The organism is Streptomyces sp. NPDC001781 (assembly GCF_053596035.1).
In genome coordinates this window covers 1-55417 of sequence record NZ_JBSFFI010000010.1, presented here as the reverse complement: position 1 = coordinate 55417, position 55417 = coordinate 1, and the positions used below count along the sequence as shown (strand labels likewise).

Below are 55417 nucleotides of genomic sequence, written 5' to 3'. Positions count from 1 at the left end.
CACCGAGTACGCGCGGGACTACATGGGGCCCGGTCGCGTGCTCGCCGCAGAGTACGACCTCCAGTAAGCCACTCGAAGCCTGACCCGCCTGGCAGCCCCCGAGTTACGGGTTTCTCTACCTCATCAAGCCCCGGCTGCGCTCCGCTCCGCCGGGCGCGCTCCCGGCTCCGCTGCGGGCGCCGCTCCTGCCTTCGGCCCGCTCCGCCCGCGCTGCGCCGACGCGCGCCCTGGTGAGGGTCGGCCGGCGGCATGAGGTCAGAACACGTCGTGGCTGGGGCGGTCGGCTCCACGGCTTTAGGCAGCCACTTTGGCGCGAGCCTCGAAGATCATGGCCCCAACGTCGTGCTTTAGCGGGCAGGTCCACAGACTGCCCGACGCGCCGGAAGCTTACGGGGCCATGATCACTCGCGCCAAAGCAGCTCCAGCCCAAAGCCGCTCCACCGACCTACTCCGTCTCCGCGCCCAGCCCACGGGGTCAAGCGCTCTTGCCCTCAGGTCAGATCTCTTCCTGGATCTATGACCCAGTGGTTGGTCTTGAGGACCCGTCCCGCGAAGGTCACAGCAACCTCTGAAAGAAACCGGAAGCCGACAGAACGGCAAATACCGTTCGAAGCGGCGTTACTCGTTGAGGGGAAGGCATGCAGGAGTCCCCAGCGCTCTTGATCCCGGGCCTGTTCGAGGAGGACACGGACGGCACGTTTGCCTAGCCCCTGCCCTTGAAATTCAGGCAGGACCATCCAGCCAATCTCGGAAACCGGTCCGTCATCGGTGTCGTGGGACCAAATAGTCACCGTCCCCGCCACCACGTCGGGCCTGGCCAGATCAGGAACGATCATCTTCAGCCACGCAAGGCCAGCCGCCGCCTCCTGAGCATCCCGGCGGACCTTGTCCGCCATCCCCTCAAGCGGCAGGGGACCGCCCAGGTCGGCCATCATGACAGGATCGCACCGCATCCGAACGTAGGCGTCGACATCGTCCGGTGAGACGTTGCGCAGCTGCACTGGCTCCTCCTCGGTTTTACGGGGATGCTCCCATGGTCTGAGGATCACCAAGGGCCAGGGTGTCGCGCTCTGGGGCGACCCCCTCCGCCCTGGGCCGTCTGTGGGCCGTGCGGAGGTACTCAACGACGACCAACGCCGACAACCAACGACAGCTAAGACGCAGATCACAGCGTTGATCGATTACGCGACCGCAGGTCACGATTGCGGCCCTTCACTTCTTCGGCTACTGAGCCCCACCCGCTAACCGCCAGTTAGTGCAACCTGGCGGTTAGCTCCCTGCTCGCCTACCCTGGGAGGCATGAGCGGGAGCATGCAGGAGTCGGCGGGTGTGGAGTGTGGCTTCGACGTGTTCGCCCGTGCCTGTCCGTCACGGGGGACGCTGGAGCATGTCACCGGGCGGTGGGGCGGGCTGGCGCTGGGTGCGTTGTACGAGGGTCCGCTGCGGTTCAACGAGCTGCGGCGGCGGGTGGACGGGGTCAGCGAGAAGATGCTGTCCCAGACGCTCCAGGCGCTGGAGCGGGACGGGCTGGTGCACCGCGAGGCGCAGCCGGTCAACCCGCCCCGCGTGGACTACGAACTCACCGGCCTCGGCCGCCGGGTCGCCGAGCGCCTGCTCGCCCTCATCCACTGCGTGGAGGGCGCCATGGACGAGGTCCTCGCCGCCCGCGCCCGTTACGACGAGACGCGCGGCGGTCGCTGACACCTGGGGCAGAAGTAGCTGGACCGGTTCATCCAGGGGCGCCGCAGCATCGGCGTGCCACAGCGGCGGCAGGGCAGGCCCTCGCGCCCGTAGGCGTCCAGGGAGCGGTCGAAGTAGCCCGACTCGCCGTTCACGTTGACGTAGAGGCTGTCGAAGCTGGTGCCGCCGACGTCGAGGGCCGCGTTCATCACGTCCCGTACGTGACCGAGGAGTTCGGCGGTGACCGGTCGGGTGAAGCTGGCCGTGGGGCGCTCGTAGTGCAGGCGGGAACGCCACAGCGCCTCGTCCGCGTAGATGTTGCCCACGCCGCTGATCAGCGACTGGTCCAGCAGGGCCCGCTTGATCGTGGTGCGCTTGCGCCGCAGGGCCTGGTGGAACACCTCGTCGTCGAAGACCGGGTCGAGCGGGTCGCGGGCGATGTGCGCGATCACGTCGGGCAGGCCCTCGGCGGTGTTGTCGTGCAGCGAGAGCCCGCCGAAGGTGCGCTGGTCCACGAAACGCAGCTCGGTGCCCAGCTCGTCGGCGAACCGGACCCGTACCCGCAGATGCCGCTCGTCCGGCGCCGCGTGCGGCTGCACCAGCAACTGGCCGCTCATTCCGAGGTGGGCGAGCACGGACTGCCCGGTGTCGGCGAGCGGAAGCCACAGGTACTTGCCGCGCCGGCTGGGCGTGCCGAACCGGTGCCCCTTCAGCCGGTGTGCGAAGTCGTCGGCCCCCGCCAGGTGCCGCCGCACCGCACGCGGATGCAGCACCTCGGCCTCGGCGACGGTACGCCCGCCGACCCACCGCTCCAGGCCCCGCCGGACGACCTCGACCTCGGGCAACTCGGGCATCGACAACCCCCTGTGGGAAACCGTTGGGAAGAACCGAGCGCCCGCCTCCGTCGGACGGGGGCGGGCGCTCGGGATGTGCTCGGTCAGGCGGTGGCGGACGACGGTGCGTCGTCCGGGGCGGCCTCGGCCTCGACGGCCTTCGCCGTCTTGGCTCGCTCGTCCGCGGCGGCCCTGATGGCCCGCCAGGCGGACTCGGCGGCCTGCTGCTCCGCCTCCTTCTTGCTGCGGCCGGTGCCGGTGCCGTACGAGACGCCCCCGACGCGGGCAGCAGCAGTGAAGGTCTTCTCGTGGTCGGGACCGGTCTCCGTGACCAGGTACTCGGGCACGCCGAGCCCCTCGATCGCGGTGAGCTCCTGGAGACTGGTCTTCCAGTCCAGGCCGGCTCCGAGGTTCGAGGACTTCTCGATCAGCGGGTCGAAGAGCCGGTGGACCAGCTCGGACGCCGCGTCGAGGCCCTGATCGAGATAGACCGCGCCGATCACCGCTTCCAGGGTGTCGGCGAGGATGGACGCCTTGTCCCGGCCGCCCGTGCCCTCTTCACCACGGCCGAGCCGGATGAAGGAACCCAGGTCGAGGCCACGGCCGACCTCCGCCAGCGCACGCGAGTTGACCACCGCGGCCCGCAGCTTGGCCAGCTGGCCTTCGGGCAGGTCGGGGTGGATGCGGTACAGCGTGTCCGTGACGACGAGACCGAGCACGGAGTCCCCGAGGAACTCCAGCCGTTCGTTCGTCGGCAGACCGCCGTTCTCGTACGCGTAGGAACGGTGGGTCAGCGCACGCACCAGAAGGGCGGACTCGACGTGGTAGCCGAGCCGCCCTTCCAGAAGCGTGTGGGACGAGGCCATGTTCTCCGCCTTGCCGTTCCCGCGTCGGCGGGAAGTGTTGGCTTCGGCGTCCTCCACCTTCTTGTCAGTGGACACAGTGCCTCTCACCGGCCGCTCAGACCTCGAGGACCTGGCGCTTGTTGTAGGTGCCGCAAGACGGGCACGCGATGTGCTGCTGCTTGGGCTCGTGGCAGCGCTCGCACGCAACCAGGGTGGGGACCGCAGCCTTCCACTGCGACCGGCGGTGGCGCGTGTTGCTGCGCGACATCTTCCGCTTCGGAACAGCCACGGCTACTTCTCCTGCTTCTCGTCGGCACGTGCTGATCGAGGCACGTCGCCGCTCATCTCGTCCTTCTCGCCGTCCGACATGGTGTCGGCGAGTCCCTGCAATGCCGCCCAACGGATGTCGACGGCGTCGTGGTGGTGGTCCGGGTCGTCCGTGAGCCGCGCCCCGCATTCGGAGCACAGTCCCTGACAGTCGTCCTGGCACACCGGCTGCATCGGCAGTGCGAGCACCACCGCATCCCGCAGCAGCGGCTCGAGGTCGATCAGGCCGTCCTCGATGTACTGCCTGTCCTCGTCGTCCTCGGCGTCGTCGCCCGGTTCCGCGATCACGCGGCCACGGTCGTCGGCGTCAGGGTACGAGAACATTTCCTGGAAGTCCGCTTCGAGCTCAAGCCCGACCGGCTCCAGACACCTTACGCACTCCCCCTTGGCCGATGCACGGGCGGTGCCTGTGACAAGCACCCCTTCCATGACCGACTCCAGGCGGAGGTCCAGCTCGAGCGGGGCGCCTTCCGGCACTCCGACAACGCCCTCGATACCGAGGTCCCGGGGGGCGTCGACCTCGCGGGTCAGGCGCTGCATCGCACCGGGCCGCCGGCCCAGCTCGTGGGTGTCGATCACGAGAGGGTTGCGGTGGTCGAGGCGTGCGTTGGAAGCCATTCCTGCTTTCGGTCCGGGCTAGGAGGGACGCGGCCCGACGGTGTTCCGGGCAGCGCTGATCGCGGGGATACACGCGACCGAACAGCCAGGATACTGGACCTTTCGCTCAGGACCCAATCGAGTCCCCGCGCGACTACAGCCCGCGCCCCTGTTCGTACGCGCGGAGCTGCTCCGGGCTGATCATGCCGGTGTCGAAGAGGCTGGTCTCGTCCAGCGCGTAGTCCTGCTGCGCCTGCCCCGGCCGGTTCTGCCCGTCCTGCTGCCGGCTCGGGTCGTACGGCGTCTGCTGGGCGTCGTAGCCGTGGAAGGCGCCCTCGGTCTGCGGGGCGTAGCCGTCGGGGGCCGCGTACGGGTCCGGCTGGTAGCCGTACGCATCCTGCGGGGCGTAGCCGGGCTGCGCGGGGTAGGCCGGCGGATAGGCGCCGGGCTGCTGGTAGCCGTACGCCTCCTGCTGCTCGTACACCGGCTCACGGGCCGGCGCCGGGGCCCGCTGGGCCCGGGCGGGCGGGGTGTCCGCCAGGGCGGCCAGGTCGGCGAGGTAGTCGGCGTCGCTGGAGTGCTGGAAGGTCGTGGTGTCGTCCGCGAGGGCGCCGAGGTCGTCGGTGGCGATCCGCCCGTGCAGCTTCTGCCGGCCGCGGTGGACCGCCTCCAGGGTCTTGGCCAGCACCGCCTCGAAGGCGCCGAGCTTGACGTCGACGTAGGCGTCCGCGTCGTGGCGCAGGGTCTCCGGGTCCTGGCTGCGCTCGGGGGCGTCCTCGTCCTCGTAGCCGTGCTCGTCCAGGCCGGGGCCGGTGCCGAGCAGCTTCTCCCGGCCGCGGCCGACCGAGCCGAGGGTCTTGGTGAGGACCACCTCGAAGTTGGCGAGCTTGGAGTCGACGTAGTCGTCGGCGTCCGCACGGACCTGCTCGGCCTCGGCGCGGGCCTCGGCCACGATGCGGTCGGCCTCGGCCTGGGAGTGGCGGGCGACCTCGGTGCCGGCGATCAGGCTGCCGCGTTCGGCGTGGGCGGTCTCGATGATCCGCTCGGCCTCCTGACGGGCCCGCTCGACCATCTGCTCGCGGCCCCCGATCAGCTCCTGGGCCTCTTCGAGGGAGCCGGGCAGGGCCTGGCGGACCTCTTCGAGCAGCGCGAGCAGTTCGGCGCGGTTGACCACGCAGGAGGCCGACATGGGCATCGACCGGGCACCGGAGACCGCCGAGACGATCTCGTCGAGCTTCTTCTGGACGTCCACCTGGCTCGCCACTCTCTGCTGCTGTGTTGGAGACGGACGGGACGACTGTACGGCCATGGGGCGGCCGTCGGACACCGGGTGACGCGTTGTCACCTCTCCGGTCGCCTCCCCGGGGTGTCAGTCCTCGCGGAGCCGGTCGCCGAGCGCCGCGAGCACCTGCGGGGGCACCAGGTGGGAGACGTCGCCGCCCCAGGCCGCGACCTCCTTGACCAAGGAGGAGGAGAGGAAGCTGTAGGTGGGGTTGGTGGGGACGAACAGGGTCTCGACGCCCGTGAGGCCGTTGTTCATCTGGGCCATCTGGAGCTCGTAGTCGAAGTCGCTCACCGCGCGCAGGCCCTTGACGATGGCGGGGATGTCGCGGTCCTTGCAGAAGTCGACGAGGAGGCCGTGGTGGGCCTCGACGCGGACGTTGGCGTACTCGGCGGTGACCTCGCGGATCAGGCCGATCCGCTCGTCCACGTCGAACAGGCCCTTCTTGGAGGTGTTGATCATCACCGCGACGAACACCTCGTCGTACAGGCGGGAGGCGCGGGCGATGATGTCGAGATGTCCGTTGGTGATCGGGTCGAACGATCCGGGACAGACGGCGCGGCGCACGGGAGATCCCTCGCTCTCGGGTCCGGTCACCGTGCGTCTTCGCACGGTGAGGCGGCGCGACCGTACCAAAACGTTCCCTCGCCGTAACGACGGGACCGGATCGGCTCGAACCCCTCCGGCCAGTGGAATTCGCCCCCTCGGGTGCTGCGCTCCACGGTGACGAGGGCTTCGGTGGTCAGCCAGCCCCCGGAGCGGAGTGTGAGGAGGATCTCGCGGAGATCGTCGTCCGGGACGGCGTACGGGGGGTCGATGAAGGCCAGGTCGTAGGGGGCGGCGGGCGGTGCGGTGCGGATGACTTGTTCCGCTTTGCCCGCCCGTACCTCGGCGCCGGGAAGAGCCAGGGTGCGGACGTTGTCGCGCACGGTCCTCGCGGCGCGGGCGTCGGCTTCCACGAGGAGGGCGTGTCCCGCGCCGCGGGAGAGTGCCTCCAGGCCGACCGCGCCGGAGCCGGCGTAGAGGTCGAGGACTCGTTCGCCGTCGAGGGGAGCGCCGAGGAGGGACTGCCAGGTGGAGAAGAGGGCTTCACGTGCGCGGTCGGACGTGGGGCGGGTTCCTGTGCCGGGCGGCACGGACAGGCGCCGTCCGCCTGCCGTACCGGCGATCACGCGGGTCATGTGAGCGGTCCTTCTTCTGTGGGGTTCTTCCATTTTCGCAGGTGGCGAGGGGGCGTGGGGATACGCCTCAGCCCTTTTCCAGGTATTGCTCCCTCTCGTCGTCCAGGAGGGCCTCCAATGCCGTGCGCAGGCCGGGGAGGTGCGCCAGGCCGGGGTCCGCCTCGACCAGGGCCGCCGCTTCCTCCCTCGCCTCCGCGATGATCTCCTCGTCCTCGATGACCTCCAGCACCCGGAGGCTGGTGCGGGCGCCGGACTGGGCCTGGCCGAGGACATCGCCCTCGCGTCGTTGTTCGAGGTCGATACGGGAGAGTTCGAAGCCGTCGAGGGTGGAGGCGACGGCGTTCAGGCGCTGGCGGGCGGGGCTGGCCTCGGGCATCTCGCTGACCAGCAGGCACAGGCCGGGCGCGGAGCCCCGGCCGACGCGGCCGCGGAGCTGGTGGAGCTGGGAGACGCCGAAGCGGTCGGCGTCCATGATGACCATCGCGGTGGCGTTGGGGACGTTGACGCCGACCTCGATGACCGTGGTGGCGACCAGGACGTCCGTCTCCCCGGCGGCGAAGCGGCGCATCACGGCGTCCTTGTCGTCGGGGTGCATCCTGCCGTGCAGCACCTCCACCCTGAGACCCTGGAGCGGGCCGCGGGCGAGCTGGTCGGCGATGTCGAGCACGGCGAGCGGGGGCCGTCTGTCGCCCTCGGCGGCCTTCTTCTCGGCGGCGCTCTCGTCCTCGTCGCCGATGCGGGGGCAGACGACGTACGCCTGGTGGCCCTTCTCCACCTCCTCGCGGACGCGTTCCCAGGCGCGGGCGAGGAAGTGGGGCTTGTCGGCGGCCGGGACGACATGGGTGGCGATCGGGGAGCGGCCGGCCGGGAGCTGGTCCAGGACCGAGGTCTCCAGGTCGCCGAAGACCGTCATCGCGACCGTGCGCGGGATCGGGGTGGCCGTCATGACGAGCAGGTGCGGGGGCTGCTTGCCCTTGCCGCGCAGGGCGTCGCGCTGCTCGACGCCGAAGCGGTGCTGCTCGTCCACGACGACCAGGCCGAGGTCGTGGAACTGGACCTTGTCCTCGATGAGCGCGTGGGTGCCGATGACGATCCCCGCCTCACCGGTGACGATGTCCAGCAGCGCCTGCCTGCGCGCGGCCGCCCCCATCGACCCGGTCAGCAGCACCACCTTGGTCCCGTGCTCCGAACCGCCCAGCATGCCCCCCTCGGCCAGCTCCCCCATCATCTCGGTGACCGACCGGTGGTGCTGCTGGGCCAGCACCTCGGTGGGCGCGAGCATGGCCGCCTGACCGCCCGCGTCGACGACGGCGAGCATGGCGCGCAGGGCCACCATGGTCTTCCCGCTTCCCACCTCCCCCTGGAGCAGCCGGTGCATCGGGTGGGACGTGGCGAGGTCGGTGAAGATCTCGGCCGAGACGCGTCGCTGGCCCTCGGTGAGGGTGAAGGGGAGGCGGGCGTCGAAGGCGGTGAGGAGGCCGTCGGGAAGGGGGCGGCGGGGGGCGGCGGGGAGCTGGGTGTCGGCGTAGCGGCGGCGGGCCAGGGCGACTTGGAGGACGAACGCCTCGTCCCATTTGAGGCGGGCGCGGGCGTCGGCGATGTCGGCCTTGGTGGCGGGACGGTGGATCTTGACCAGGGCCTCGGGCAGCTCGGCCAGGCCGCGCCCCTCGCGCAGCGACTCGGGGAGCGGGTCGACGGCCTCCTGGACGCTGGGCAGCACGGTCTGCACCGCCTTGCCGATCTTCCAGGACTCCAGCTTGGCGGTGGCGGGGTAGATCGGGATGAGGGAGCCCGCCCAGCTCTCCACGGCCTCGTCGCCGTCCTCGGCGCCCTTGTCCAGCAACTCGTACGCGGGATGGGCGAGTTGGAGGCGGCGGTTGAAGACGGAGACCTTGCCGGAGAACATCGCGCGGGTGCCGGGCAGCAGTTCCTTGTGCGGTTTGTGCACGCCGTTGCCGAAGAAGACCAGCTGGAGGCGGCCGCTGCCGTCGGTGATGGTGACCTCCAGCCGCTGGCCCTTGCCGCGCGGGGCGCGCGAGGAGGCGAAGGTGTGCAGCCGGGCGTCGGCGACCTGTGCGACCACGGTGACGTGCTCGTCCATGGGGAGGTCGGCGAGGTGGGTGAGCTGGCCGCGCTCCTCATATCTGCGGGGGTAGTGGTGCAGGAGGTCGCCGACGGTGTGCAGGCCGAGGTTCTCGGCCATCACCTTCGCGGTGGCGGGACCGAGCACCTTCTTCAGGGGTTCTCGCAGTGCGGGCACGAGATCCATTGCACACCACACCACCGACATCGTCGTACAGGTGACTCCGCCGGGATCCGGTGGGATGCCCGACGTACCTGGTCGGCTCGGGCCTTCGCGTCTAAGGGCTGTCCCGCAATCCCCGGCGGGACAGCCCTTAGGATGACGCGCCTCCGGTCATCCCCCGCGGTCACCGCCCCCACGGCATCCGACCGCCCGACCCCGCGCCGCGCGAAGCTCCCCCCACCGGCGCCGTGACGATGGACTCCCAGACCTCCCAGACCTCCCAGCCGTCCCCGGCCTCCGGGCCCTCCCCCTCGCGTTCCTTCCAGGTCGACCTGCGCGGTCTGGTGGATCTGCTCTCCCAGCACCTGTGCTCCAGCCCCAGCGTCCACCTGCGCGAGCTGCTCCACGACCACAGCTCGGAGAAGGACCGGGTCTTCGTCCCGTTCGCGCGGCTGCTGCGGATGTGGGACGAGCGGCCGGAGGACTTCGACGCCTGCGAGGCGCACGCGCTGCACTGGACGTTCAAGTGGATGACCGCGGGGATGCTGGGCCAGCCGCACATCCCGCTGGCGTCGGTGGAGAACTGGCTCGGCGAGATGGAGCGCCGCTACCGGGTCGCCGGGTACTCCGAACGGGCCGTGCGCGCCGCCGAGTTCGGCATCGCCTCGCACATCGGGGACCTGGCGCGGGCGGAGCGGGCGTACGGCGCGTGGCTGGCCGCCGACCGGGACGACATGGCCGACTGCCACGCCTGTGAGCTGAGCGGGCAGGGCGGCTGGCAGATGCGGTCGGGCCGGGACGCGGAGGCGCTGGAGCGGTGGGCGCCTGTGCTGGAGGGCGAGTTCGCCTGCGCGCACGAGCCGCACGGGGTGCTGGCCCGCTCGCTGGTGCCGCTGCTGCGGCTGGGCCGGGTGGAGGAGGCCCGCGCCCATCATCTGCGGGGCATCAGGCTGGTGCGGCCGATGGAGAGCATGCGGGACGCCTACGCCGCGCATGTGGAGTTCTGCGCGCTGAGCGGGAACGAGGAGCGCGCTCTGGAGCTGCTGGCGGAGCGGCCCGCGTACTTCACGGACACCGGGCATCCGCGCAGCCTGCTGGAGTTCCTGGCCGTGGTGACGCTGCTGATGGACCGGCTGACCGCGCTCGGCCTGGGCGCCCGGGAGGTGCCGGGTCCGGCCGGCCGGACGTGGACCGCGCGGGAGCTGGCCACGCGGGCCCGTACGGAGGCGCTGGAGCTGGCCGCGCGGTTCGACGCGCGCAACAAGAGCTCGTACATCGGTGACCTGACCCGCGCCACGATGGACGCCCAGCCCCTGGCGGAGCGCCTGCCGCTGGGGGTACGGACGGTTCCGGCGCCGTCTCCCGTCGTCGAGGAGACGCCGGACGAGGAACCGGAGGTGCCCGAGCTGCTGGCACGGGCGCGCCGGCTCTCGGAGACTCTCCAGCCGGACGCCCCGCGGGCGTGGGCGGCCCTCGCGCGGGCCGCCGGCGGCGCCGGACTCGGCGCACGCGCGCGGGCCGAGCTGGCCGACAACGAGGCGATGGCCCAGGGCCCCGACGGCATCCCGCTCTTCGAGGAGGCCGCCGCCCTGTACGCGGAGGCGGGCGACCCCGGCGAGGCCCTGGCGGCACGCGCGCGCGGAGCGTACGTACGTGCGCTGGCCGGCGGGACGAAGGCGGCGCGCGGGACGGTCGACGGGCTGTACGACGAGGTGCTGGCGCTGTACGCGGAGGGGGCGACCGGCCCCCGCCAGACGGCGGGGGTGCTGATCTCCCGGGCCCGGGTGCTGATGCGGTGCGTCCACGAGGGCGCCCCCGCGGTGGAGGCGGAGCGGGCCGCGCGGGAGGTGCTGGCGTTCGTCGGCGGACGCACCGGGGAGGACGTACGGCTGGTGGCGCGCGGAGCCGAGGCGCGGGCCATGCTGGCGGAACTGGCCGAGCTGGGCGGGGACCTGCCCCGCGCGGCCGACCTCTTCCGGCGGGCCGTGGCCGAGTACACCGGCGCCGGGCTGCCCTGGTTCGCCGTGGAGTACGAGGCACGGGTGGGGGCGTTGTCGCAGCACCTGGGGGATCCGGCCGAGGCCGAGCGGGCGCTGCGGGCGGCGCTGGAGCACGGCGGGGCGTGTCTGGAGCCGACGGGGCGGGCCCAGCTCCACCTTCAGCTCGCCGAGCTGATCGGGGCGCGGGGCGGCGTCGAGGAGGCGGCCGGGCATGCGCTCCAGGCCGCCCACTGGGCGGACGAGGCGGGTGAGAGCGCGACCTTCGGCGCGTGGGGGCGGCATCTGCTGGGCGGACTGCTGCTGCGCCAGGGCCACTGGACGGAGGCGGCCGAGGTGCTGGAGTCGGCGCTCGCCGAGCTGTCGGCCGAGGTGCACGGGGACGAGGCACTGGTGCAGACCCGCTGGTGGCTCGGGGACTGCCTGAGCGAGCTGGGCGAGCACCGGGCGGCCGCCGGGCACCGGCTGCTGGCGGCCGGCATCGCCGAGCACTGGCCGGAGCAGCAGGACCACGCCACGCTGGCCCACCTGGCCGGCGAGTCCCTGGCCGAGGCGGACCTGCCCGCGGAGGCGGACCGGGCGTACGTACGGGCGGGCGAGCTGTGGGAGGCGCTGGGCAACCCGTACTTCACCGTGCGCGCGCTGCGGGCCCGCGCCTGGCTGGCGCCCCGGCTGGACGCGGGGTTGCCGGGAGCGCGGGCGCTGATGGGGCTGGCGGTGTCGGTGTGCGGGGCAGCACTCGCGGCGGCGGGCGATCCGCTGGAGGAGGCCCGGCTGACCACCGAACTGGCGCACACTCACGGCCAGTTCGGGGAACTGCTGGCCTCGGTGGCGCAGGAGCGCGAGGAGGCGCTGGCGGAGCTGGAGCGGTCGGCCGCGCTGTTCGCCGCGCTCGGCACGGACGGTCTGCACGGCCGCACCGGCGCCGAACTGGCCGCCGCCGCGCTGGAGGCAGAGCTGGGCCGGGCAGCCGGGGCGAGGGCACGCGCGCGCTTGGTGCTCGCGGCCTACGAGAGCGCCGACCCCACGGACGAAACGGTTCGCCTCCGGCGCGGGACGGCGTCCCGTCTGCTGGCGGAGGAGTGACCCGGGCCGCTCACTCCACGCCGATGAGCAGCGGCGCGCCCTGCCGGCCGCCCCGGTAGACCACGGTGTCGACCGCGAGGTAGGACTCGCGTACACGGGCTTCGAGGCGGTCGGCGACGGACTCGGGGGCGTCGTCGCCGACGACCAGGGTGACCAGCTCGCCGCCCGCCTGGAGCATGCGGTCGAGCACGGTCTCGGCGGTGCCGGTGAGATCGGGGCCTATGACGGCCACGTCACCGTCGATCAGCCCGAGCACGTCCCCGGCCTGGCAGATCCCGGCCGTGGTCCACGACTGGCGCTCGGCGACGAGCACCTCGGCGTACCGGGTGGCACCCGCGGCCGAGGTCATCTGCACCACGTCCTCGTCGAACCGGCGCTCCGGCTCGTGCACGGCGAGCGCGGCGATGCCCTGGACCGCCGAGCGGGTCGGGATCAGGGCGACCCGGACGCCCTCGGCGCGCACCTGCTCGGCGGCCGCGGCGGCCGTGTGGCGCAGTTCGGCGTCGTTGGGCAGCAGGACGACCTCGCGGGCGTGCGCGCGCCGGAGCGCCTGGGCCAGCTCCCCGCTGGCGGGCGGTTCGCCGGGCGGGGCGAGGACGGTGGTCGCGCCCGCCTCCGCGTACAGTCCGGCCAGCCCCTCGCCCGGGACCACGGCGACGACGGCCCGCTGCGCCGGTTCGCGCGGCGGCCGCTCCCCGCCCGTGTGGACGTCCCCCGCAGCGAAGTGGGTGATCCCGATCCGGTACGGCCTGCCGGCCTCGACTCCCGCCTCCACGGCGGCACCGGCGTCGTCGACGTGCACATGGACGTTCCACAGCCCGTCGCCGCCCACCACGACCAGGGAGTCACCGAGGGCGTCGAGCCGTTCCCGCAGCCGGGCCACGGCCGTGTCGTCGGCCTCCAGCAGGTAGACGACCTCGTAGGCGGGCCCGCCCTCCCCCGCCTGCTCCGGGGCCTCGGGGCAGACCTCGGCCCCGGCCGGCCCTGCGTACGCCTCCTCGGGCAGCGCCTGCCCCGTGACGGCCTCCACCAGGGAGGCCAGCACGCTCACCAGACCGCGTCCGCCCGCGTCCACGACCCCGGCGCGGCCGAGCACGGCCAGTTGCCGGGGGGTGGCGGCCAGGGCGGAGCGCGCTCCCTCGTAGGCGGCCAGGACGATCCTCCCGCAGTCGCCCTCGGCCGTGTCGGCGGCGTCGGCGGCGGCCGAGGCGACGGTCAGCACGGTGCCCTCGACCGGGTGGGCCACGGCCTCGCGGGCGGCGTCGGCGGCCCGGCGCAGCGCCGACCGCAGCGCGGTGCCGTCGGCGTGAGGGACGTCACCCGCGGCGAGCACCTGGGCCATGCCGCGCAGGAGCTGGGCGAGGATCGTGCCGGAGTTGCCGCGGGCGCCGATCAGCGCGCCGTGGGCCATCGCGCGCAGGGCGTCCGCGAGCGAGGGACCGCTCTCCTGGTGCCCGGCGAACACCGCTTCGACGGCCGCCGTCGCGGATTCCAGGGTCAGGAACAGGTTGGTGCCGGTGTCCCCGTCGGCGACGGGGTAGACGTTGATCGCGTCGATCTCCTCACGCGCCCGCCCCAGCGAGCGCAGCGCGAGACCGCACCAGGTGCGCACCGCGAGAGCATCGAGGAATGTCTGCGGCACCTGCGCCACCTGCGCCTCCCTGTGGCTGGACGTGGGACGCAGCGTAGACCGTGGGGCGGCGTCCATCATGGGAGGGCCGGGCACGGGGTGCCGGGCCGCCATGGTAGTTTCGTTGTACGGAAGCAGTCGTTGTATGCTGCTCCGGTTGCCCGATCCCGGTCGGGCCATTCCCCCTGGCAGCGCCACTCAAGATCTCGGATCTCCTGATCTCGATCCCGGCATGCCGGGATCAACCGTAAGTGCATCTGAAGTCTTTGGAGTGACCCGTGGCTGCCAACTGCGACGTCTGCGGCAAGGGGCCGGGCTTCGGCAACAACATCTCGCACTCGCACCGCCGTACGTCCCGTCGCTGGAACCCGAACATCCAGCGCGTCCGTACCGTGGTCGGCGGGACGCCGAAGCGCGTGAACGCTTGCACCTCGTGCATCAAGGCCGGCAAGGTCTCGCGCTGACGCACAGCTAAGCGCGCGGCCACTGTCGGTTGCTGCGAAGAGCCGGTCCACCCTCGGGTGGGTCGGCTCTTCGCGTTGTCTACAGACGCCAGCCGTGGTCCACGGGCCCGATCCCGGCGCCCAGGGCGAACCCGTGGGCGATGGCCCCGGTGACGTACTCCTTGGCCGCCGTGACGGCCTCCGGGACGGACCGTCCCTTCGCCAGCTCCGAGGCGACGGCGGAGGCGAGGGTGCAGCCGGTGCCGTGGGTGTGCCGGTTGTCGTGGCGCGGGGCGCGCAGCCGGAACTCCTGGTCCCCGTCGGTGAGCAGGTCCACGGCCTCGCCGGTGAGATGCCCGCCCTTGATCAGCACCCACCGGGGCCCGTGGGCCAGTACGGCTTCCGCCGCCGGACGCAGGTCGGCCTCCGAGACGACCACGACCCCTGTGAGCTGAGCGACCTCGTCCAGGTTCGGGGTGGCCACGGTCGCCACCGGGAGCAGCCGGGTGCGCACCGAATCCAGGGCGGAGGCGGCGAGCAGGGGGTCGCCGTGCTTGGAGACGCCCACCGGGTCCACCACCACGGGCGCGTCCGTGCCGGAGACCAGTTCCGCGACCGCCTCGACCAGTTCCGCCGAGGACAGCATCCCGGTCTTCACGGCCTGTACGCCGATGTCGTCCACCACACTGCGGTACTGCGCCCGCACCGCCTCCACCGGCAGTTCCCAGACGCCCCGTACACCGAGGGAGTTCTGCGCGGTCACGGCGGTGACCACGCTCATCCCGTGCACGCCGAGCGCCAGCATCGTCTTCAGGTCGGCCTGGATGCCCGCCCCGCCGCCGGAGTCCGAGCCGGCCACGGTGAGGACGCGTGGCGGCGCCTGCCCGGCGGGCCTCACTCCGGGTCCCCGAAGTGGTCCCAGCCGCCCGTGGCGGTCCACGGAGCCCCGTCCACGGTGACCTGGGGCAGCGCCGAGGGGTTGAGCACCTCGCCGATCACCTTCCAGCGGGCCGGGAGCTTGGTGTCGGGCGGGAAGGTGGCCACGATCGCGTGGTCCTCCCCCCCGGTGAGCACCCACTGCAGCGGGTCGACCCCGACCGCCTGGCCGATGTCGTTCATCTGGGTGGGGATGTCGATCGCGCCGGAGCGGATGTCTATCCGGACCTTGCTGGCTTCCGCGATGTGCCCGAGGTCGGCGATCAGTCCGTCGCTCACGTCGCACATCGCGGTCGCGCCGAGCGCGGCGGCGGCCGGGCCCGCGTGGTACGGCGGCTCGGGACGGCGGTGGGCCTCCACGAAGGCGCGCGGCGAGCGGAAGCCCCGCGAGAGCACCGCGTACCCGGCGGCGGACCAGCCCAGCCAGCCCGTGACGGCCACCAGGTCGCCGGGCTGCGCGCCGGAGCGGGTCACCGGTTCCTGGTTGCGCAGGTCGCCGAGCGCGGTGATGGACACCATGATCGTGTCGCCGCGTACGACGTCGCCGCCGACCACGGAGGCGCCCGCGACCTGGCACTCGTCGCGCAGGCCGTCCATCAGCTCGGTGGGCCAGGTCACCGGGAGTTCGGCGGGGACGACCAGGCCGAGCAGCAGCGCGGTGGGCACGGCGCCCATCGCGGCGATGTCGGCGAGGTTCTGGGCGGCGGCCTTGCGGCCCACGTCGTACGCCGTGGACCAGTCGCGGCGGAAGTGCCGGCCCTCCAGCAGGATGTCGGTGCTCGCCACCACCCGGCGGTCCGGGGCGGCGACCACGGCGGCGTCGTCACCGGGGCCGACCCGGACCGCCGGGGTGGTGGTGAGACGGGAGGTCAGCTCCCGGATGAGCCCGAACTCACCAAGCTCACCCACTGTGCCCTTCATGGCCTCAAGCCCCTTCTGTACCTGTCCCGTGCCCGGTCGCGCGTCATCAGTGTCCCCGATACGGTCGAGGTGACCGTCGACTTCCGTCGTGCCCGCACCACGGCACGCGTGCCCCTTTTCCCGGGGTCTCCCCCCGGAGAGCGGCGACGCGATACCGTGGCGTTCCTCTTCCCCACATGATCCTCGTGGTCACCCTGGAGGTTCCGTGGTACAGGCGTACATCCTGATCCAGACCGAGGTCGGCAAGGCGTCGACCGTCGCCGAGACGATCGGCAGGATCGCTGGAGTGATCCAGGCCGAGGACGTGACGGGACCCTATGACGTCATCGTCCGCGCCCAGTCCGACACAGTCGACGAGCTGGGCCGCATGGTGGTCGCCAAGGTCCAGCAGGTGGACGGCATCACACGCACCCTGACCTGCCCGGTCGTGCATCTGTAGCCCCCGTCTACGCTTGGCCGGTGAACTTCTTCCGTCACCGGCCCCTCGGCCTGCTCGCGCCCGCGCTGCTGATCGCGGTCGCGGGCTGCTCCACGGCGGACGACGGCACCACGGTCGCGGCTCCCCGTCCCGACGCACGGACCGCCCCCCTGTGCCGGCGTCTGGACGAGGCGCTGCCCGACAAGGTGGACGGCCGGCACCGCGACGACCCGCGGCCCGCTTCCGCCTACACGGCGGGCTGGTCGGGCCCGGCGATCATACTGCGCTGCGGGGTGGTCCGGCCGCCGAGGATGACCGACCCCAAGGTGGCCCAGGGCCACGACCCCGCCGCGCTGGCCGGCGGGGTGGACGGCGTGGACTGGCTGATGGAGAAGCAGGACGACGGTTCCTCGCGCTTCACCACCGCCAACCGCCGCGCCTACGTGGAGATCACGCTGCCGCGGGAACTGTCCGGCCCGGACGACTCGACGGCCGCCCTGGTCGACCTGGCCCCGGCCGTGAAGAAGGCGATCCCCGAGGGGATCGCCTCCATGCGGTGACGCGGTGCGCGCTCTGGGGTCCTCAGGTCGGATCAGGCCGGATCGGGGACCCCGCGAGCCCGGCATGATCCGACCGGGAGGCCCTAACGCAGTCCGGTCGGGCGGCGCAGCGCCGCCTGGATCAGCCGGTCCACCAGCTCCGCGTAGCCGATGCCGGACGCCTCCCACATCTTGGGGTACATCGAGATCGGGGTGAAGCCGGGCAGGGTGTTGATCTCGTTGATGACGAACTCGCCGTCCTCGGTGAGGAAGAAGTCCGCGCGGACCAGGCCCTCGCACGACGCCGCCTCGAACGCCTCGACCGCCAGCCGCTGGAGTTCGGCGGTCTGCTCGTCGGTGAGCGGGGCCGGCACGACACCGGGCGTGGAGTCGATGTACTTGGCGTCGAAGTCGTAGTACGCGTGCGCGCTCGGCGGCGGGATCTCGGCGGGGACCGAGGCGCGCGGGCCGTCCTCGAACTCCAGGACGCCGCACTCGACCTCGCGGCCGGTCAGGGCGGCCTCCACGATGATCTTCGGGTCGTGGCGCTGGGCCTCGGCGACGGCCTCGTCCAGACCGGAGAGGTCGTCGACCTTGGTGATGCCGATGGAGGAGCCGGCGCGGGCGGGCTTCACGAACAGCGGCCAGCCGTGCTCACCGGCGAAGTCCACGATCCGCCTGCGGGCGGCGGACTCGTCCCGCTGCCACTCGCGGGGCCGGATCACCATGTACGGGCCGACCTTGAGCCCGAAGGAGGTGAACACCCGCTTCATGTAGTCCTTGTCCTGGCCGACGGCCGAGGCGAGCACGCCCGAGCCGACGTAGGGCACACCGGACAGTTCCAGCAGACCCTGGAGGGTGCCGTCCTCGCCGAAGGGGCCGTGCAGCACCGGGAAGACCACGTCGACCTCGCCGAGCGCCTTGGGCACCGCGCCGGGCTCGCTGTAGACGACCTCGCGGTTGGCCGGGTCGACAGGGAGCACCACTCCACCCTCGGTGGCCTCCGCCACGTCCAGGACCTCCGGGGTGCGGCGGTCCGTGATGGCCATCCGCTGCGGCTCGTCGGCCGTCAGCACCCAGCGGCCGTCGCGGGTGATGCCGATCGGCAGGACGTCGTACTTGGTCCGGTCGATGGCGCCCAGGACGGCACCCGCGGTGACGGTGGAGATCCCGTGTTCGGAGGAGCGGCCGCCGAACACGACGGCCACCCGCGGCTTGCGGGGCTGCGCTGCAGGGCTCTGGGGGAGGTTCTCGGTGCTCATATCGCGTTGAGAGTACCCGTTGGTAGGGCCCCCTGACAGCGTCGACCCGGCGCTTTCGCTCAGCGTCGTTCGGGCTTCGCGCTGCGCGACATCAGCTCCTTGAGGGCGACCATGGGCGGCTTGGCGTCGTGCACGATGCCGACGACCGTCTCGGTGATCGGCATGTCGACGCCGTGCCTGCGGGCCAGATCCAGCACGGACTCGCTGGACTTGACGCCCTCGGCGGTCTGCTTGGTGACCGCGATGGTCTCCTCGAGCGTCATGCCCTTGCCGAGGTTGGTGCCGAAGGTGTGGTTGCGGGACAGCGGGGAGGAGCAGGTCGCCACCAGGTCCCCGAGTCCGGCGAGTCCGGAGAAGGTCAGCGGGTCGGCGCCGAGCGCCACGCCGAGCCGGGTGGTCTCCGCGAGGCCGCGTGTGATGAGCGAGCCCTTGGCGTTGTCGCCGAGTCCCATGCCGTCCGCGATGCCGACGGCGAGACCGATGACGTTCTTGACCGCGCCGCCGAGTTCGCAGCCGATGACGTCGGTGTTGGTGTACGGCCGGAAGTACGGGGTGTGGCAGGCCGCCTGGAGCCGCCGGGCGACCGCCTCGTCGGTGCAGGCGACCACGGCGGCGGCGGGCATCCGGGCGGCGATCTCACGGGCCAGGTTGGGGCCGGTGACCACGGCGATCCGCTCGGGTCCGACCTTGGCGACGTCCTCGATCACCTCGCTCATCCGCATGGCCGAGCCGAGTTCGACGCCCTTCATCAGGGAGACGAGCACGGAGTTCGGCGCGAGCAGGGGGGCCCAGTCGGCGAGGTTGGCGCGCAGCGTCTGCGAGGGAACCGCCAGGACGACGAAGTCGGCGTCTCCGAGCGCCTCGGCGGCGTCGGAGGTGGCGCGGACCCCCGGCGGAAGTTCGACACCGGGCAGGTAGCCGGGGTTGGCGTGCGTGGAGTTGACCGCGTCGGCCACTTCGGCTCGGCGGGCCCAGAGGGTGACCTCGCAGCCCGCGTCGGCGAGGACCACGGCGAACGCGGTGCCCCAGGAGCCGGTGCCCATGACGGCGGCCCTGACAGGTGTGCTCACTTGCCGCTTCCCCCTTCGGTGGCGGTGGGCGTGGCCTCGGCGGCGGGCGCGGGGATCGCGTCCTGGACCTGGTCGTGGACGGCCGGGGCGGACTGGGCGCGGGTGCGGCGGCGCTGCTCGATCCGCTCGCGGCGCGGGTCGTAGGGCACGGCCGGTGCCTTCTCGCCGCGGATCTCCTCGAGCTGGCGGGTGACGGCCGCCATGATCACCTCGGTGGCCTCCCTGAGGACGTCGGCGGTCATCTCCCGGTCGTAGTACGGGGAGAGGTCCACCGGCGGGCCGGCCAGCACGTGGTGGGTCTTGCGCGGGAAGAGGTGCGGCTTCTTCGTGTAGGGCGGCAGCAGTTCGTTGACGCCCCACTGGGCGACCGGCACGACCGGGCACTTGGTCTGCAGGGCCACTCGGGCGGCTCCGGTCTTGGCCGTCATGGGCCAGCCGTCGGGGTCGCGGGTCAGGGTGCCCTCGGGGTAGAAGGCGACGCACTCGCCCTTCTCCACCGCCTCGATCGCGGCGCGGAACGCGCTCAGCGCGTCGGTGCTCTCGCGGTAGACGGGGATCTGCCCGGTGCCGCGCATCACGGCACCGACGAATCCCTTCTTGAAAAGGCCGCTCTTCGCCAGGAATCGCGGAACCCGTCCGGTGTTGTACTGATAGTGCGCGTACGCGAAGGGATCCACGTGGGAATTGTGGTTCACCGCGGTGATAAATCCGCCGTCGGCCGGAATGTGCTCCATTCCACGCCAGTCCCGCTTGATCAGAACCGCCAGCGGCGGTTTGCAGATCACCGCGGCGAAGCGGTACCAGAAGCCGATTCTGCGGCGGGACACGCGGACACCTTCCTCCATGGCCTCTGAGGGCCTTCACCTAGGCCGGGGGCCGCACAAGTGTGACTCCGGGCCGCCGGTCTGTCGAGAACACCGTACGCCCGCATGTCCGCGGCGACCGCCCCCGGACTGGCCTTCACAGCATTCCCCCACACCCCGGGGCGGCTCGGACCGCCTGGTGGGAGCGGGGGACAATGGGCGCGAGGAGAGAGGGACGGTACGCCGGTGCAGTGGAGCTTGGTCATCCCCCTGAAGCCCTTGGCGCGGGCGAAAAGCAGGCTCGCGGACGCCGTCGCCGAGGGGGCGCGGCCGGGGCTGGTGCTGGCGTTCGCGCGGGACACGGTGGCCGCCGTGCTGGAGTGTCCCGGGGTGGCGGATGTGGCGGTCGTCACGGACGACCCGGTGGCCGGGCGGGCACTGGCCGCGCTGGGCGCGAGGATCGTGCCGGACGAGCCGGCCGGCGGGCTGAACGCCGCGCTGGCGCACGGCGCCTCGGCAGTACGCAGGGTCCGCCCGGAGGCGGCCGTCGCCGCGCTCAACGCCGACCTGCCCGCGCTGCGCCCGGCGGAACTGGCGCGGGTCCTCACGGCGGCCTCCGAATTCCCGCGCGCCTTCCTGGCGGACGCGGCCGCCCGGGGCACGACGCTGCTGGCGGCGGCGCCCGGGCGGGAGCTGGCCCCGGCCTTCGGCGGCGCCTCGCGCGCCCGGCACCGCGCCTCGGGCGCGGCGGAACTGGCGCCGGGGAGTGTGGAATCGGTACGGCAGGACGTGGACACGGGCGACGATCTGCGGGTGGCGCTGGCGCTGGGCGTGGGCCCGTACACGGCGGCGGCGAGCGCCTCGTGGACCATACCGGTGCCGCTCGCCGGGCAGTAGGCTGCCGACATGCAGGCCACCGCTTACACCTACGACCCCGGGAACCGCAGCGGGCAGGTGCTGCTCGACGACGGCACCCCGGTGCCCTTCGACGCGGCCGCTTTCGACGCCGGCGGGCTGCGGTTGCTGCGTCCCGGTCAGCGGGTGCGGATCGAGACCGAGGGGCGCGGCGAGGGGCTGCGGATCACGCTGGTCACCCTCCAGACCTTCTGAACGGGCCCTGTGCGGCCATACGAACGCACCGCGGGCCGGACTCCCCGGGGGAGTCCGGCCCGGCGCGTGTGAGCCCCTGAGGGGCCGGGTGCCGTGGAAGGCCGTGCCTCTAGCGGGCGGTGCTCTTCTTGGCGGTGGTCTTGCGCGCCGTCGACTTCTTGGCGGGCGCCTTCTTGGCGGTGACCTTCTTCGCGGGAGACTTCTTCGCGGCCGTCTTCTTCGCGGCCGCGGTGGTGCCGGTGGCCTTCTTGGCGGGAGCCTTCTTCGCCGCGGCCTTCTTGGCGGTGGCCGTGGTCTTCTTCGCCGGCGTCGCCTTCTTGGCGGTGGTCTTCTTCGCGGCGGCCTTGGTGGCCTTCTTGGCCGCTGCCTTCTTCACGGTGGCGGAGGCGCCGCCGGTCAGGCTGCCCTTGGGCGCCTTCTTCACGGAGACCTCGCCACCACGGGGAAGCTTCTTCGAGCCGCTCACCAGGTCCTTGAAGCCCTGACCGGCGCGGAAGCGCGGGACCGAGGTCTTCTTGACCCGCACACGCTCGCCCGTCTGGGGGTTACGGGCGTAGCGGGCGGGGCGGTCCACCTTCTCGAAGGACCCGAAGCCGGTGACCGAGACCCGGTCTCCCGCGACGACGGCGCGGACGATGGCGTCCAGGACGGCGTCGACAGCATCGGCGGCCTGCTGGCGGCCGCCCATCTTGTCGGCAATCGCTTCTACGAGCTGCGCCTTGTTCACGTCTTCCCCTTCGGAGACATCGCCAGAACGAAAGTGTTCAAGCATTTTCGCACGTTAGGCAGATATATACCGCAAATCAAACACGAAACGGGCTTATCACCCTTGTGCCGCATCGGGTTCGGCGGTCACGGACGGATTCAGTGGTCCTCTTCGGGCATCCGGCCCGCTTCGAGGTCCGCGGTGAATCGTTCGAGACGCGTCGCCGCGCCGGCGAGATCGTGTTTGGCCGCGGCCGTAATGACCAGCAGCTTCCGGGTCAGCGCCATCCGTACGCCCTCCGGGACTTGCAGTGCGCGCACGGTTGCGTGCGCTTGTTTGAGCTGGTCCGCGACTGCCGCATAGAGCTGGAGTTGGCCGTCGTGTTCCATGCACAGATTGTGCCATCTGGGGCGAGTTGTCGCCTGCGCAGGGGGCAACTGCCGCCTCCGCGCGCCGTCTCGGGACCCGGCGAGGGAGCGTCGCGGGAGAACGTCCGCACCTGCAACTTCGCTGCTATGAGGGGAAGTTGAGGAGGACGCCGGGCACGGCCGGAAGCGTCCGGACCCGGACATGCGCGTACCCCCAATCGTGGCGATCAGGGGTACGCGGCGGCCTTCGAGGTGGCCGAAACCTTATGCGTGCGAGCGGTTGCTCAGCTCGTCAGGGTGCGGGGCTTGTGAGCCGGGCGGGCCTTCTCGAAGGCGGAGATGTCGTCCTCGTCGCGCAGGGTGAGGGAGATGTCGTCCAGGCCGTTCAGCAGCCGCCACCGGGAGTTCTCGTCCAGCTCGAAGGAGGCGGTGACGCCCTCGGCGCGCACCTCGCGGGCCTCGAGGTCGACCGTGATCGGAGCCTTGGGGTCGCGCTCGGTCAGCTCCCACAGCGCGTCGACGATCTTCTGCTCCAGCACCACCGTGAGCAGGCCGTTCTTCAGCGAGTTGCCCCGGAAGATGTCGGCGAAGCGCGCGGAGATCACGGCCTTGAAGCCGTAGTTCTGCAGCGCCCACACGGCGTGCTCGCGGGAGGAGCCGGTGCCGAAGTCGGGGCCGGCCACCAGGACCGTGGCGCCCTGGCGCTCGGGCTGGTTGAGGACGAAGGTCCCGTCCTTGCGCCACGCCTCGAAGAGGCCGTCCTCGAAGCCGTCGCGGGTGACCTTCTTGAGCCAGTGGGCGGGGATGATCTGGTCGGTGTCCACGTTGCTGCGGCGCAGCGGCACGGCCCGGCCGGTGTGGGTGGTGAAGGCTTCCATCGTTATCGCACTCCAGCGGGCACGGGGGTGTCGGACAGGTCGGCGGGCGAGCCGAGGTGGCCGAGGACGGCGGTGGCGGCGGCGACCTGCGGCGAGACCAGGTGGGTGCGGCCGCCCTTGCCCTGCCTGCCCTCGAAGTTGCGGTTGGAGGTGGACGCGGAGCGCTCCCCCGGCGCGAGCTGGTCGGGGTTCATGCCCAGGCACATCGAGCAGCCCGCGTACCGCCATTCGGCGCCGGCCTCCTTGAAGACCACGTCCAGGCCCTCGGAGGCGGCCTGCAGGCCGACCCGCGCGGAGCCGGGGACGACCAGCATCCGTACGCCGTCGGCGATTTTGCGGTCCCGGAGGATCTCGGCGACGGAGCGCAGGTCCTCGATGCGGCCGTTGGTGCAGGAGCCTACGAAGACGGTGTCCACGGCGATGTCGCGCAGCGGCTGCCCCGCGCTCAACCCCATGTACTCCAGGGCCTTTTCGGCGGCGTACCGCTCCGATGCGTCTTCGTACGAGGCCGGGTCGGGGACGTGTCCCGAAAGCGGCGCTCCCTGGCCGGGGTTGGTGCCCCAGGTGACGAACGGGGAGAGTTCGCCGACGTCGATGACGACCTCGGCGTCGAAGGCCGCGTCGTCGTCGGTGCGCAGCGTCTTCCAGTACTCGACGGCCGCCTCCCAGTCGGCGCCCTCGGGGGCGTGCGGGCGGCCCTGGAGATAGGCGAAGGTGGTCTCGTCGGGGGCGATCATGCCCGCGCGGGCCCCGGCCTCGATGGACATGTTGCAGATGGTCATCCGCGCCTCCATCGACAGCTTCTCGATGGCGGAGCCGCGGTACTCCAGGACGTAGCCCTGGCCGCCGCCGGTGCCGATACGGGCGATGATCGCCAGGATCAGGTCCTTGGCGGTGACACCCTCGGGCAGATCGCCCTCCACGGTGATCGCCATGGTCTTCGGGCGGGCCATCGGCAGCGTCTGCGTCGCCAGGACGTGCTCGACCTGCGAGGTGCCGATACCGAACGCCAGCGCCCCGAACGCACCGTGCGTGGAGGTGTGGGAGTCGCCGCAGACCACGGTGGTGCCGGGCTGGGTCAGTCCGAGCTGGGGGCCCACCACGTGGACCACGCCCTGCTCGACGTCGCCCAGCGGGTGCAGCCGGACCCCGAACTCGGCGCAGTTCCTGCGCAGGGTCTCCAGCTGGGCGCGGGAGACCGGGTCGGCGATCGGCTTGTCGATGTCGAGGGTCGGGGTGTTGTGGTCCTCGGTGGCGATGGTCAGATCGAGACGACGGACCGCGCGACCGCTCTTGCGGAGCCCGTCGAACGCCTGCGGGCTGGTCACCTCGTGCAGCAGGTGCAGATCGATGTAGAGGAGGTCGGGCTCGCCCTCGGCGCGCCGGACGACATGGTCGTCCCAGACCTTCTCCGCGAGTGTCCTACCCATCGCTTTCCCTCCGGCCGGCCACGGTTCCGCCGACGCATCTAGAGAACCTGAGGAAGCGACGCCCGTGCAGTGATCCCGGTGCGTGCGGGCGTCTCGCACCGCGCCCGCCGTACGCGGGCCGCCGTGTGCTTCAAGAGTGGCGCGTTCCGGAGAAAATTGAACTTGCGTTTCACAGAGTGAGACGGGAGTATCGTTGCATGGACAACAGTAGCGGCGTCGGCGTTCTGGACAAGGCGGCCCTTGTCCTGAGCGCTCTGGAGTCCGGTCCGGCCACCCTCGCGGGTCTGGTCGGGGCCACCGGACTGGCACGACCCACGGCCCACCGGCTGGCCGTGGCTCTGGAGCACCACCGGCTGGTGGCGCGGGACATGCAGGGCCGTTTCATCCTGGGCCCCCGTCTGTCGGAGCTGGCCGCGGCGGCCGGCGAGGACCGGCTGCTGGCGACGGCCGGCCCGGTGCTCACGCATCTGCGGGACGTGACGGGCGAGAGCGCGCAGCTCTACCGGCGCCAGGGCGACATGCGGATCTGCGTGGCGGCCGCCGAGCGGCTGTCCGGGCTGCGGGACACGGTGCCGGTGGGCTCGACGCTCACGATGAAGGCGGGTTCCTCGGCGCAGATCCTCATGGCCTGGGAGGAGCCCGAGCGGCTGCACCGGGGCCTGCAGGGGGCGCGCTTCACGGCGACGGCGCTGTCCGGGGTGCGCCGCCGGGGCTGGGCGCAGTCGATCGGCGAGCGGGAGCCGGGCGTGGCCTCGGTCTCGGCGCCGGTGCGCGGGCCGTCCAACCGCGTGGTGGCGGCCGTCTCGGTCTCCGGACCGATCGAGCGGCTGACCCGGCACCCCGGCCGGATGCACGCCCAGGCGGTGATCGACGCGGCGACCCGGCTGTCCGAGGCGCTGCGGCGCTCCGGCTGAGCGCTTCCCCGACCGTTTCCACGCTTCCTCCCGGGTGGGAGCGGGCCCCAACGCCGCGGCCCGCTCCCACCCGGCCTGTCCGCCTGACCCAACCGGGCCCCGGCGCACGACCGTTGGGCGCGGACCCGGAAAACAGAGAAGGCCCCCCGCTTGCGCGAGGAGCCTTCCTTATGTACCCCCGACCGGATTCGAACCGGCGCTACCGCCTTGAGAGGGCGGCGTGCTAGGCCGCTACACAACGGGGGCCTGGACACTGCGTTTCCGCAGGTCCGAGCTGGTCTACCTGGACTCGAACCAAGACTAACTGAACCAGAATCAGTCGTGCTGCCAATTACACCATAGACCAATGATGGTTTAGACCAGTCAGTACCCCCGACCGGATTCGAACCGGCGCTACCGCCTTGAGAGGGCGGCGTGCTAGGCCGCTACACAACGGGGGCCCTAGCGATTCCGAGTGATCGGAACCAGTACCCCCGACCGGATTCGAACCGGCGCTACTGCCTTGAGAGGGCAGCGTGCTAGGCCGCTACACAACGGGGGCTCGCGGACAAGGTCCGCGGGTGCAGATGAGCTCTGCGAGCTGGCCTACCTGGACTCGAACCAAGACTAACTGAACCAGAATCAGTCGTGCTGCCAATTACACCATAGGCCACTGGAACGCAAGCCCCGAGCGGGGATCTTGTTCTAGCAGATGCGCCTGGGGCCCGGCCTTTCGGCCCGTTCCCCTCGGCGCAGGAAGAACATTACCCGAAGGTGGACGGGGCTCCAAAACGGGTATCCGCGCGGACCAGCGCCGGGAGTTCGGCGAGGGTGGTGATCCGGTGCGCCAGGGCCGGCCGGGCGGTCCGGGCGTGCGGGCCGCCCCGGTCGATCCACACGGACATCATCCCGGCCTCCGCCGCGCCCCGCCCGTCGATCTCCGGGTGGTCCCCGACGTACGCCACCTCGTGCGGAGGCAGACCCAGGCCCTCGCAGGCGGCCAGGAAGGCCCCGGCGGCCGGCTTGGACACCCCCAGCTCCACGGCGCACAGCACGGACTCGAACCGGTCCCGCAGGCCCAGGGCGCGCAGCTTGTGCTCCTGGACGGTCAGGCTGGAGTTGGACAGCACCGCGTGCCGGTACTCCGGGAGCGCGTCCAGGGCGGGCACCACGTCCGGGAAGACCTGCCAGGCCGCCTGGTAGTGCCCGACGTAGCGCAGAAACCATTCCTCAGCTTCGGCGTCGCTCAGTTCCGCGCCCAGGAACGCCCGCACCCGGTCCAGGCGCTGCCCCTCGAACGTGGCCTCCCCCGCGGCGTGCCGCGCCCAGTGCGCCTCGGTCGCCGACCGCCACGCCGCGAGCGCCTGCTCCGGCGTCTCGAACCGCGCGAGCAGCCCCTCCGCCAGGAGATGTGCCCGCATACCCTCACGGTCGGCGGTGGTGTAGTCGAAAAGGGTGTCGTCCACGTCCCAGACCACGGCTCGGATGCTCATGGCCCGACGGTAACGGGCGCCCGCTCCCGTGGCACCGTGGCGGAACGCCCAGGGGCGGCATCCGGTGGCCGGATGCCGCCCCTGGCGGTGTGGCGTTCGTTACGCCGCGAGCCGCTCCAGCGCCGCGTCGACGCGGGACAGCGTCTTCTCCTTGCCGAGGACCTCGAGGGACTCGAACAGGGGGAGGCCGACGGTGCGGCCGGTCACGGCCACGCGGACCGGGGCCTGGGCCTTGCCGAGCTTGAGGCCGTGGGCCTCGCCGGCGGCGAGCACGGCCTCCTTGAGGGACTCGGCCGAGGTCCAGTCGGCGGACTCCAGCTTCTCCCGGGCGGTGCGCAGGAGCGCGTCCGAGCCTTCCTTCATGGCCTTGGTCCACGACGCCTCGTCGAAGACGGGCTCGGGCAGGAAGAGGAAGTCGACGTTGTCGGTGATCTCGGAGAGCACCTTGAGCCGGGTCTGGGCGTGCGGGGCGATCGCCTGCCACTTGGCCTCGTCGAAGTCCTCCGGCGCCCAGGGGGCGAACGGGGCCCTCAGCCACGGGGCGCAGCGCACGGCGAAGTCCTTCGCGTCGAGCATCCGGATGTGGTCGGCGTTGATCGCCTCGCACTTCTTCAGGTCGAAGCGTGCCGGGTTGGGGTTGACGTCCGAGATCTCGAAGGCGGCGACCATCTCCGCGATCGAGAAGATGTCCTGGTCCGCCGAGAGCGACCAGCCCAGCAGGGACAGGTAGTTGAGCAGGCCCTCGGGCAGGAAGCCGCGCTCGCGGTAGAGGTTGAGCGAGGACTGGGGGTCGCGCTTGGAGAGCTTCTTGTTGCCCTCGCCCATCACGTACGGCAGGTGGCCGAAGGCCGGCATCCGCTGGGCGATGCCCAGTTCCATCAGCGCCTTGTAGAGGGCGATCTGGCGCGGGGTGGAGGAGAGCAGGTCCTCACCGCGCAGGACGTGGGTGATGTCCATCAGCGCGTCGTCGACCGGGTTCACCAGGGTGTACAGCGGGGCGCCGTTGGCGCGCACGATGCCGTAGTCCGGGACGTTCTCCGGCAGGTAGGTGATCTCGCCGCGCACCAGGTCCTCGAAGGTGATCGCCTCGTCCGGCATCCGGAAGCGGACGATGGGCTGGCGGCCCTGCGCCTTGAAGTCCTCGACCTGCGCCTCGCTCAGCTCGCGGCAGTGGCCGTCGTACCCGGAGGGCTTGCCGGCGGCGCGGGCGGCCTCGCGGCGGGTGTCCAGCTCGTCCTGGGAGCAGTAGCAGTGGTAGGCGTGGCCGCCGTCGAGGAGCTTGCGCGCGACGTCCTGGTAGATGTCCATCCGCTGCGACTGGCGGTACGGCGCGTGCGGGCCGCCGACCTCGGGGCCCTCGTCCCAGTCGAAACCGAGCCAGCGCATGGCGTCCAGGAGCTGGCCGTAGGACTCCTCGGAGTCGCGGGCCGCGTCGGTGTCCTCGATCCGGAAGACCAGGGTGCCCTTGTGGTGGCGGGCGAAGGCCCAGTTGAACAGAGCGGTGCGCACCAGGCCCACGTGGGGGTTACCGGTGGGCGAGGGACAGAAACGGACGCGGACTGTTGGGGCAGATGCGCTAGCCACGCTTGACAACCTTGTTGGTGAGAGTGCCGATGCCTTCGATGGTGACGGCGACCTCGTCGCCGACGCTCATGGAGCCGACACCCGCGGGGGTGCCGGTGAGGATCACGTCGCCGGGGAGCAGCGTCATGGCCTCGGAGATGTTGACGATCAGGTCCTCGATGGGGTGGATCATCTCGCTGGTGCGCCCGAGCTGGCGCTGCTCGCCGTTGAGGGTGAGCTGGACGGTCAGGTCGTTCGCGCGGGCGAGGTCGATGTCCGTCTCGACCCAGGGGCCGAGCGGGCAGGAGGAGTCGAAGCCCTTGGCGCGGGCCCACTGCTTCTCGGCGCGCTGCACGTCGCGGGCGGTGACGTCGTTGGCGCAGGTGTAGCCGAAGATGACGTCCTTGACGCGCTCGCGCGGGACCTCGCGGCACATCCGGCCGATGACCACGGCCAGTTCGGCCTCGTAGTGCAGTTCCTTGGTGAAGGAGGGGTACTGGACGTCGTCGCCGGGACCGATCACCGAGGTGGAGGGCTTGAAGAAGGCGAACGGGACGTCGGGCACCTCGCTGCCCAGTTCCGCGGCGTGCTCGGCGTAGTTGCGGGCGAAGGCCACGACCTTGTTGGGGAGCACCGGCGGGAGCAGCCGGACCTTGCTGAGGGGCACCTTGGTGCCGGACAGCTCGTGGTCGGCGAAGGGGATGCCCTTGATGATGTCGAGGACGAGCTCGTCCTGCTTGTCGCCCTCGACCGCGCCGAAGGCTACGTTCCCGTCGATGGAGAACCTGGCGATGCGCACGGGATTCTGGCGCCTCTCACTGAGAACCGGCGGACTGACGTCCCAGGTTAACCGGTCCGCGCGTCCCGTGTTCGGCCGGTGGTGCGGGCGCCGGTTATGCGGCGCGGAAACGGGCAGCGGATTAATTCCGGATTCCCGGGTGGCCCCGGGCGGGGCGAGGGCCCGGTGGCGGCGGGGGCTGCCCGGGCAGGGAGCCGTCGCGGGACACATTACGGGTAATGCCGCCGGACGGTGCCGGAAAATGCGCGGGGCGGGATTACCGGAGGGCGGATATCCGTCGCGGTGCCGGTAATCCGCCGGACCCGGAAAAGCGAGCGCGGCCCGGCGGGCCGTCGCGGGTGGACGGGCCGCCGGGCCGCGTTCGGGCGGGAGCCGGTGCGCTCAGACACCGACCTCGACCACGGCGGAGGCGGGCATCTCCATCAGAATGGTGCGCCGGGGGTTGGCCGTCCGGCCGGGGAGGTCGGTGGGGTGCTCGGGCAGCTCGGCGATCTGCAGTTCGCCGACGTCGTTCAGGTGCGCCAGCGTCGTGCGTCGCGGGTTCGCCGTCGTCTGGAACATCATCGTCGTCTTCACCGTTGTCGTCCTGTGGCCTCGTGGTCGGGTGGGAATGGGCAGAGCCGCCCATCCTGTAAAGCGTCAGGCTAAACATGCGAATCCCCGTCACTGACGTGAACCACCCGTGATCGACATGTGAGTTTGCTCACTACGAGCCATGCAAATGGGGCAATTGAGACTTCCGGCCCTGCATGACGAAACGGACATCGCCCATCCGAACCCACCATTCCGCTCCTGATCATGGCGACTGGGACACCGTTCGAGCGTCCCGTACAGGCGATCGACTCGCCTGAATTGCCCACCTATACGGGTGATCCGGTTCCACCCGTCGTGACTTCCGGATCACGGCCCGTCACGTAGGTCACAGGTAGGGGTGCGTCCCTTGTTGGAGATCCGGCACTGTGCTGGAATGCCACGGACCGCCGCAGGAACGAGCCGGCGCAGGGGGCGCGACGCCGCGCCGAGTGGCGGTGGACAAGGGGGGAATCCAGCGCCGGTCACTCAAGACCACACGGGGGGCGTATTCAGGGCGCCCTTCATGACGCCGACACCGTGTCCCGCCGTTCTCGCGGAGGGGCGCCTGGTCCAGAGGTTGCGACGCTAGTGCAGGGACGTTTCAAGAGGGATGGCAGCGCTTCGGCCGAGCCGGAGCCGCACGGCGGGACTGCCCCCATGACCGGCGGCTCCTCGCCCCAGCACGCCCAGAGCGCCGGCAAGGCACCGTCCGGCGACGGCGAGCGCGGTGGACGCCCCGGCGCGTCCGCACCGGCCGGCGCGTCCGGCGCCAAGCCCGCGGCCCCCGCCGCCAAGGCCACCAGGAGCACCCCCAGCACCGGCTCGCGCATGGCGCTGCGCAACTGGCGCATCTCCACGCGCCTGGTGTCGCTGCTCGCGCTGCCGGTGGTCGCGGCCACCACGCTCGGTGGTCTGCGCATCGGCGACTCGATGGACGACATCCAGCAGCTCGACAACATGAAGCTGCTGACCGAGATGACCCAGCGCGCGACCGAGCTGGCGCACGCGCTCCAGGAGGAACGCGACCAGTCCGCCGGTCCCCTGGCCCACGGTCTCAAGTCCTCCGACTACACGGTCAAGGGCTTCCGCGACAAGACGGACAACGCGAAGAAGACCTTCGAGGACTCCGCCGAGAGCATCGACGCGGCGAGCAAGGACGGCAACCTCCAGGGCGTCCGCGACACCCTGGTCGGTCTGGTCTCCCAGCTCGACGCACTGGGCAAGATCCGCCGGGACGCGTACACCTCCAAGGACAACTCGACCCAGACCGTCGAGGCGTACCACCGGCTGATCACCCAGCTCATCGATCTCTCCTCGGACATGGCCGAGGCGTCGAGCAACCCGGAGATGATCCAGCGCACCCGCGCCCTGGCCGCGTTCTCCACGGCCAAGGAGTACGCCTCGGTGCAGCGAGCCGTGATCGCCGCCGCTCTGCCCGCCAACAACACCACCAAGGGCTCCCTGTCGACCAACGACCGCCTCTACGGCGAGGCCGCGTACGACAGCGAGGGCTCCGAGCTCAACATCTTCCGCAAGGTCTACTCGAGCCAGGACGCCGAGGAGATCCTCAAGCCCATCGACGAGAACAACCCGACGATCCAGGCGGCGGACCTCTACGCCAAGCGCGTCTTCGACTCGCGCGACGGCCTGGCGGGACAGCAGGCGCGCTCGTACCTGGACTGGATGGACGACAGCTCCACCAAGATCCAGCAGATGAAGAAGATCGAGCACGAGCTGCTCGACAGCATGGAGCAGAAGGCCCGCGAGCTGAAGGCGACCTCCGAGCAGGAGGCCATCCTCTCGGGTGTGCTGATCCTGCTCGTGCTCGGCGTCTCGCTGGTCGGCGCGTTCGTCGTGGCCCGATCCATGATCCGCTCGCTGCGCCGCCTCCAGGACACCGCCACCAGGGTCGCCCAGGACCGGCTGCCCGAGCTGGTCAAGCAGCTCTCCGAGTCCGACCCGCAGGACGTCGACACGTCCGTGGAGTCGGTGGGTGTGCACTCGCGGGACGAGATCGGCAAGGTGGCCGCGGCCTTCGACGAGGTGCACCACGAGGCGGTCCGGCTCGCGGCCGAGCAGGCGCTGCTGCGAGGCAACGTCAACGCGATGTTCACCAACCTCTCGCGCCGCTCCCAGGGTCTGATCCAGCGTCAGCTCTCGCTCATCTCCGAGCTGGAGTCCCGCGAGGCCGACCCCGACCAGCTCTCCTCGCTGTTCAAGCTCGACCACCTCGCGACCCGCATGCGCCGTAACGGCGAGAACCTTCTCGTCCTCGCCGGTGAGGAGCCGGGCCGACGCTGGACCCGCCCGGTCCCGCTGGTCGACGTGCTCCGCGCCGCCGCCTCCGAGGTGGAGCAGTACGAGCGCATCGAACTGGCGTCGGTGCCGGGCACCGAGGTCGCCGGCCGCGTCGTCAACGACCTCGTGCACCTCCTCGCCGAGCTGCTGGAGAACGCCACCTCGTTCTCCTCCCCGCAGACCAAGGTCAAGGTCACCGGTCACGCGCTGCCCGACGGCCGCGTCCTGATCGAGATCCACGACACCGGCATCGGCCTCTCCCCCGAGGACCTCGCCGCGATCAACGAGCGCCTCGCCGCGCCGCCCACCGTGGACGTGTCGGTCTCCCGCCGCATGGGTCTGTTCGTGGTCGGCCGTCTGTCGCAGCGCCACGGCATCCGCATCCAGCTCCGCCCGTCCGACTCCGGCGGTACGACCGCGCTGGTCATGCTGCCCGTCGATGTCGCCCAGGGCGGCAGGAAGCCCGCTCCGGGCAAGGCCGGCGGCCCCGGCTCCGGCGGCGGTCCCGCGGCCGCGCAGGCCGCGGCCGGTGCGGCCGCGGCACGCCGGAACAACGGCGGCGGCGGCGCCCCGGCGGGTGGCGGACTCCTGGCCGGGGGTCCCAGCCAGCGCGGCCAGGTCGGCGCCGGCCAGGGTCCGCGTGCGGCGCTGCCCGGCACGGGTCAGAACGGCGGCCGTCCCGGCGGCGCCCACGGCCCGCAGGGTCCCGGTGCCTTCCAGCCGAACCAGCCCGGCCAGCAGAGCCAGCAGAACCGTCCGGCCCCCGCAGGCCAGGGTCCGGGTGCCCCGCAGGGCCTGCACACCGCCAACCCCGGCGGCCCGCAGCAGGACGCCTTCGGCGGTCGCGGCCCGGCCCAGCAGCGGCGCGGTGGCGCCGGTGCCGGTGCGGAGCAGGGACGTCAGCCCCAGCTGCCGCCCCGTGGCGGCCCGCGCGCCGAACTGCCCGGCGGCGACCCCGCATCGCGTGCCTCGCTGGACGTCCCGCGCGGCCACGACGAGCAGGATCCGTCCCAGACCGCGCGCATGCCGCGCATCGACGACCGGCAGGGCATGGGCGGCACCGCCGAGATGCCCCGCGTCGACGCGCAGGACCCCTCGCAGACCGGCGGCTTCCCCCGCCAGGACCTCTACGGCGCCGGCGACCAGCAGCACACCGGGCAGTTCGCCCGGCCGGGCGCCAACGGGGTCCAGCACACGGGTCAGTTCCAGCGTCCCGGCGCGGGTGACCCGCAGAACACGGGCCAGTACCAGCAGCCCGGCGCCCAGCAGGCGGGCGGTTACGGTCGCCAGCAGGGCGGCGACGAGTACGTCCGCCCCGACCTGTTCGGCGGCCCCCAGGGCCAGCAGCCGGGCCGGCAGAGCCCCCAGGCCCCGCAGCACACCGGCCAGTTCCCGGTCCAGCAGGGCTACGACGCGTACCAGGCGGGCAACACCGGCCAGCACGCGCTGCCCGCCCGCCCGGCGCAGCACCACAACGGCGACCAGGCCGCGCAGAACCCGAACCAGGCGGGCAGCACCGGCCAGTTCGAGCAGCAGCGGCCCGCCGCTCCCCAGCGTCCGGCGCGTCAGGCCCCGGCCGACAACTGGGCGCTGCCCCCGGCCCCGTCCGACAACGCCGGTGACGGCCGCACCCCGCTGTACGACACGCTGGAGACCAACTGGTTCCAGCAGGAACAGCAGCAGCCGGAGTCCGCTCCGGCCGCCGCCCAGCAGCCGCAGGCGCAGGCCCCCACGCCCGCCCCGCAGCAGTCGTCGTCCACCACCGGCTCGTGGCGCACCTCCCCGAACGACGAACTCGTCCGGCAGGCGGAGCGCGTACGGCAGCCCGCGGCGGGCGGTGTCACCACCTCCGGTCTGCCGCGCCGTGTGCCCAAGGCGAACCTCGTCCCGGGCACGGCACAGCAGCAACAGCACCACAGCGGTCCGCAGGTCTCCCGTGCGCCTGACGACGTACGCGGCCGGCTGACCAATCTCCGTCGGGGTATCGCTCAGGGCCGTCAGGCCGGGGGCGGCCAGACCGGCAGCTTCCCGAGCCCCACTCACCAGCAGGAGCGTTAGTTGAGTCCGATGAGCCAGGCGGCACAGAACCTGAACTGGTTGATCACCAACTTCGTGGACAACACCCCAGGGGTGTCCCACACGGTGGTGGTCTCCGCCGACGGCCTTCTGCTGGCGATGTCCGAGGGCTTCCCGCGGGACCGCGCCGACCAGTTGGCGGCGGTCGCGTCCGGCCTGACCTCTCTCACGGCCGGGGCGTCCCGGATCTTCGAGGGTGGCAGCGTGGCGCAGACCGTCGTCGAGATGGAGCGCGGCTTCCTGTTCCTCATGTCCGTCTCGGACGGGTCGTCCCTCGCGGTTCTCGCCCACCCCGAGTGCGACATCGGCCTCGTGGGTTATGAGATGACCCTGCTCGTCGACCGCGCGGGTGCGGTACTCACCCCGGACCTGCGCGCCGAACTACAAGGCAGTCTGCTTCACTGACCCACCCCGGCACCACCCAGCACACGAAACAACCGTCCGGCCGCCACAATCCCCCCACCGGCCCTGTCAGACGGCACGACTGACCAACTTGCTGTCCCGCCCGGAGGATTCATGACCCCGCCCAACGCCTCTCATGATCCGTACGCGGAACCGTACGGCGATGAGGGCGACCAGCCACTGGTGCGTCCTTACGCGATGACCGGTGGCCGGACCCGGCCTCGCTACCAGCTCGCCATCGAGGCGCTGATCAGCACCACGGCCGACCCGGCAGCGCTGATGGGAATGCTCCCTGAGCACCAGCGCATCTGCCATCTGTGCCGGGAGGTCAAGTCGGTCGCGGAGGTCTCCGCGCTCCTGGCCATGCCCCTCGGCGTGGCCCGCATTCTGGTGGCCGACCTCGCCGAGGCCGGCATGGTCGCCGTTCACCAGCCGGGCGGCGACGAGAACAACGGCGGCGCTCCCGATGTGACGCTGCTCGAAAGGGTGCTCAGTGGACTTCGCAAGCTCTGACTCGGGGCGGGCCACGACCTCCGCCAAGATCGTGGTGGCGGGCGGCTTCGGCGTGGGCAAGACCACGTTCGTGGGCGCCGTCTCGGAGATCAACCCGCTGCGTACCGAGGCCGTCATGACGTCCGCGTCGGCGGGCATCGACGACCTCACCCACACCGGGGACAAGACCACCACCACGGTGGCCATGGACTTCGGCCGCATCACCCTGGACCAGGACCTGATCCTGTACCTCTTCGGTACACCCGGTCAGGACCGCTTCTGGTTCATGTGGGACGACCTCGTACGCGGCGCCATCGGTGCGGTGGTGCTGGTCGACACGCGCCGGCTCGCGGACTGCTTCCCGGCGGTGGACTACTTCGAGAACTCCGGTCTGCCGTTCGTCGTCGCCCTCAACGGCTTCGACGGCCAGCAGCCGTACAACCCGGACGAGGTCCGCGAGGCACTTCAGATCGGACCCGACGCTCCGATCATCACGACCGACGCCCGGCACCGCTCGGACGCCAAGAGCGCGCTGATCACCCTGGTCGAGCACGCCCTCATGGCCCGTCTGCGGTAGGGCTCGAGTGCGACCTGCCGTGGAGCGGTTGTCGTAGCGCGCCCGGAGCCGGCTGTGGCCTTTGACACGGTCGGCTCCGGTGTTCATAACAGTTCGGGAGAGGAAAACCCGTAATCCGCCACGCGACGCGGTCGACCGGTACCCCTGTGCTCACAAAGCTCTTGCCATTTGCGGGTCTCGCTCGGTAATGACCCGTTTTATCTGTTCCTTACAACGGCACCGCCCTCGTTTGTTACTGCCCAGGTCGACATGCTGGAATGCCTGAACTGCCCAGGGGTCCAAGACGTACTGAGCGGTCGAAGAGGAACCGGGCTCTGAGAGACTGCGGCACGACAGGTGCCGACCCGCCGAGAGGTTGTTGGTCGAGTGAGGCGAAGCAAGAACGGTCCCGAGCCGTCGGCACGGGGCAACTTCACCCCGCCGCCGCGCGCTGCGGCGCCCACCCCCGTAGCGGCCGGACCGGAGCCGGAGGCCGCTCCCGCGTCCAGCGGGGGCCGCTTCTCCCCGCGCAACTGGCGCGTGCCGACCAGGCTGAACGCGATCCTGCTCATACCCGTGCTGGTCGCCCTCGTCATGGGCGGCTTCCAGGTGAAGAACTCGATCGACACCTGGCAGGACGCCGAGGACGCGGAGAACACCGCGGTCCTGGTGCGGGCGTCCCTGTCCTACGCCGACGCCCTGTACAACGAGCGTGACCTCAGCGCCGCTCCCCTCCTCAAGGGCAAGGCGGCCACGGCGCAGGACAAGGCCACGGTCGACGCCGCCCGCAAGAACACCGACCAGGCGGCCGCCGCCTTCAGCCAGGCCGCGCAGAACATGCCGCCCAAGCCGGGCCTGGAGCGCCGCCTCAAGCTGTTCCGCGAGACCGAGCCCTTCCTCCAGACGCTGCGCGCGGGTGCCTACGGCCCGAAGTTCACCGGCGTCCAGACGGAGGAGGGCTACATCAAGGTCGCCCACCCGCTCATGGAGTTCGCGAACGAGCTGGGTCTGGGCACCGGAAACATCACGTCCTACGGACGTACCGTCTACGCCATCTCGCTGACCAAGGCCGCGCTGTCGCTGGAGCGCTCGATCGGCACGCACATGCTGGTCAAGCCCGGCCCGGACGCGCCGAACCTGGCGACCCAGCGCGTGGCTCTCTCCACCTACGCCTACCTGGAGGGCATCGCCATCGAGGAGTACCTCGGCGGTGGCACCCAGGCCGACGCGGACCGGCTGGAGCAGGAGAAGCGGAACATCCAGAACCAGGGTGCCGCGATGGCCGCCGAGGCCAAGGCGAAGGACCCCTCGTACAAGGCGCCGCCGTCCGACCCGCAGAAGATGGTCGTGGCGCTGGCCCAGCTCAACTCGACCGATCCGCTGGAGCGCCAGCAGCTCGCGGTGCAGGGCATCACCCCGGCCAACTGGTGGGCGGTCAACACGCTGAAGTTCAAGGCGTACCGCTCCATCGAGTCGGACATGGCCAACAAGGCGGTGAGTGAGGCGTCCGGCATCGCCGCCGACGCCAAGACCTCCGCGATCATCACCGGTGTCGCCGTCGTCCTGGTCCTGCTGCTGGCCTTCGTCCTGGCCGGTACGGTCGCCCGCCAGATGAGCCGCGCGATGCGCCAGCTCCGCAACGCCGCCTTCGGTATCGCCGAGCAGCGCCTGCCGATGCTGGTCGACCAGCTCTCCCGCACCGACCCCGGCCGGGTCGACACCCGGGTCGCCCCGATCCCGATCCACACCAAGGACGAGATCGGCGAGGTCGCCCGCGCCTTCGACCAGGTCCACCGCGAGGCGGTGCGGCTCGCCTCCGAGCAGGCGCTGCTGCGGGGCAACATCAACGCGATCTTCACCAACCTGTCGCGCCGCAACCAGTCCCTGATCGAGGGCCAGCTGACCCTGATCACCGACCTGGAGAACAACGAGGCCGACCCGGACCAGCTCGAGAACCTCTTCAAGCTGGACCACCTGGCCACCCGTATGCGCCGCAACGGCGAGAACCTGCTGGTCCTCGCCGGCGAGGAGCCCGGCCGCCGCTGGGACCAGCCGGTCCCGCTGGTCGACGTGCTGCGCGCCGCCTCCTCCGAGGTGGAGCAGTACGAGCGCATCGAGCTGTCCGGCGTCCCGGAGGCCGAGATCCACGGCCGCGCGGTCACCGACCTCGTGCACCTGCTCGCCGAGCTGCTGGAGAACGCCACCACGTTCTCCTCCCCGCAGACCAAGGTCCGCGTCACCGCGACCCGTCTTCCCGACGGCCGCGTGATGATCGAGATCCACGACAAGGGCATCGGCCTCACCGCCGAGGACTTCGCGGACATCAACCACAAGCTGGCCAACCCGCCGACCGTGGACGCCGCGATCTCCCAGCGCATGGGCCTGTTCGTGGTCGGCCGGCTCTCCGACCGGCACGGCGTCCGCGTCCAGCTCCGCCCCTCGGGCGAGCAGGCCGGTACGACCTCCCTGGTGATGCTGCCCGACGCGATCACCCACGGTGGTGGTGGCGAGACGCAGCTCGACCGCGAGGAGTTCACGGTCTCGCAGATCATCCCGGATCAGCAGTTCGCCGGTGAGAGCTTCAACCCGCAGCCGCAGGCGCAGCCGATGCGCACGGCGGCGGAACTGGGCTTCGACGACAGCCGCTACAACGAGGTGCCCGACGACCCGCGCGGTCTGGACCCCGTCGGCCGCTCCCTGGAGCGCGAGGAGCGCCGGGCGGCGCTGGAGGCGCAGGCCCACCCCGGCACTGACGGTGCCGAGGGCGGCCGGCCCGGGTACCAGGACGGCTTCGAGCAGACGCCCGGCGGCTACACCGAGAACGGCCCGGGTTTCCCCGGCCAGCGGCAGCCGCAGGCGGACGCGTACCCGGAGCAGCAGGCGTACCGGGAGCAGCAGCAGCCCGCCTACGACGACCAGTACTTCGCGCAGGACGGCGGCTACCCGCAGTCCGGTTACCCGCAGCAGGAGCAGAACCCGCCTGCCGGTGACGCCTTCGGCGGCTCGTACGACGGGCAGCGGCAGTCCTTCCAGGACGACTGGCCCCAGCAGAGCGGCTTCCAGAACGGCTATCCGACCCAGTACGCTGCGGAGCCGGAGCGGGCGCAGGCCGCCGACGCCGGTGACCTGGGCTCCAACGGCCACGGAGGCTTCGAGCGTCCGGCACCGGGCGGTCCGGCCGCGGGCGGTGTGACCAACGCGGGTCTGCCCCGTCGCGGTGGCGCGGGCGACTCGGCCCCGGTGGGCGGCTCCGGCGGCCTGAACATGAACGGTGCGGGCGGTCTGGGTTCCAGCGGCCTCGCCTCGAACGGGCTGCACGGCCCGAACGGCTCGAACGGCTCCGCCGGCGCCGACAGCGCGTCGCTCGGCCGCCAGGAGGCCCCGGCCTCGGCGGGCGGCGGCACCGACGACTGGCGTTCGGCGAACGACGAGCGCTGGCAGCAGGCTTCGCAGCTTCGCAAGCCCAAGGCGGGCGGGGTCACGTCCTCCGGCCTGCCGCGGCGGGTACCCAAGGCCAACCTGGTCGAGGGCACCGCCGAGAGCACCCCTCAGGGGGGCCCACAGGTCTCCCGTGCCCCGGAGGATGTCCGGGGCAGGCTGAGCAACCTGCGTCGGGGCGTCCAGCGCGGACGCGACGCAGGCAGTGAAACGAACGGCCAGGCAACCACCAATCAGCACGGTGGTCCTGACAGCACCTACGACCAGGAGCGTTAGTGTGAGCCCGATGAGCCAGGCGGCACAGAACCTTAACTGGTTGATCACCAACTTCGTGGACAACACACCGGGTGTGTCCCACACCGTGGTGGTCTCCGCCGACGGACTCCTTCTGGCGATGTCCGAAGGCTTCCCCCGCGACCGCGCAGACCAGCTCGCGGCCGTCGCGTCCGGCCTGACGTCCCTGACGGCAGGCGCCTCCCGCATCTTCGAGGGGGGCAGCGTGAACCAGACGGTTGTGGAGATGGAGCGGGGATTCCTGTTCATCATGTCCGTATCCGACGGTTCGTCACTTGCGGTTCTGGCCCACCCGGAGGCGGACATCGGCCTCATCGGGTACGAGATGGCCCTTCTGGTGGACCGTGCGGGCACGGTCCTGACCCCGGATCTCCGTGCGGAGCTCCAGGGCAGCCTTCTCAACTAACAAGCGGACGGTGCGCGTTCGCGTCCCGGGGCCGTAAGGTCTTGGGACGCGGCTCCGCAGCGATGGTGCCCGGCACAGTCGGAGGAGGAAACAGTGGCAACACCCCCAGGCGGTCCGTCTTCGGGTAACTGGCCGTACGGTCCCGCGCAGGGACAGGACGGCGGCTCGGCGAACGGGTACGACTTCCCCTCCGTCCCGAACCACCGGCAGCCGTACGCGCCGCAGGGCCCCGGCCCTTCGCCGTACGACCAGCCGTCGGCACCCCGCATCCAGCCGGTCCAGCCGCCGCGTCGCCAGGAGCCCGCGGCTGCCCCGTCCGGCGCCAGCAACCCCCTGGTGCGTCCGTACGCCATGACCGGCGGCCGGACCCGCCCGCGCTACCAGCTCGCCATCGAGGCGCTGGTGCACACCACCGCAGCTCCGCACCAGATGCAGGGCCAGTTGCCCGAGCATCAGCGGATCTGCAACCTGTGCCGGGAGATCAAGTCGGTGGCCGAGATCTCGGCCCTGCTCACGATCCCCCTCGGCGTGGCCAGGATTCTCGTCGCCGACTTGGCGGAGGCGGGCCTGGTAGCCATCCATCAGCCCGGCGGCGACGAGAACGCCGGCGGCCAGCCAGACGTGACACTGCTCGAAAGGGTGCTCAGTGGACTTCGCAAGCTCTAGCGGCGGTCCTTCCCGCTCCACCACCTCCGCGAAGATCGTGGTGGCGGGCGGCTTCGGCGTGGGCAAGACCACGTTCGTGGGGGCCGTCTCGGAGATCAACCCGCTGCGTACCGAGGCCGTCATGACGTCCGCGTCGGCGGGCATCGACGACCTCACCCACACCGGGGACAAGACCACCACCACGGTGGCCATGGACTTCGGCCGCATCACCCTGGACCAGGACCTGATCCTGTACCTCTTCGGTACACCCGGTCAGGACCGCTTCTGGTTCATGTGGGACGACCTCGTACGCGGCGCCATCGGCGCCATCGTGCTGGTCGACACCCGGCGTCTGGCCGACTGCTTCCCCGCGGTCGACTACTTCGAGAACTCGGGCCTGCCGTTCGTCATCGCCCTCAACGGCTTCGACGGCAACCAGCCCTACAACCCCGACGAGGTCCGCGAGGCCCTCCAGATCGGACCCGACGCCCCCATCATCACCACGGACGCCCGCCACCGCGCGGACGCCAAGAGCGCGCTGATCACCCTGGTCGAGCACGCCCTCATGGCCCGCCTGCGGTAGCCGGTCCACGGCGAAGGGGCCCTCTCCGCGGTGGAGAGGGCCCCTTCGTCGTACCGCTTCTCGCCGTGCCGGTCGCTCCCGGCCGGACGACAGGGCCCCGCCTCTCCGAGGGGAGAGGCGGGGCCCTGTGGGGTGCTGTGGGGCTCAGTGCCAGCTGTGCGGGGCCCGGAAACCGCCCTCGCGCTCCAGGCGGCGCCAGCCCGCGCGCGGGCGGGGGCGGTGGGTCGGGGTGTCGGCCGGGCGGGCCGCGGCCCGGGCGAGGAGGACCGCCGTTATGGCGGCCACCTCCTCGGGGTCGGCGAGGCCCTTCTCGACGCGGATGTCGGCGCTGGTCATGGCGGTGGTCTCCGGGGTCTCGGTCACTGCGGGGGGTTGCCGTGCTTGCGGGAGGGCAGGTCGGCGTGCTTGGTCTGCAGCATCGACAGGGACCTGATCAGCACCTCGCGGGTCTCGGCGGGGTCGATCACGTCGTCGACCAGGCCGCGCTCCGCCGCGTAGTACGGGTGCATCAGCTCGGCCTTGTACTCCTTGACCATCTTCTGCCGCATCGCCTCGGGGTCCTCGGCGTCGGCGATCTGACGGCGGAAGATGACGTTGGCCGCGCCCTCGGCGCCCATCACCGCGATCTCGTTGGTGGGCCACGCGTAGGTGAGGTCGGCGCCGATGGACTGGCTGTCCATCACGATGTACGCGCCGCCGTACGCCTTGCGCAGGATGAGCGAGATCCTCGGGACGGTCGCGTTGCAGTAGGCGTACAGCAGCTTCGCGCCGTGGCGGATGATTCCGCCGTGCTCCTGGTCGACGCCGGGCAGGAAGCCCGGCACGTCCAGCAGCGTGACGATCGGGATGTTGAAGGCGTCGCACATCTGCACGAAGCGCGCGGCCTTCTCGCTCGCCTCGATGTCCAGCACACCGGCCAGCACCTGCGGCTGGTTGGCGATGATGCCGACCACCTGGCCGTCGAGACGGCCCAGCGCGCAGATGATGTTGCGGGCCCAGCGCTCGTGGACCTCCAGGTAGTCGCCGTCGTCGACGAGCTCCTCGATGACCTTGGTCATGTCGTAGGGCCGGTTGCCGTCGGCCGGGACCAGGTCGAGCAGGACGTCGCCGCGCCGGTCGGCGGGGTCGGAGGAGTCCACGCGCGGCGGGTTCTCGCGGTTGTTCTGCGGGAGCAGCGAGAGGAGGTAGCGCACCTCCGCGATGCAGGTCTCCTCGTCGTCGTACGCGAAGTGGCAGACGCCGGAGGTCTCGGCGTGCACGTCGGCGCCGCCGAGGCCGTTCTGGGTGATCTCCTCGCCGGTGACCGCCTTGACGACGTCCGGGCCGGTGATGAACATCTGCGAGGTCTCGCGGACCATGAAGACGAAGTCGGTGAGGGCGGGGCTGTAGGCCGCGCCGCCCGCGCACGGGCCGAGCATCACCGAGATCTGCGGGATGACGCCGGAGGCCCTGGTGTTGCGCTGGAAGATGCCGCCGTAGCCGGCGAGCGCGGAGACGCCCTCCTGGATACGGGCGCCGGCGCCGTCGTTCAGCGAGACCAGCGGGGCACCGGCCGCGATGGCCATGTCCATGATCTTGTGGATCTTGGTGGCGTGGGCCTCGCCCAGCGCGCCGCCGAAGATGCGGAAGTCGTGGGCGTAGACGAAGACCGTGCGGCCCTCCACCGTGCCCCAGCCGGTGATGACACCGTCGGTGTAGGACTTCTTGGCCTCCAGGCCGAAGCCGGTGGCGCGGTGCCGGCGGAGCTGCTCGACCTCCTGGAAGGAGTCCGGGTCGAGGAGCAGCTCGATGCGCTCCCGGGCGGTCAGCTTGCCCTTGGCGTGCTGTGCCTCGGTCGCCTTCTCGCTGGGGCCCGCCAGGGCCTGCGCCCGGATCACGTGCAGCTCGGCGACCCGCCCGCGCGCGTCCGCCGGCTCACCCGTCGTCTCTTCCAAAACGGTCATGTAGTGACCATACGAAGGACCTCGAGGAAACCGGGCCGTCGACTCCGTACAGTCTCCGGAGCGTTTTCCTGGTACGACCGAACAGAACCGGGCCGCGATGCAGGCGTTCCGACTGCTCAGAGGGCGCCGTCTTTGTAGGGCTGCCACAAAGTGGGGGGTGTCACAGCCCCCCGGATTCCTGGGTGGGACATGCCATCCCCGGAGTGACACGGGAGCACCCGGACGGCGGAACGGGGCGCTCTCGCAACCCTGCGTTCCGCCGTCCGGCGCGCGTCGGCTCAGCAGCCGCCGCAGTTGTAGTACAGGACGTCCCAGTGGTTGCCCTCGTCGGCGTAGATGTTGCCCGAGCCGGACTTGTACTGCGGCGCGCCGTCCCCGCGCAGCCCGATGTACGTGAAGTTGTTCTTCACGTACGAGGTCATGCAGGTGATCTTGCCGAAGTCCAGCTTGTAGCCGTTGTAGTGCGAGTACGTACCGGAGGCGTGGCCGACCTCGGTGCCGCCGGTGATGTTGAGCGCGCAGCCGCTGGCCCGCTTCAGCGTCTGGGCACCCTGCGCGGTGGAGAGGTTGAGCTGGTCGAACGACGTACACGTGGAGTTCTGGCGGTCGGAGCAGCCGCCGGAGGACGACCAGGTGATGCCGACGTCGCGGAACATCTGGGTGGCGGTGGCGTGGCTGATCTTGGTGACGGCGAAGGCGTCGGAAGCGGTGCCGACCACGGCGACGCCCGGGGCGACGACGAGGGCGAGCGCGGTCAGGACGGAGCGGACCTTCATGGAGTGACCCTTCCTGCGGATGGCCGGGATTGCCGTGAGGCGGCTGAGCAGGTGGTGCAGACAGATGGTGCCCGAGTTCTACGCGCGTCCGCCAGAGGGCGTCGGCGGTGACTCTGGGCAAGACTGGAAATACGCACCGGATGATGTTGAAAACTCAACTGAATGGGTCTACGGTGACAGGCGTCGGGTTCGTTGAACGTTAAACAGACTCTTCCGGAACTCTTCCAAGGAGCGCACCATGGGCATCTTCGGCCGCAAGAACAGCACCCCCGAGACCACCGCCGCCCCCGCCGCCGCCGCGGGCCCCGGCCTCGCCGCGCTGACCGGCGACTACACCATCGACCCCGCGCACACCTCGATCGGCTTCACCGCGCGGCACGCCATGGTGACCAACGTCAAGGGCGGCTTCACGGAGTTCACCGGCTCGCTGCACCTGGACGGCGAGAACCCGGCCAGGTCCACCGCGACGCTGGACGTGGTGATGGACAGCATCGACACCGGCAACGCCGACCGCGACGCCCACCTGAAGTCCGCCGACTTCTTCCAGACGGACGAGTTCCCGACGATGACCTTCCGCTCCACCGGCGCGGAGTCCCTGGGCGGCGACGACTACCGTGTCACCGGTGACCTCTCCGTCCTCGGCGTGACCCGCCCGATCACCATCGACCTGGAGTTCAACGGCGCCGCCACCGACCCCTTCGGCAACGAGCGCGTCGGCTTCGAGGGCAAGGCCGAGCTGCTGCGCTCGGAGTGGGGCCTGACCTGGAACGCGGCCCTGGAGACGGGCGGCGTGCTCGTCTCCGACAAGATCAAGCTCAACTTCGACGTGTCGGCCATCAAGAACGCGTGAGCCCACAGCGGTCCGGCCGCACCGCGCGTGAGCGCCCCGCTCCCCCTGACGAGGGAGCGGGGCGCTCACGCGTGGTGCGGGGTCCGGGGTCTCAGAAGCCGCCGCCGCCGAAGTCCCCGCCGCCCCCGAAGTCGCCGCCCCCGCCGAAGTCTCCGCCGCCGAAGCCGTCGCCGAACCCGCTGGGGTCGAAGTCGGTGCCGGACATGTCACCGCCCTGGAAACCGCCCTGGTCCCCGAAGTCGCCGTATCCGCCGCCGAAGTCGGCCGCGTAGGACGGGGTGGACATCAGGCCGCCGAGCAGGGTGCCCGCGAGCAGGCCCGGCAGCAGGCCGCCGCCGAAGTAGCCGCCCGCCCAGGGGCCGTAGGCGGGACCCGCGTCCCAGTACGGGCGGCGGCCGTACTCGGTCTCCACCTCGCGCGCGGCCGGTTCGCGGCCGTCGGCGAGCCGGGTGGCGTCGGCCGCGCACACCGGTACCTCGCGGGTGCTGCCGCCCGCCGGCGTCCAGGCGGCGTCGGTGACGGAGGGTCCGTGCCGGGGGTCGAAGAAGCACGGCGGGCGCCGGTCGGGCAGGGAGCCCCCCTCGCGTCGGGCGGCGAGCACCGCGAGGGAGTACCGGCCGTCCTCCAGCGCCTCGGTGACCCCGCGCACGTCCTCCGGCTTGCGTGCCTCGGCCATGCGGCGCTTGGCGTCGTCGTAGGCGTCGAGCGCCTTCTCGTAGTCGGTGCGCATCGCGTCGTCGGCGCCGGGTTCGCCGGGCTGGAAGTCGAGGCGGTCGAGTTCCTCGCCGAAGGCGGTGATGTCCTCGTCCACGACGACCCGCAGCCGCTCCAGCGCGGCCCGCTGCTCCGCCTCACGGCGGCGGCGGTTGCGGCGGCCGAGGGTGTAGAACCCCGCGCCGCCCGCGACCACGATCGCCCCGGCGAAGATCAGCGCGGTGGTGGAGACCCCGCCGCCGTCGCCGGAGGAGCCCCAGGTGGAAGGGGCGTGGCCGCGCACGGTGTCCAGCGCGCGGTCGGTGAAGTCGGTGAGCTGGGCCTTGGCGTCCTCGCCCTGCACGCTGGAGACCAGGTTCCGGCGGGCGGTGGCGGAGATGACCGAGGGGTCGGCGCCGGCGGCGAAGCGGTCGCCGACGCGGATGCCGTACAGACCGGTGATGCCGGTGGCCGAACGGACGTCGCGCAGGACGCTCCGGGTGGGATGGCCGGCGGGGAGGACCACCACGAACACCGGTTTGCCGGCGTCCTTGATCTTCTCGGCGAGGGCGTCGGCGTCGGCGCGGGAGAGCTGACCGGAGGCGGCCGGGTCCACGTAGACAGGGCTCTTGCGCAGGGCCTGGCCGATGGTGGAGGCGCTCGTGACGGCACTGGCCGCGGGTGCGAACGCGAACAGGGGCACCAGGGCCGCCGCCAGCGCCGCGAGGAGCAGTGCGGGGAGGCTTCGGGCGCGGGTCGACAGCACGGCCTTCATGCTTCCGACGCTACCCGAAGCCTCCCCCGTCCGGTCGGATGTGCGGGTCCGGTCAGCTGGTCAGCCGGCCGCCCGGTACGCCTGGATCAGCTTGAGCAGCGCCTGCCCGTACCGTCCGGTCAGCAGCGCGTGGTCGGCCTCGGCGAACGGCTTCGAGACGGCCGCCGTGATCCGCTGGCCCACCCTGTGCTGGACGATCAGCCGGGCCTGGTTCACCAGTTCACGTCCCCGGCGGTCGTCGTGCCGGCGCTCGGCGGTCGCGGCCGTCTTGCCGAGGGTGGTCAGAGCGGCCGGGCCGCCCTTGCGGGCCGTGGTCAGGCCCCACCCGTAGGGGTACTGCGGGTCGTACGTGCTGTCGCCCACGTTGATCGGCAACTGGGACTCGCCCCGCGGCCAGGTGACGGGGAGCTGCCCGGTGAAGGGGCGCCTGCCGTAGAGCACGTCGGCCACTCCGGCGCCCTCGGTGCCGGGCAGCCAGGACGCCACCAGGGCGTCGATCCTCCCGAGCCGGTCACCGATCAGCAGCGGGCGGCCGGAGACGGTGAGCACCACGCACTTCATGGCCCCGCACACCTTGTCCACCGCGGCCCGGTCGGCGGCGGACAGGGTCAGCTCGTGGCCGTTGCCCACGTCCCCGACGCCCTCGGCGTAGGGGGTCTCCCCCACGACGACCACGCCCACGTCGCTCCCGGTCATCGGCGCGGAGGCGTCCTTGGAGTAGGTGACCTTCCCGCCCGCCTCACGGATGCCGGCCAGAATGGTGGTGCCCTTGGTGATGTCGCCGGAGGAGCCCTGCCAGGTGATGGTCCAGCCGCCGGACTGGTTGCCGATGTCGTCCGCGTCGGATCCGGCGACGTAGACCTTCTGGCTCCTGCGCAGCGGCAGCAGGCCGCCGTCGTTCTTCAGCAGCACCTGGGACTTGGCGACGGCCTCGCGGGCGACGGCCCGGTGGGCCGGGGAACCGATGGCGGCGGCACCGGAGGTGTCGGCGTAGGGGTGCTCGAAGAGGCCGAGGCGGAACTTCTGGGTGAGGATGCGGGAGACGGCGTCGTCGATCCGCCGCTCGCCGACCCGGCCGGCCTTCACCTCGGCGGTCAGGGCCGCGCTGAACTCCTTGTAGGAGTAGGGGACCATCATCATGTCGACGCCCGCGCCGACCGAGGTGCGGACCTGGGTCGCGTAGTCGCCGGGGAGCTGGTCCACGGCGTTCCAGTCGCTGATGACGAACCCGTCGAAGCCCATACGGCCCTTGAGCACGCCGTTGATCATGTCGGCGCGGGCGTGCATCCTGACGGGGCCGCGTCCGTCACCGATCACGTCGAGCGAGGAGTACGAGGGCATCACGGTGCCCACCCCCCGGTCCACGGCGTCCGCGTACGGCGCGAGGTGGACGGCCTCCAACTGCTTCCGGGTGAGGGTGGAGACGCCCTGGTCGACGGTGTAGGTACCGGTGGTGGAGGAACCGTAGGCGGTGCCGCCGTCGGCGGCGAAGTGCTTGGCGGTGGCCAGCACCTTGTCGGCGCGGGCGAGGTCACGGCCGTCGGCGTGGCCCTGGAGGCCCTGGATGACCGTCTCCATGGACTCGACCAGCGCCGGGTCCTCACCGAAGGACTCGTAGGAGCGGCCCCAGCGTTCGTCGCGGCTGACGCAGAGGCAGGGGGCGAAGTCCCAGGGGATGCCGGTGGCGCGGACCTCGGAGGCGGTCACCGCCCCGGTGCGCCGGGCGAGTTCGGGGTCGCGGGTGGCGCCGATGCCGATGTTGTGCGGCAGCACGGTGGCACCGGAGAGGTTGTTGTGGCCGTGGACCGCGTCCACGCCGTAGATCAGCGGGATCTGGAAGCGGGTGGCCCGGGCGCGGAGCTGGAAGCCGTCGATCATCTTCGCCCACGCGGCCGGGGTGTTCGGGGTCGGCGTGGAGCCGCCGCCGGAGAGCAGTGAGCCCAGGCCGTAGGCGGCGATGTCGTTCTGGTCCGAGACGGCGCCGCGCTCGGCCTGGGTCATCTGCCCGGCCTTCTCCGCGAGCGACATCCGCCCGAGCAGGTCGGCGACCCGCTTGCGCACCGGCAGCCCGCTGTCCAGGTACGGCAGTCCGTGGGCGTCGATGACGATCTTCGGGTTCTCCGCCGGGGCCTTGGCGCCGGTGACGGTCAGCCCGAGCGGGACGGTCTCGGCGGACTCGGCGGTGCGGTCCTTCAGGGTGGTCACCTTCACCGTCCGGGAGGTCCCGGAGGGGGTGCCGGCCGGGAAGGTGAGGGTGCCGGAGGCGGGGGTGTAGTCCTTGCCGGGGCGGGCGGTGCCCTCGCCGGTGGCGTACGCGACGGTCACCGGGGAGGTGACGGGAGCTGCGTCGGTGGTGGCCAGGGTGACGCGGACGCTCGCCGTGCCGCCCTCCGTGACCGGGCGGACGGCCGGGTCGGTGGTGACGGAGGCGCGCAGCGCCGGGTCGGCGGCGCCGTACAGCTCGACGCCGTCCATGGCGAAGCGGCCCTTGACGCCGGTCGGCAGGGTGACGGCATAGCCCCACATCCGGGTGAGGCCGAGGACGTGGTCGATGCCGCCGACCGGCTGGTAGTCCGTGCGATAGGTGAACGCGGAGAACGGCAGCTCGATCCGCCTCCAGCCGGTGAAGTCGTCGGTGAAGGAGGTCGTCCACAGCTCGGACGCCTCGCCGTGCGCACCGCCGTCCTTGATCTCGAACGTGATCTTCTTGCCGGTGCCCTGTCCCTCCCACCACAGGCGCACGCCCCGGTGGGCGGACCAGTCGTGGGCCGGGGCGTCGGCGGCGTAGTCGTGGGTGAAGCCGCCGTAGCCGCTGATGTCGTAGTTCCCGGTGAGCACCTTGGTGCCCTCGGGGGCGTCGGCTCGGGCGGCCAGCGCCAGGGTGGGCGGGTCGTCGCCGTCGCCTCCCCAGGTGAAGAGGCCCTCGGCGGGCTGGGCGGCGAAGGGCACCTCGCCCTCGAAGCGGTCGACCGGCACCGGGGCCGGGTCGGGACCGTCGGCCCCGGAGGCCGTGGCGACGCCTCCGGCCAGCGGGAGCAGTGCGGTCAGCAGAGCGGTGGAGACGAGCAGGGCGGTTCTGCGCATGGACCTTCCCTCGGCTCTTGTTTCACTCATGACTTAGCTCACGGCTTGAGTGAACTGGGGCCACCTGACCCCCGTCAACCCTTCGAACGCGACATGACGCTCCGTCACGTCTTGCTGGGCTGAGGGGGGTTGTGCGTTCGCCTTCTGAACGCGCGACCTCTTGACGCGGACAACTCCCCGGCCGAGGGGCGCGCGGGCCCGGATGTGGTCCCGGATGTGGTCCCGCACCGGGGCTGCCGGCCGGGGGTGGGCACCGAGGCGGGACGGCCTGGGTTTCCGGCACGGGTGATGGTGGTACCCGCGCCGTACCGACCGTGACCGGGGAGCCCGAGATGACCACACCGCAGGATCTGCTGTTCGTCGCGCTGGACGTACCCGCCGACCGGCCCGTGGAGCAGGGGGATCTGTCGCTGGCCCTGGCCGCGGCGGAGCTGCTCGACCTGCTCGCCGCCCGGGTGGTCGCCCTGCGGGACGACCGGATCGCCCCCGTCTCCGGGCATCTCACCGGCGACTCCATGCTGGACAAGGCCGCCGCGTCGCTGATCCGCGCGGAGCCGTACGAGAGCGCCGAGGACTGGCTGTGGCGGCGCGGGGACGGCCTTTCGTCCGCCTACCGGGACGAGCTGGAGCACACCGGGTCCTCGGGTTCCGGGCTGCGGCAGTTGTTCCGGCGCGCCGACCGGCCGGTGGAGCGGATCGACTCCGACGCCCGGCGGCACGCGGCCGACCGGTGGGCGCGGCAGGAGCCGCTCCTGGTGGGCCTCGCCTCGACCCTCGGTATCGAGGACCGCGAGCACGAGGAGCCCGAGGACGAGGAGCCCGAGGACGAGGGGCGCGTGCACGAGGAGTCGGCCGCGCATGCCGGGGGCGAACGGGTGGACGACCGGTTGGCGGTGGTCCTCGCCGCCCTCGGCGAGGCGCTGACCGAGCTGGAGGCGGTGCGGCAGCGGCGGCGGATCGAGGAGGACGCGTTCGACAACGTCTGGCGCGCCCCCTGACCGCCGCCGGCGTCCGTCACTCGGCCGGTTCGACGCCCGCGCGCAGCAGCCCGTAGGTGCAGGCGTCCTCGAGCGCCTGCCATGAGGCGGCGATGACGTTCTCGCCCACGCCGACCGTGGACCACTCCCCCGCGCCGTCGCTGGTGGAGATCAGCACGCGGGTGATGGACCGGGTGCCGGAGGCGCCCTCCAGGATGCGGACCTTGTAGTCCACCAGCTCCAGCTTGGCGAGCTGCGGGTAGATCTTCTCCAGCGCCACCCTGAGCGCCTGGTCGAGGGCGTTGACCGGGCCGTTGCCCTCGGCGGTGGCGACGATCCGCTCGCCCTTGGCCCACACCTTCACCGTGGCCTCGTTGGCGTGGGTGCCGTCGGGGCGGTCCTCCGTGATGGCCCGCCAGGACTCCACGTCGAAGTACTTCACCGGCGCCCCCTCGGCCTCCGCGCGCAGCAGCAGCTCGAAGGAGGCGTCGGCGGCCTCGTACGTGTAGCCCTTCAGCTCGCGTTCCTTGACGCGCTCGACGACCCGGCCGACCAGGGCGCGGTCGCCGCCGAGGTCGACGCCCAGCTCCCGGCCCTTGAGCTCGATCGAGGCGCGTCCGGCCATGTCGGAGACGAGCATCCGCATGGTGTTGCCGACCCGCTCGGGGTCGATGTGCTGGTAGAGGTCCGGGTCGACCTTGATGGCGGAGGCGTGCAGGCCGGCCTTGTGGGCGAAGGCGGAGACACCCACGTAGGGCTGATGGGTGGAGGGCGTGAGGTTGACGACCTCGGCGATGGCGTGCGAGATCCGGGTGGTCTCGCGCAGGTGCCCGTCGGGGAGGACCTTCTTGCCGTACTTCAGCTCCAGCGCGGCGACCACCGGGAAGAGGTTGGCGTTGCCGACGCGCTCGCCGTAGCCGTTGGCCGTGCACTGCACGTGGGTGGCGCCCGCGTCCACGGCGGCGAGGGTGTTGGCGACGGCGCAGCCGGTGTCGTCCTGGGCGTGGATGCCGAGCCGGGCACCGGTGTCGGCGAGGACGGTGCCGACCACGGCGCTGATCTGCGCCGGGAGCATGCCGCCGTTGGTGTCGCACAGGACGACCACGTCGGCCCCGGCCTCAGAGGCGGTGCGGACGACCGCCTTGGCGTAGGCGGGGTTGGCACGGTACCCGTCGAAGAAGTGCTCGCAGTCGACGAAGACCCGGCGGCCCTCGGCGCGCAGGTGGGCGACGGTGTCCCGGATCATCTCCAGGTTCTCGTCGAGCGTGGTGCGCAGCGCCAGCTCCACGTGCCGGTCGTGGGCCTTGGCGACCAGGGTGACGACCGGGGCGCCGGACTCCAGCAACGCTCTGACCTGGGAATCGTCGGCGGCTTTGGCGCCGGGGCGGCGGGTGGCTCCGAAGGCGACGAGCACCGCGTGGCTCAGGCGCAGTTCCTCGCGGGCGCGGGCGAAGAACTCGGTGTCGCGCGGGTTGGCGCCGGGCCAGCCGCCCTCGATGAAGCCCACGCCGAAGTCGTCCAGGTGCCGTGCGATGGCCAGCTTGTCCGCGACGGTGAGGTTGATGCCCTCACGCTGCGCGCCGTCGCGCAGCGTGGTGTCGAAGACGTGGAACGAATCGTCGAGCTCGCTGGTTGCGGTCATGGTCTGAAGGCTCCTGTTGTGATGTCGGTCTTACCGGAAATGACCGGCTCCACCGTTCCCCCCATGGTCCCTCGCGCTCCGCCACCGGCTGTGGTTGGGCCGGAAAACGAAAAACCCCTCGCGGGTGCGAGAGGTCTGCGCGCGGGTCGAGGACGACGGTGCCACCCGCATCTGGTCGTGCGAGGTGGTCACTGCGGACCGGCGCGCCTGCTGCCCATAATCATGGTGAGCGAGAGCACGGGGGAAGTCTGGCACACGACGCCCGCCGTCCCACGGGGTGTCTCACCATGCGGGCCACGCTGTCCGCGAGGACCGCCCCGGAGTCTGCGGCGCGGTCCCCCGGAAGAGTGAGCAGGGACATTCGTTCGGATCACGCCGGACGAGGGAGCGGGGTCCGGCGTGATCCGAACGACAGGTCCTAGCCGACGCGGTGCATCCAGCCGTGCCGGTCCTCGGTGGTGCCGCGCTGGATGTCGAGCAGGGCCCGGCGGAGGCGCAGGGTGACCTCGCCGGGCTCGCCGCCGCTCTGCTTCCACTCGGCGCCGGCCCGCTTGACGGTGCCGACCGGGGTGATCACGGCGGCGGTGCCGCAGGCGAAGACCTCGGTGAGGGTGCCGTTCTCGGAGTCGCGCTGCCACTGGTCGACCGAGATACGGCCCTCCTCGGCCTCGTAGCCGAGGTCGCGGGCGACGGCCAGCAGGGAGTCACGGGTGACGCCCTCCAGGATGGAGCCGGTCAGGGTCGGGGTGACGATCCTGTCGCCGTACACGAAGCACAGGTTCATGCCGCCCAGTTCCTCGACCCACCGGTGCTCGACCGCGTCGAGGTAGCAGACCTGGTCGCAGCCCTTGGTGGCGGCCTCGGCCTGGGCGAGCAGGGAGGCCGCGTAGTTGCCGCCGGTCTTGGCGTCCCCCATGCCGCCGGGGACGGCGCGGACGCGGTCCTCGGAGACCCAGATCGACACCGGCTTCACGCCGCCCGGGAAGTAGGCGCCGGCCGGGGAGGCGATGACGATGAAGAGGTACTCGTTGGACGGCTTCACGCCCAGGCCGACCTCGGTACCGATCATGAAGGGACGCAGGTAGAGCGAGTCCTCGCCGCCGTGCGCGGGCACCCAGTCGACGTCCTGGGCGATCAGCGCGTCGCACGCCTCGATGAAGGTCTCCACCGGCAGCTCGGGCATGCCCAGGCGGTGCGCGGAGCGCTGGAAGCGCAGGGCGTTCTGCTCGGGCCGGAAGGTGGCGACCGTGCCGTCGGGCCGGCGGTACGCCTTCAGTCCCTCGAAGATCTCCTGGGCGTAGTGCAGGACGTTGGTGGCCGGGTCGAGCGGGATCGGCGCGTACGGGACGAGCTGGCCGTCGTGCCAGCCGCGGCCCTCGGTCCACTTGATCGTGACCATGTGGTCGGTGAAGCTGCGGCCGAAGCCGGGGCTGGTCAGGATCGCCTCGCGCTCCGCGGCGGCGAGCGGATGGGCGGAGGGCTTGAGCTCGATCGTGGGCGTCGTCATGGGCGGCAGTCCTTCTCTTCCTGGCGTGGGACGGTGGGCCCCGGCTGGGCGGCCGGTGCCTCGGGGCACCCCCGGCAAGGCGCGGTACCGGTGGTGGCGGGCCGCGCTCACGCCGTCCGGGCATTCCCTCATGTCGCGGCTCCGCGTTCGATTATCGCGCGGCGGGGGCGCCGGAAGGAATCGGGGTGAACACGACCCAGGGCTTGATGGTGGCACCCGGGACGGGCACGGCAAAGGGCCGCCGGGCGCCTGAGGCGACCCGGCGGCCCTTTGCGGGGGCCTTTCGGGTCAGCCGGTCACCCGGCCTACGAGCGCGTCGCCGATCTCGGCGGTGGTGCGCGGCGGCAGGTCCGCGCGCTCGGTGAGGTCGGCTGCGACGGCCGCGTCCACACGGTCGGCCTCGGCGTCGTGGCCGAGGTGACGCAGCAGCAGGGCGACGGAGAGGACCGTGGCGGTGGGGTCGGCCTTGCCCTGGCCGGCGATGTCCGGGGCGGAGCCGTGCACCGGCTCGAACATGGACGGGTAGGTACGGGCCGGGTTGATGTTGCCCGACGCGGCCACGCCGATGCCGCCGGAGACGGCGGCCGCGAGGTCGGTGATGATGTCGCCGAAGAGGTTGTCGGTGACGATCACGTCGAAGCGCCCGGGATCGGTCACCAGGTAGATGGTGGCCGCGTCCACGTGGACGTACTCGGTGGTGACCTCGGGGTACTCCTCGGCCACCTTGTTGAAGATGCTGGTCCACAGGTGCCCGGCGAAGGTGAGCACGTTGTTCTTGTGGACCAGGGTGAGCTTCCTGCGCGGGCGGGCCTGGGCGCGGGCGAAGGCGTCCCGGACGACACGCTCGACGCCGTAGGCGGTGTTCACCGAGACCTCGGTGGCGACCTCGTGCTCGGTGCCGGTGCGGATGGTGCCGCCGTTGCCCGTGTAGGGGCCCTCGGTGCCCTCGCGGACCACGACGAAGTCGATCTCCGGCTGGCCGGCGAGCGGGGTGGCGACGCCGGGAAGCAGCTTGGAGGGGCGCAGGTTGACGTGGTGGTCGAAGGCGAACCGGAGTTTCAGCAGGAAGCCGCGCTCCAGCACGCCGGACGGCACCGACGGATCGCCGATGGCGCCGAGCAGGATGGCGTCGTGGCTCTCGAGGGAGTCGAGGTCGGCGTCGGTGAGGGTCTCACCGGTGGCGCGGTAGCGGCGGGCGCCGAAGTCGTACTCCTTGGTCTCCAGCTTCACGTCCTGGGGCAGGACGGCGGAGAGGACCTTGAGACCCTCGGTCACGACCTCCTGGCCGATGCCGTCGCCGGGGATCACTGCGAGATCGATGCTGCGGGACATGTCCGGCACCCTACTCCGCGTCCCAGGGAATGACACGGACCGTCCGCGATGCGGACAACGCAGTCCGCGGACGGTCCGTCGGGCAGGGCTCGGCTCAGTGGCCGGTCTCGCCGCCGTTGTCCCGGCGGTCGAGGGCGCGCTGCAGGGCGGCCGCGGCCCGGGCGCGGTCGGCGTCGTTCGAGCGGGAGGCGTGGCGCACGCGGCGGCGGACGGTCGTCTCGGCCATGGGAAATCGACTCCTTCGACAGAGTGGTTGCACGGCAGCGATGAGCTGTGAGACGCCGGAAGGGGCGGAGAGCGCGCGCCGCAGGGATTGCCTGCGCGGGGCGCGGCTCACGACCGCCACTCGCTGGATGGAGCGATTCGTTCGGCTCATCCCAAGCTAAGGGACCGGACCGCGCCTGTCTGCATGGTTGCTCGGACTTCCTACTATCTGAGACGGCGTGTCGCCTCACCTGCGGTTTTCCGCCGCGGGCCCGGCCGGTCACGAGTGGCAGGAGGGTGGCCAGGGGGCGTAGGCCGGTCCACCTGACGGGAGTCGGGGCACGGCGGCCGGTGGCGACAAGGAGGGCGTCCGCGCCGGACAGGGGGGTGCTGAAGGGCTCGCCGGCGTACGCGGAGAGGCAGCCGGCGGCTGCAGCGCCCGCGTCCGCCGCCGGCAGGGCCGGCCAGGAGAGGGAGAAGCCGCCGGCGCCGGGCGCGCGTCGGCTGCGGCCGGACGCACGACGGCCCGGCGAACC

Annotated in this window: 51 protein-coding genes and 5 tRNA genes (1 of these 56 cut by a window edge); 19 read left to right on the top strand and 37 right to left on the bottom strand. The window is 71.5% G+C overall.

The window, feature by feature from the left end; genetic code table 11:
• On the top strand, positions 1 to 67 hold the final stretch of the coding sequence (locus ACWCV3_RS12090; RefSeq protein ID WP_451222132.1) for a GntR family transcriptional regulator. 671 nt of this gene lie to the left of the window's left edge; the window shows 67 of its 738 coding nt (coding positions 672–738); its start codon lies beyond the left edge, outside the window; its stop codon occupies positions 65 to 67.
• Between the two features lie 424 nt (positions 68 to 491).
• On the opposite strand, the gene ACWCV3_RS12085 is transcribed toward ACWCV3_RS12090, so the two are convergent.
• Entirely contained in the window at positions 492 to 1001 is a 510-nt protein-coding gene (locus tag ACWCV3_RS12085; protein ID WP_451222130.1) for a GNAT family N-acetyltransferase, read from the bottom strand.
• A 298-nt stretch (positions 1002 to 1299) separates the two neighbouring features.
• On the opposite strand from ACWCV3_RS12085, the gene ACWCV3_RS12080 reads away from it, so the two are divergent.
• Positions 1300 to 1701, top strand: a complete 402-nt coding sequence (locus ACWCV3_RS12080; RefSeq protein ID WP_451222128.1) for a winged helix-turn-helix transcriptional regulator — start codon at positions 1300 to 1302, stop codon at positions 1699 to 1701.
• Here ACWCV3_RS12080 and mutM read toward each other — a convergent pair.
• From mutM to recG, 8 genes are all read right to left on the bottom strand, one after another.
• Positions 1674 to 2534, bottom strand: coding sequence for a bifunctional DNA-formamidopyrimidine glycosylase/DNA-(apurinic or apyrimidinic site) lyase (gene mutM, locus ACWCV3_RS12075; protein WP_451222126.1), 861 nt, complete (start codon positions 2532 to 2534; stop codon positions 1674 to 1676). The two genes, ACWCV3_RS12080 and mutM, sit on opposite strands and share 28 nt — an antisense overlap.
• A gap of 83 nt (positions 2535 to 2617) precedes the next feature.
• Positions 2618 to 3466: a ribonuclease III gene (rnc, locus tag ACWCV3_RS12070; protein ID WP_451222124.1), complete on the bottom strand. Its 849-nt coding sequence runs from the start codon at positions 3464 to 3466 to the stop codon at positions 2618 to 2620.
• 7 nt (positions 3467 to 3473) lie between these two features.
• Positions 3474 to 3647, bottom strand: a complete 174-nt coding sequence (gene rpmF, locus ACWCV3_RS12065; protein ID WP_003951102.1) for a 50S ribosomal protein L32 — start codon at positions 3645 to 3647, stop codon at positions 3474 to 3476.
• A 2-nt stretch (positions 3648 to 3649) separates the two neighbouring features.
• Positions 3650 to 4303, bottom strand: coding sequence for a YceD family protein (locus ACWCV3_RS12060; protein ID WP_086695411.1), 654 nt, complete (start codon positions 4301 to 4303; stop codon positions 3650 to 3652).
• Positions 4304 to 4436: 133 nt separating this feature from the next.
• The gene (locus tag ACWCV3_RS12055) at positions 4437 to 5534 is read right to left on the bottom strand and encodes a cell division initiation protein (RefSeq protein ID WP_451222385.1); all 1098 of its coding nucleotides are present in this window, start codon (positions 5532 to 5534) and stop codon (positions 4437 to 4439) included.
• 117 nt (positions 5535 to 5651) lie between these two features.
• Positions 5652 to 6131, bottom strand: coding sequence for a pantetheine-phosphate adenylyltransferase (gene coaD, locus ACWCV3_RS12050; RefSeq protein WP_451222122.1), 480 nt, complete (start codon positions 6129 to 6131; stop codon positions 5652 to 5654).
• Between the two features lie 26 nt (positions 6132 to 6157).
• On the bottom strand, positions 6158 to 6745 hold the full coding sequence (gene rsmD / locus ACWCV3_RS12045) for a 16S rRNA (guanine(966)-N(2))-methyltransferase RsmD (protein WP_451222120.1): 588 nt from the start codon (positions 6743 to 6745) through the stop codon (positions 6158 to 6160).
• Positions 6746 to 6812: 67 nt separating this feature from the next.
• Positions 6813 to 9014 carry an ATP-dependent DNA helicase RecG gene (gene recG, locus ACWCV3_RS12040; RefSeq protein WP_451222118.1) on the bottom strand — a complete coding sequence of 734 codons (2202 nt, stop codon included), beginning with the start codon at positions 9012 to 9014 and terminating at the stop codon, positions 6813 to 6815.
• Between the two features lie 230 nt (positions 9015 to 9244).
• On the opposite strand from recG, the gene ACWCV3_RS12035 reads away from it, so the two are divergent.
• A complete protein-coding gene (locus ACWCV3_RS12035) occupies positions 9245 to 12073 on the top strand; it encodes a tetratricopeptide repeat protein (protein WP_451222116.1) in 2829 nt (942 codons plus the stop codon).
• A gap of 10 nt (positions 12074 to 12083) precedes the next feature.
• Here the strand turns inward: ACWCV3_RS12035 and ACWCV3_RS12030 are convergent, their stop codons facing one another.
• Positions 12084 to 13724 carry a DAK2 domain-containing protein gene (locus ACWCV3_RS12030; protein ID WP_451222114.1) on the bottom strand — a complete coding sequence of 547 codons (1641 nt, stop codon included), beginning with the start codon at positions 13722 to 13724 and terminating at the stop codon, positions 12084 to 12086.
• Positions 13725 to 13981: 257 nt separating this feature from the next.
• On the opposite strand from ACWCV3_RS12030, the gene rpmB reads away from it, so the two are divergent.
• Positions 13982 to 14167: a 50S ribosomal protein L28 gene (gene rpmB / locus ACWCV3_RS12025; RefSeq protein ID WP_003993230.1), complete on the top strand. Its 186-nt coding sequence runs from the start codon at positions 13982 to 13984 to the stop codon at positions 14165 to 14167.
• A gap of 79 nt (positions 14168 to 14246) precedes the next feature.
• Here rpmB and thiD read toward each other — a convergent pair whose 3' ends face one another.
• Together thiD and ACWCV3_RS12015 are read right to left on the bottom strand one after the other, a co-directional pair.
• Complete coding sequence (thiD, locus tag ACWCV3_RS12020) at positions 14247 to 15044, bottom strand: bifunctional hydroxymethylpyrimidine kinase/phosphomethylpyrimidine kinase (RefSeq protein WP_451222112.1); 798 nt, start codon at positions 15042 to 15044, stop codon at positions 14247 to 14249.
• Complete coding sequence (locus tag ACWCV3_RS12015; RefSeq protein WP_401446668.1) at positions 15041 to 16003, bottom strand: thiamine-phosphate kinase; 963 nt, start codon at positions 16001 to 16003, stop codon at positions 15041 to 15043. Before ACWCV3_RS12015 ends, thiD begins: the two co-directional genes overlap by 4 nt.
• A 205-nt stretch (positions 16004 to 16208) precedes the next feature.
• Between ACWCV3_RS12015 and ACWCV3_RS12010 the strand changes: the two genes are divergently transcribed.
• Both ACWCV3_RS12010 and ACWCV3_RS12005 read left to right on the top strand, forming a co-directional pair.
• Positions 16209 to 16442 (top strand): Lrp/AsnC ligand binding domain-containing protein, encoded by a 234-nt coding sequence (locus tag ACWCV3_RS12010; protein ID WP_451222110.1) that lies wholly within the window; start codon positions 16209 to 16211, stop codon positions 16440 to 16442.
• Positions 16443 to 16462: 20 nt separating this feature from the next.
• Positions 16463 to 16981: a DUF3515 domain-containing protein gene (locus ACWCV3_RS12005; RefSeq protein ID WP_451222108.1), complete on the top strand. Its 519-nt coding sequence runs from the start codon at positions 16463 to 16465 to the stop codon at positions 16979 to 16981.
• Positions 16982 to 17064: 83 nt separating this feature from the next.
• Here ACWCV3_RS12005 and ACWCV3_RS12000 read toward each other — a convergent pair whose 3' ends face one another.
• From ACWCV3_RS12000 to ACWCV3_RS11990, 3 genes are read right to left on the bottom strand one after another with little or no spacing between them, the layout of a single operon-like run.
• On the bottom strand, positions 17065 to 18222 hold the full coding sequence (locus ACWCV3_RS12000) for a D-alanine--D-alanine ligase family protein (protein ID WP_451222106.1): 1158 nt from the start codon (positions 18220 to 18222) through the stop codon (positions 17065 to 17067).
• A gap of 59 nt (positions 18223 to 18281) precedes the next feature.
• Positions 18282 to 19292 carry an NAD(P)H-dependent glycerol-3-phosphate dehydrogenase gene (locus ACWCV3_RS11995; protein WP_451222104.1) on the bottom strand — a complete coding sequence of 337 codons (1011 nt, stop codon included), beginning with the start codon at positions 19290 to 19292 and terminating at the stop codon, positions 18282 to 18284.
• A complete protein-coding gene (locus ACWCV3_RS11990; protein WP_451222102.1) occupies positions 19289 to 20119 on the bottom strand; it encodes a lysophospholipid acyltransferase family protein in 831 nt (276 codons plus the stop codon). Before ACWCV3_RS11990 ends, ACWCV3_RS11995 begins: the two co-directional genes overlap by 4 nt.
• A gap of 222 nt (positions 20120 to 20341) precedes the next feature.
• On the opposite strand from ACWCV3_RS11990, the gene cofC reads away from it, so the two are divergent.
• Both cofC and ACWCV3_RS11980 read left to right on the top strand, forming a co-directional pair.
• Positions 20342 to 20992, top strand: coding sequence for a 2-phospho-L-lactate guanylyltransferase (gene cofC / locus ACWCV3_RS11985; protein ID WP_451222100.1), 651 nt, complete (start codon positions 20342 to 20344; stop codon positions 20990 to 20992).
• A gap of 9 nt (positions 20993 to 21001) precedes the next feature.
• Positions 21002 to 21205: a hypothetical protein gene (locus tag ACWCV3_RS11980; RefSeq protein ID WP_451222098.1), complete on the top strand. Its 204-nt coding sequence runs from the start codon at positions 21002 to 21004 to the stop codon at positions 21203 to 21205.
• 109 nt (positions 21206 to 21314) lie between these two features.
• On the opposite strand, the gene ACWCV3_RS11975 is transcribed toward ACWCV3_RS11980, so the two are convergent.
• The 4 genes from ACWCV3_RS11975 to leuC form a co-directional block, all read right to left on the bottom strand.
• Positions 21315 to 21932, bottom strand: coding sequence for an HU family DNA-binding protein (locus tag ACWCV3_RS11975; protein WP_451222096.1), 618 nt, complete (start codon positions 21930 to 21932; stop codon positions 21315 to 21317).
• 137 nt (positions 21933 to 22069) lie between these two features.
• Positions 22070 to 22300, bottom strand: coding sequence for an SCO5555 family protein (locus ACWCV3_RS11970; RefSeq protein ID WP_451222094.1), 231 nt, complete (start codon positions 22298 to 22300; stop codon positions 22070 to 22072).
• Positions 22301 to 22563: 263 nt separating this feature from the next.
• Positions 22564 to 23157 (bottom strand): 3-isopropylmalate dehydratase small subunit, encoded by a 594-nt coding sequence (gene leuD / locus ACWCV3_RS11965; RefSeq protein ID WP_451222092.1) that lies wholly within the window; start codon positions 23155 to 23157, stop codon positions 22564 to 22566.
• Between the two features lie 2 nt (positions 23158 to 23159).
• Positions 23160 to 24587, bottom strand: coding sequence for a 3-isopropylmalate dehydratase large subunit (gene leuC, locus ACWCV3_RS11960; RefSeq protein ID WP_451222090.1), 1428 nt, complete (start codon positions 24585 to 24587; stop codon positions 23160 to 23162).
• 197 nt (positions 24588 to 24784) lie between these two features.
• Between leuC and ndgR the strand changes: the two genes are divergently transcribed.
• Entirely contained in the window at positions 24785 to 25501 is a 717-nt protein-coding gene (gene ndgR / locus ACWCV3_RS11955; RefSeq protein ID WP_130332632.1) for an IclR family transcriptional regulator NdgR, read from the top strand.
• 173 nt (positions 25502 to 25674) lie between these two features.
• Here ndgR and ACWCV3_RS11950 read toward each other — a convergent pair.
• From ACWCV3_RS11950 to ACWCV3_RS11910, 9 genes are all read right to left on the bottom strand, one after another.
• Positions 25675 to 25747, bottom strand: a tRNA-Glu gene (locus ACWCV3_RS11950).
• A gap of 28 nt (positions 25748 to 25775) precedes the next feature.
• Positions 25776 to 25847 (bottom strand) — tRNA-Gln (locus tag ACWCV3_RS11945).
• Between the two features lie 21 nt (positions 25848 to 25868).
• Positions 25869 to 25941, bottom strand: a tRNA-Glu gene (locus tag ACWCV3_RS11940).
• 28 nt (positions 25942 to 25969) lie between these two features.
• Positions 25970 to 26042 (bottom strand) — tRNA-Glu (locus ACWCV3_RS11935).
• A 39-nt stretch (positions 26043 to 26081) separates the two neighbouring features.
• A tRNA-Gln gene (locus ACWCV3_RS11930) sits at positions 26082 to 26153 on the bottom strand.
• Between the two features lie 91 nt (positions 26154 to 26244).
• Positions 26245 to 26973 carry an HAD family hydrolase gene (locus ACWCV3_RS11925; protein WP_451222088.1) on the bottom strand — a complete coding sequence of 243 codons (729 nt, stop codon included), beginning with the start codon at positions 26971 to 26973 and terminating at the stop codon, positions 26245 to 26247.
• Positions 26974 to 27072: 99 nt separating this feature from the next.
• On the bottom strand, positions 27073 to 28557 hold the full coding sequence (gene gltX / locus ACWCV3_RS11920) for a glutamate--tRNA ligase (protein WP_451222086.1): 1485 nt from the start codon (positions 28555 to 28557) through the stop codon (positions 27073 to 27075).
• Positions 28550 to 29335 carry a fumarylacetoacetate hydrolase family protein gene (locus ACWCV3_RS11915; RefSeq protein ID WP_451222084.1) on the bottom strand — a complete coding sequence of 262 codons (786 nt, stop codon included), beginning with the start codon at positions 29333 to 29335 and terminating at the stop codon, positions 28550 to 28552. Before ACWCV3_RS11915 ends, gltX begins: the two co-directional genes overlap by 8 nt.
• Before the next feature lie 381 nt (positions 29336 to 29716).
• Positions 29717 to 29911 carry a hypothetical protein gene (locus ACWCV3_RS11910; RefSeq protein WP_451222082.1) on the bottom strand — a complete coding sequence of 65 codons (195 nt, stop codon included), beginning with the start codon at positions 29909 to 29911 and terminating at the stop codon, positions 29717 to 29719.
• Positions 29912 to 30496: 585 nt separating this feature from the next.
• Here ACWCV3_RS11910 and ACWCV3_RS11905 point away from each other — a divergent pair.
• The 8 genes from ACWCV3_RS11905 to ACWCV3_RS11870 all read left to right on the top strand — a co-directional run bounded on the left by ACWCV3_RS11905 (position 30497) and on the right by ACWCV3_RS11870 (position 41098).
• Positions 30497 to 34264 (top strand): nitrate- and nitrite sensing domain-containing protein, encoded by a 3768-nt coding sequence (locus ACWCV3_RS11905; protein ID WP_451222080.1) that lies wholly within the window; start codon positions 30497 to 30499, stop codon positions 34262 to 34264.
• Between the two features lie 9 nt (positions 34265 to 34273).
• On the top strand, positions 34274 to 34687 hold the full coding sequence (locus ACWCV3_RS11900; RefSeq protein WP_020128762.1) for a roadblock/LC7 domain-containing protein: 414 nt from the start codon (positions 34274 to 34276) through the stop codon (positions 34685 to 34687).
• A 111-nt stretch (positions 34688 to 34798) separates the two neighbouring features.
• On the top strand, positions 34799 to 35197 hold the full coding sequence (locus tag ACWCV3_RS11895; protein ID WP_030808431.1) for a DUF742 domain-containing protein: 399 nt from the start codon (positions 34799 to 34801) through the stop codon (positions 35195 to 35197).
• On the top strand, positions 35178 to 35753 hold the full coding sequence (locus ACWCV3_RS11890; protein WP_030808427.1) for a GTP-binding protein: 576 nt from the start codon (positions 35178 to 35180) through the stop codon (positions 35751 to 35753). Before ACWCV3_RS11895 ends, ACWCV3_RS11890 begins: the two co-directional genes overlap by 20 nt.
• 366 nt (positions 35754 to 36119) lie before the next feature.
• On the top strand, positions 36120 to 39446 hold the full coding sequence (locus ACWCV3_RS11885) for a nitrate- and nitrite sensing domain-containing protein (RefSeq protein WP_451222077.1): 3327 nt from the start codon (positions 36120 to 36122) through the stop codon (positions 39444 to 39446).
• A 10-nt stretch (positions 39447 to 39456) separates the two neighbouring features.
• Positions 39457 to 39870 carry a roadblock/LC7 domain-containing protein gene (locus tag ACWCV3_RS11880; protein WP_005479603.1) on the top strand — a complete coding sequence of 138 codons (414 nt, stop codon included), beginning with the start codon at positions 39457 to 39459 and terminating at the stop codon, positions 39868 to 39870.
• 93 nt (positions 39871 to 39963) lie between these two features.
• The gene (locus tag ACWCV3_RS11875) at positions 39964 to 40536 is read left to right on the top strand and encodes a DUF742 domain-containing protein (protein WP_451222075.1); all 573 of its coding nucleotides are present in this window, start codon (positions 39964 to 39966) and stop codon (positions 40534 to 40536) included.
• Positions 40517 to 41098 (top strand): GTP-binding protein, encoded by a 582-nt coding sequence (locus tag ACWCV3_RS11870; protein WP_030793786.1) that lies wholly within the window; start codon positions 40517 to 40519, stop codon positions 41096 to 41098. Before ACWCV3_RS11875 ends, ACWCV3_RS11870 begins: the two co-directional genes overlap by 20 nt.
• 144 nt (positions 41099 to 41242) lie before the next feature.
• Here ACWCV3_RS11870 and ACWCV3_RS11865 read toward each other — a convergent pair whose 3' ends face one another.
• The 3 genes from ACWCV3_RS11865 to ACWCV3_RS11855 form a co-directional block, all read right to left on the bottom strand.
• Complete coding sequence (locus ACWCV3_RS11865) at positions 41243 to 41434, bottom strand: acyl-CoA carboxylase subunit epsilon (protein WP_451222383.1); 192 nt, start codon at positions 41432 to 41434, stop codon at positions 41243 to 41245.
• A gap of 23 nt (positions 41435 to 41457) precedes the next feature.
• Entirely contained in the window at positions 41458 to 43041 is a 1584-nt protein-coding gene (locus tag ACWCV3_RS11860) for an acyl-CoA carboxylase subunit beta (RefSeq protein ID WP_451222073.1), read from the bottom strand.
• A gap of 278 nt (positions 43042 to 43319) precedes the next feature.
• Positions 43320 to 43817 (bottom strand): hypothetical protein, encoded by a 498-nt coding sequence (locus ACWCV3_RS11855; protein ID WP_451222071.1) that lies wholly within the window; start codon positions 43815 to 43817, stop codon positions 43320 to 43322.
• A gap of 238 nt (positions 43818 to 44055) precedes the next feature.
• Here ACWCV3_RS11855 and ACWCV3_RS11850 point away from each other — a divergent pair, with 238 nt between their 5' ends.
• Positions 44056 to 44667 carry a YceI family protein gene (locus tag ACWCV3_RS11850; RefSeq protein ID WP_451222069.1) on the top strand — a complete coding sequence of 204 codons (612 nt, stop codon included), beginning with the start codon at positions 44056 to 44058 and terminating at the stop codon, positions 44665 to 44667.
• Positions 44668 to 44758: 91 nt separating this feature from the next.
• Here ACWCV3_RS11850 and ACWCV3_RS11845 read toward each other — a convergent pair whose 3' ends face one another.
• Together ACWCV3_RS11845 and ACWCV3_RS11840 are read right to left on the bottom strand one after the other, a co-directional pair.
• Positions 44759 to 46135 (bottom strand): hypothetical protein, encoded by a 1377-nt coding sequence (locus ACWCV3_RS11845; RefSeq protein WP_451222067.1) that lies wholly within the window; start codon positions 46133 to 46135, stop codon positions 44759 to 44761.
• A 60-nt stretch (positions 46136 to 46195) separates the two neighbouring features.
• Positions 46196 to 49219, bottom strand: a complete 3024-nt coding sequence (locus ACWCV3_RS11840) for a glycoside hydrolase family 3 protein (protein WP_451222065.1) — start codon at positions 49217 to 49219, stop codon at positions 46196 to 46198.
• 332 nt (positions 49220 to 49551) lie between these two features.
• On the opposite strand from ACWCV3_RS11840, the gene ACWCV3_RS11835 reads away from it, so the two are divergent.
• On the top strand, positions 49552 to 50217 hold the full coding sequence (locus tag ACWCV3_RS11835; RefSeq protein WP_451222063.1) for a GPP34 family phosphoprotein: 666 nt from the start codon (positions 49552 to 49554) through the stop codon (positions 50215 to 50217).
• 16 nt (positions 50218 to 50233) lie between these two features.
• On the opposite strand, the gene cimA is transcribed toward ACWCV3_RS11835, so the two are convergent.
• From cimA to ACWCV3_RS11815, 4 genes are all read right to left on the bottom strand, one after another.
• The gene (gene cimA / locus ACWCV3_RS11830) at positions 50234 to 51838 is read right to left on the bottom strand and encodes a citramalate synthase (RefSeq protein ID WP_451222061.1); all 1605 of its coding nucleotides are present in this window, start codon (positions 51836 to 51838) and stop codon (positions 50234 to 50236) included.
• Between the two features lie 418 nt (positions 51839 to 52256).
• Complete coding sequence (locus ACWCV3_RS11825) at positions 52257 to 53345, bottom strand: branched-chain amino acid aminotransferase (protein WP_451222059.1); 1089 nt, start codon at positions 53343 to 53345, stop codon at positions 52257 to 52259.
• 288 nt (positions 53346 to 53633) lie between these two features.
• On the bottom strand, positions 53634 to 54677 hold the full coding sequence (locus ACWCV3_RS11820; RefSeq protein WP_451222057.1) for a 3-isopropylmalate dehydrogenase: 1044 nt from the start codon (positions 54675 to 54677) through the stop codon (positions 53634 to 53636).
• Positions 54678 to 54771: 94 nt separating this feature from the next.
• Entirely contained in the window at positions 54772 to 54903 is a 132-nt protein-coding gene (locus tag ACWCV3_RS11815; RefSeq protein WP_451222055.1) for a hypothetical protein, read from the bottom strand.
• Positions 54904 to 55417: the final 514 nt, after the last annotated feature.

What these genes read in the sequence shown, in the direction of transcription:
- rsmD (WP_451222120.1), bottom strand. Translation starts at nt 6,745, where the DNA reads ATGACCCGCGTGATCGCCGGTACGGCAGGCGGACGGCGCCTGTCCGTG.
- ACWCV3_RS12000 (WP_451222106.1), bottom strand. Translation starts at nt 18,222, where the DNA reads ATGAGCACCGAGAACCTCCCCCAGAGCCCTGCAGCGCAGCCCCGCAAG.
- ACWCV3_RS11970 (WP_451222094.1), bottom strand. Translation starts at nt 22,300, where the DNA reads ATGGAACACGACGGCCAACTCCAGCTCTATGCGGCAGTCGCGGACCAG.
- ACWCV3_RS12035 (WP_451222116.1), top strand. Translation starts at nt 9,245, where the DNA reads ATGGACTCCCAGACCTCCCAGACCTCCCAGCCGTCCCCGGCCTCCGGG.
- ACWCV3_RS11840 (WP_451222065.1), bottom strand. Translation starts at nt 49,219, where the DNA reads ATGCGCAGAACCGCCCTGCTCGTCTCCACCGCTCTGCTGACCGCACTG.
- ACWCV3_RS12060 (WP_086695411.1), bottom strand. Translation starts at nt 4,303, where the DNA reads ATGGCTTCCAACGCACGCCTCGACCACCGCAACCCTCTCGTGATCGAC.
- ACWCV3_RS11835 (WP_451222063.1), top strand. Translation starts at nt 49,552, where the DNA reads ATGACCACACCGCAGGATCTGCTGTTCGTCGCGCTGGACGTACCCGCC.
- ACWCV3_RS11855 (WP_451222071.1), bottom strand. Translation starts at nt 43,817, where the DNA reads ATGAAGGTCCGCTCCGTCCTGACCGCGCTCGCCCTCGTCGTCGCCCCG.
- leuD (WP_451222092.1), bottom strand. Translation starts at nt 23,157, where the DNA reads ATGGAAGCCTTCACCACCCACACCGGCCGGGCCGTGCCGCTGCGCCGC.
- ACWCV3_RS11865 (WP_451222383.1), bottom strand. Translation starts at nt 41,434, where the DNA reads ATGACCAGCGCCGACATCCGCGTCGAGAAGGGCCTCGCCGACCCCGAG.
- ACWCV3_RS11860 (WP_451222073.1), bottom strand. Translation starts at nt 43,041, where the DNA reads ATGACCGTTTTGGAAGAGACGACGGGTGAGCCGGCGGACGCGCGCGGG.
- ACWCV3_RS11845 (WP_451222067.1), bottom strand. Translation starts at nt 46,135, where the DNA reads ATGAAGGCCGTGCTGTCGACCCGCGCCCGAAGCCTCCCCGCACTGCTC.
- ACWCV3_RS11895 (WP_030808431.1), top strand. Translation starts at nt 34,799, where the DNA reads ATGACCCCGCCCAACGCCTCTCATGATCCGTACGCGGAACCGTACGGC.
- ACWCV3_RS11820 (WP_451222057.1), bottom strand. Translation starts at nt 54,677, where the DNA reads ATGTCCCGCAGCATCGATCTCGCAGTGATCCCCGGCGACGGCATCGGC.
- ACWCV3_RS11900 (WP_020128762.1), top strand. Translation starts at nt 34,274, where the DNA reads ATGAGCCAGGCGGCACAGAACCTGAACTGGTTGATCACCAACTTCGTG.
- leuC (WP_451222090.1), bottom strand. Translation starts at nt 24,587, where the DNA reads ATGGGTAGGACACTCGCGGAGAAGGTCTGGGACGACCATGTCGTCCGG.
- cimA (WP_451222061.1), bottom strand. Translation starts at nt 51,838, where the DNA reads ATGACCGCAACCAGCGAGCTCGACGATTCGTTCCACGTCTTCGACACC.
- ACWCV3_RS11925 (WP_451222088.1), bottom strand. Translation starts at nt 26,973, where the DNA reads ATGAGCATCCGAGCCGTGGTCTGGGACGTGGACGACACCCTTTTCGAC.
- ACWCV3_RS11880 (WP_005479603.1), top strand. Translation starts at nt 39,457, where the DNA reads ATGAGCCAGGCGGCACAGAACCTTAACTGGTTGATCACCAACTTCGTG.
- ACWCV3_RS11825 (WP_451222059.1), bottom strand. Translation starts at nt 53,345, where the DNA reads ATGACGACGCCCACGATCGAGCTCAAGCCCTCCGCCCATCCGCTCGCC.
- recG (WP_451222118.1), bottom strand. Translation starts at nt 9,014, where the DNA reads ATGGATCTCGTGCCCGCACTGCGAGAACCCCTGAAGAAGGTGCTCGGT.
- ndgR (WP_130332632.1), top strand. Translation starts at nt 24,785, where the DNA reads ATGGACAACAGTAGCGGCGTCGGCGTTCTGGACAAGGCGGCCCTTGTC.
- ACWCV3_RS12080 (WP_451222128.1), top strand. Translation starts at nt 1,300, where the DNA reads ATGAGCGGGAGCATGCAGGAGTCGGCGGGTGTGGAGTGTGGCTTCGAC.
- ACWCV3_RS11850 (WP_451222069.1), top strand. Translation starts at nt 44,056, where the DNA reads ATGGGCATCTTCGGCCGCAAGAACAGCACCCCCGAGACCACCGCCGCC.
- mutM (WP_451222126.1), bottom strand. Translation starts at nt 2,534, where the DNA reads ATGCCCGAGTTGCCCGAGGTCGAGGTCGTCCGGCGGGGCCTGGAGCGG.
- ACWCV3_RS11815 (WP_451222055.1), bottom strand. Translation starts at nt 54,903, where the DNA reads ATGGCCGAGACGACCGTCCGCCGCCGCGTGCGCCACGCCTCCCGCTCG.
- ACWCV3_RS12015 (WP_401446668.1), bottom strand. Translation starts at nt 16,003, where the DNA reads ATGAAGGGCACAGTGGGTGAGCTTGGTGAGTTCGGGCTCATCCGGGAG.
- ACWCV3_RS11980 (WP_451222098.1), top strand. Translation starts at nt 21,002, where the DNA reads ATGCAGGCCACCGCTTACACCTACGACCCCGGGAACCGCAGCGGGCAG.